The 57,671-nt window shown below is 58.1% G+C and carries 44 protein-coding genes and 11 pseudogenes (1 of these 55 running past the window's edge); 20 read left to right on the top strand and 35 right to left on the bottom strand.

Going from position 1 to position 57,671, the window contains the following annotated elements:
- The 5 genes and pseudogenes from argG to JZM24_RS18995 form a co-directional block, all read left to right on the top strand.
- Nucleotides 1-356, top strand: the 3' portion of a protein-coding gene (gene argG, locus JZM24_RS17910) for an argininosuccinate synthase (protein ID WP_215671450.1). Its footprint begins 982 nt before the window's first position; 356 of the gene's 1,338 nt are visible here — the last part of the coding sequence; the start codon falls outside the window, past its left edge; the stop codon is at nucleotides 354-356.
- An 856-nt stretch (nucleotides 357-1,212) separates the two neighbouring features.
- Nucleotides 1,213-1,806 (top strand): hypothetical protein, encoded by a 594-nt coding sequence (locus JZM24_RS17905; RefSeq protein ID WP_215671448.1) that lies wholly within the window; start codon nucleotides 1,213-1,215, stop codon nucleotides 1,804-1,806.
- 115 nt (nucleotides 1,807-1,921) lie between these two features.
- Nucleotides 1,922-3,144: pseudogene (locus tag JZM24_RS17900) on the top strand (FAD-dependent oxidoreductase).
- 456 nt (nucleotides 3,145-3,600) lie between these two features.
- Nucleotides 3,601-4,092, top strand: a pseudogene (locus JZM24_RS19000) (alpha/beta fold hydrolase); the annotation flags it as partial.
- Between the two features lie 16 nt (nucleotides 4,093-4,108).
- Nucleotides 4,109-4,870 (top strand): hypothetical protein, encoded by a 762-nt coding sequence (locus JZM24_RS18995; protein ID WP_246580135.1) that lies wholly within the window; start codon nucleotides 4,109-4,111, stop codon nucleotides 4,868-4,870.
- On the opposite strand, the gene JZM24_RS17890 is transcribed toward JZM24_RS18995, so the two are convergent.
- The 4 genes and pseudogenes from JZM24_RS17890 to JZM24_RS17880 form a co-directional block, all read right to left on the bottom strand.
- Nucleotides 4,867-5,454 carry a GNAT family N-acetyltransferase gene (locus JZM24_RS17890; RefSeq protein WP_215671446.1) on the bottom strand — a complete coding sequence of 196 codons (588 nt, stop codon included), beginning with the start codon at nucleotides 5,452-5,454 and terminating at the stop codon, nucleotides 4,867-4,869. The genes JZM24_RS18995 and JZM24_RS17890 overlap by 4 nt on opposite strands.
- Nucleotides 5,455-5,456: 2 nt before the next feature.
- Nucleotides 5,457-5,946 (bottom strand): annotated as a pseudogene (locus JZM24_RS18990) (NAD(P)-dependent oxidoreductase); the annotation flags it as partial.
- Complete coding sequence (locus JZM24_RS19310) at nucleotides 5,850-6,434, bottom strand: Rossmann-fold NAD(P)-binding domain-containing protein (protein ID WP_281418261.1); 585 nt, start codon at nucleotides 6,432-6,434, stop codon at nucleotides 5,850-5,852. The gene JZM24_RS19310 and the pseudogene JZM24_RS18990, both read right to left, overlap by 97 nt.
- A 55-nt stretch (nucleotides 6,435-6,489) precedes the next feature.
- Complete coding sequence (locus JZM24_RS17880) at nucleotides 6,490-7,179, bottom strand: DJ-1/PfpI family protein (protein ID WP_215671444.1); 690 nt, start codon at nucleotides 7,177-7,179, stop codon at nucleotides 6,490-6,492.
- Nucleotides 7,180-7,837: 658 nt separating this feature from the next.
- Between JZM24_RS17880 and JZM24_RS17875 the strand changes: the two are divergent.
- Together JZM24_RS17875 and JZM24_RS17870 are read left to right on the top strand one after the other, a co-directional pair.
- Nucleotides 7,838-9,027 (top strand): annotated as a pseudogene (locus JZM24_RS17875) (MFS transporter).
- A 350-nt stretch (nucleotides 9,028-9,377) separates the two neighbouring features.
- Nucleotides 9,378-9,829, top strand: a pseudogene (locus JZM24_RS17870) (DUF4385 domain-containing protein).
- Nucleotides 9,830-9,913: 84 nt separating this feature from the next.
- Here the strand turns inward: JZM24_RS17870 and JZM24_RS17865 are convergent.
- From JZM24_RS17865 to JZM24_RS17850, 4 genes are all read right to left on the bottom strand, one after another.
- Nucleotides 9,914-10,351, bottom strand: coding sequence for a hypothetical protein (locus tag JZM24_RS17865; RefSeq protein WP_215671442.1), 438 nt, complete (start codon nucleotides 10,349-10,351; stop codon nucleotides 9,914-9,916).
- 10 nt (nucleotides 10,352-10,361) lie between these two features.
- Entirely contained in the window at nucleotides 10,362-11,198 is an 837-nt protein-coding gene (locus tag JZM24_RS17860; RefSeq protein WP_215671441.1) for a hypothetical protein, read from the bottom strand.
- A 49-nt stretch (nucleotides 11,199-11,247) separates the two neighbouring features.
- Nucleotides 11,248-11,667 carry a hypothetical protein gene (locus JZM24_RS17855; protein WP_215671439.1) on the bottom strand — a complete coding sequence of 140 codons (420 nt, stop codon included), beginning with the start codon at nucleotides 11,665-11,667 and terminating at the stop codon, nucleotides 11,248-11,250.
- Between the two features lie 240 nt (nucleotides 11,668-11,907).
- Entirely contained in the window at nucleotides 11,908-12,549 is a 642-nt protein-coding gene (locus JZM24_RS17850) for a hypothetical protein (RefSeq protein WP_215671437.1), read from the bottom strand.
- A gap of 130 nt (nucleotides 12,550-12,679) precedes the next feature.
- On the opposite strand from JZM24_RS17850, the gene JZM24_RS17845 reads away from it, so the two are divergent.
- The 9 genes and pseudogenes from JZM24_RS17845 to JZM24_RS17805 all read left to right on the top strand — a co-directional run bounded on the left by JZM24_RS17845 (nucleotide 12,680) and on the right by JZM24_RS17805 (nucleotide 22,599).
- Nucleotides 12,680-13,765 (top strand): mechanosensitive ion channel family protein, encoded by a 1,086-nt coding sequence (locus JZM24_RS17845; RefSeq protein ID WP_215671434.1) that lies wholly within the window; start codon nucleotides 12,680-12,682, stop codon nucleotides 13,763-13,765.
- Between the two features lie 194 nt (nucleotides 13,766-13,959).
- Nucleotides 13,960-14,140: pseudogene (locus tag JZM24_RS17840) on the top strand (GhoT/OrtT family toxin).
- Nucleotides 14,141-15,079: 939 nt separating this feature from the next.
- Nucleotides 15,080-15,526: pseudogene (locus tag JZM24_RS17835) on the top strand (NUDIX domain-containing protein).
- A gap of 179 nt (nucleotides 15,527-15,705) precedes the next feature.
- Nucleotides 15,706-16,815: a tRNA 2-thiouridine(34) synthase MnmA gene (gene mnmA / locus JZM24_RS17830; protein ID WP_215671433.1), complete on the top strand. Its 1,110-nt coding sequence runs from the start codon at nucleotides 15,706-15,708 to the stop codon at nucleotides 16,813-16,815.
- A 214-nt stretch (nucleotides 16,816-17,029) separates the two neighbouring features.
- Nucleotides 17,030-17,653: pseudogene (gene hflD / locus JZM24_RS17825) on the top strand (high frequency lysogenization protein HflD).
- A gap of 19 nt (nucleotides 17,654-17,672) precedes the next feature.
- Complete coding sequence (gene purB, locus JZM24_RS17820) at nucleotides 17,673-19,043, top strand: adenylosuccinate lyase (protein WP_215671474.1); 1,371 nt, start codon at nucleotides 17,673-17,675, stop codon at nucleotides 19,041-19,043.
- A 176-nt stretch (nucleotides 19,044-19,219) separates the two neighbouring features.
- Nucleotides 19,220-19,891, top strand: a complete 672-nt coding sequence (phoP, locus tag JZM24_RS17815; RefSeq protein WP_215671431.1) for a two-component system response regulator PhoP — start codon at nucleotides 19,220-19,222, stop codon at nucleotides 19,889-19,891.
- Nucleotides 19,892-19,896: 5 nt separating this feature from the next.
- Complete coding sequence (gene phoQ, locus JZM24_RS17810) at nucleotides 19,897-21,363, top strand: two-component system sensor histidine kinase PhoQ (protein ID WP_215671429.1); 1,467 nt, start codon at nucleotides 19,897-19,899, stop codon at nucleotides 21,361-21,363.
- Between the two features lie 111 nt (nucleotides 21,364-21,474).
- Complete coding sequence (locus JZM24_RS17805; protein ID WP_215671427.1) at nucleotides 21,475-22,599, top strand: ribosomal protein uL16 3-hydroxylase; 1,125 nt, start codon at nucleotides 21,475-21,477, stop codon at nucleotides 22,597-22,599.
- Between the two features lie 277 nt (nucleotides 22,600-22,876).
- Here the strand turns inward: JZM24_RS17805 and pepT are convergent, their stop codons facing one another.
- The 5 genes from pepT to lolC form a co-directional block, all read right to left on the bottom strand.
- On the bottom strand, nucleotides 22,877-24,139 hold the full coding sequence (gene pepT / locus JZM24_RS17800) for a peptidase T (protein WP_215671425.1): 1,263 nt from the start codon (nucleotides 24,137-24,139) through the stop codon (nucleotides 22,877-22,879).
- 102 nt (nucleotides 24,140-24,241) lie between these two features.
- The gene (cobB, locus tag JZM24_RS17795; RefSeq protein WP_215671423.1) at nucleotides 24,242-25,072 is read right to left on the bottom strand and encodes a Sir2 family NAD+-dependent deacetylase; all 831 of its coding nucleotides are present in this window, start codon (nucleotides 25,070-25,072) and stop codon (nucleotides 24,242-24,244) included.
- 22 nt (nucleotides 25,073-25,094) lie between these two features.
- Nucleotides 25,095-26,339: a lipoprotein-releasing ABC transporter permease subunit LolE gene (gene lolE / locus JZM24_RS17790; RefSeq protein ID WP_215671421.1), complete on the bottom strand. Its 1,245-nt coding sequence runs from the start codon at nucleotides 26,337-26,339 to the stop codon at nucleotides 25,095-25,097.
- On the bottom strand, nucleotides 26,336-27,043 hold the full coding sequence (lolD, locus tag JZM24_RS17785; RefSeq protein WP_215671419.1) for a lipoprotein-releasing ABC transporter ATP-binding protein LolD: 708 nt from the start codon (nucleotides 27,041-27,043) through the stop codon (nucleotides 26,336-26,338). Before lolD ends, lolE begins: the two co-directional genes overlap by 4 nt.
- Nucleotides 27,036-28,238, bottom strand: a complete 1,203-nt coding sequence (gene lolC, locus JZM24_RS17780; protein WP_215671417.1) for a lipoprotein-releasing ABC transporter permease subunit LolC — start codon at nucleotides 28,236-28,238, stop codon at nucleotides 27,036-27,038. The genes lolD and lolC overlap by 8 nt, the downstream gene beginning before the upstream one ends.
- A gap of 209 nt (nucleotides 28,239-28,447) precedes the next feature.
- Between lolC and mfd the strand changes: the two genes are divergently transcribed.
- Nucleotides 28,448-31,897: a transcription-repair coupling factor gene (mfd, locus tag JZM24_RS17775; RefSeq protein WP_215671415.1), complete on the top strand. Its 3,450-nt coding sequence runs from the start codon at nucleotides 28,448-28,450 to the stop codon at nucleotides 31,895-31,897.
- A gap of 94 nt (nucleotides 31,898-31,991) precedes the next feature.
- Here mfd and JZM24_RS17770 read toward each other — a convergent pair whose 3' ends face one another.
- The 3 genes and pseudogenes from JZM24_RS17770 to ycfP all read right to left on the bottom strand — a co-directional run bounded on the left by JZM24_RS17770 (nucleotide 31,992) and on the right by ycfP (nucleotide 35,239).
- Nucleotides 31,992-32,531 carry a glycine zipper 2TM domain-containing protein gene (locus JZM24_RS17770; RefSeq protein WP_215671413.1) on the bottom strand — a complete coding sequence of 180 codons (540 nt, stop codon included), beginning with the start codon at nucleotides 32,529-32,531 and terminating at the stop codon, nucleotides 31,992-31,994.
- Between the two features lie 686 nt (nucleotides 32,532-33,217).
- Nucleotides 33,218-34,507, bottom strand: a pseudogene (locus JZM24_RS17765) (NAD(P)/FAD-dependent oxidoreductase).
- A gap of 189 nt (nucleotides 34,508-34,696) precedes the next feature.
- Entirely contained in the window at nucleotides 34,697-35,239 is a 543-nt protein-coding gene (ycfP, locus tag JZM24_RS17760; protein WP_215671410.1) for an alpha/beta hydrolase YcfP, read from the bottom strand.
- Between the two features lie 939 nt (nucleotides 35,240-36,178).
- Here ycfP and JZM24_RS17755 point away from each other — a divergent pair.
- On the top strand, nucleotides 36,179-37,069 hold the full coding sequence (locus JZM24_RS17755; protein WP_215671408.1) for a DMT family transporter: 891 nt from the start codon (nucleotides 36,179-36,181) through the stop codon (nucleotides 37,067-37,069).
- A 497-nt stretch (nucleotides 37,070-37,566) separates the two neighbouring features.
- Here JZM24_RS17755 and JZM24_RS17750 read toward each other — a convergent pair whose 3' ends face one another.
- The 18 genes and pseudogenes from JZM24_RS17750 to yceD form a co-directional block, all read right to left on the bottom strand.
- Complete coding sequence (locus tag JZM24_RS17750) at nucleotides 37,567-38,427, bottom strand: phosphotransferase (RefSeq protein ID WP_215671406.1); 861 nt, start codon at nucleotides 38,425-38,427, stop codon at nucleotides 37,567-37,569.
- The gene (lpoB, locus tag JZM24_RS17745; protein ID WP_215671404.1) at nucleotides 38,414-38,998 is read right to left on the bottom strand and encodes a penicillin-binding protein activator LpoB; all 585 of its coding nucleotides are present in this window, start codon (nucleotides 38,996-38,998) and stop codon (nucleotides 38,414-38,416) included. Before lpoB ends, JZM24_RS17750 begins: the two co-directional genes overlap by 14 nt.
- Nucleotides 38,999-39,019: 21 nt before the next feature.
- Nucleotides 39,020-39,394, bottom strand: coding sequence for a YcfL family putative periplasmic lipoprotein (locus tag JZM24_RS17740; RefSeq protein ID WP_215671402.1), 375 nt, complete (start codon nucleotides 39,392-39,394; stop codon nucleotides 39,020-39,022).
- A gap of 16 nt (nucleotides 39,395-39,410) precedes the next feature.
- Nucleotides 39,411-39,758 carry a purine nucleoside phosphoramidase gene (hinT, locus tag JZM24_RS17735; RefSeq protein WP_215671400.1) on the bottom strand — a complete coding sequence of 116 codons (348 nt, stop codon included), beginning with the start codon at nucleotides 39,756-39,758 and terminating at the stop codon, nucleotides 39,411-39,413.
- Nucleotides 39,759-40,000: 242 nt separating this feature from the next.
- Nucleotides 40,001-41,440, bottom strand: a pseudogene (ptsG, locus tag JZM24_RS17730) (PTS glucose transporter subunit IIBC).
- 322 nt (nucleotides 41,441-41,762) lie between these two features.
- Nucleotides 41,763-42,560, bottom strand: coding sequence for a metal-dependent hydrolase (locus JZM24_RS17725; RefSeq protein ID WP_215671398.1), 798 nt, complete (start codon nucleotides 42,558-42,560; stop codon nucleotides 41,763-41,765).
- A 20-nt stretch (nucleotides 42,561-42,580) separates the two neighbouring features.
- Entirely contained in the window at nucleotides 42,581-43,576 is a 996-nt protein-coding gene (gene holB / locus JZM24_RS17720; protein ID WP_215671396.1) for a DNA polymerase III subunit delta', read from the bottom strand.
- A complete protein-coding gene (gene tmk, locus JZM24_RS17715) occupies nucleotides 43,573-44,214 on the bottom strand; it encodes a dTMP kinase (RefSeq protein WP_215671394.1) in 642 nt (213 codons plus the stop codon). The genes holB and tmk overlap by 4 nt, the downstream gene beginning before the upstream one ends.
- Nucleotides 44,204-45,226, bottom strand: a complete 1,023-nt coding sequence (mltG, locus tag JZM24_RS17710) for an endolytic transglycosylase MltG (protein ID WP_215671392.1) — start codon at nucleotides 45,224-45,226, stop codon at nucleotides 44,204-44,206. Before mltG ends, tmk begins: the two co-directional genes overlap by 11 nt.
- Nucleotides 45,227-45,305: 79 nt before the next feature.
- Nucleotides 45,306-46,104 (bottom strand): annotated as a pseudogene (pabC, locus tag JZM24_RS17705) (aminodeoxychorismate lyase).
- 74 nt (nucleotides 46,105-46,178) lie between these two features.
- Nucleotides 46,179-47,420 carry a beta-ketoacyl-ACP synthase II gene (fabF, locus tag JZM24_RS17700; protein WP_215671390.1) on the bottom strand — a complete coding sequence of 414 codons (1,242 nt, stop codon included), beginning with the start codon at nucleotides 47,418-47,420 and terminating at the stop codon, nucleotides 46,179-46,181.
- A gap of 81 nt (nucleotides 47,421-47,501) precedes the next feature.
- Nucleotides 47,502-47,738: an acyl carrier protein gene (gene acpP, locus JZM24_RS17695; RefSeq protein ID WP_011410921.1), complete on the bottom strand. Its 237-nt coding sequence runs from the start codon at nucleotides 47,736-47,738 to the stop codon at nucleotides 47,502-47,504.
- 154 nt (nucleotides 47,739-47,892) lie between these two features.
- Nucleotides 47,893-48,627, bottom strand: coding sequence for a 3-oxoacyl-ACP reductase FabG (gene fabG, locus JZM24_RS17690; RefSeq protein WP_215671388.1), 735 nt, complete (start codon nucleotides 48,625-48,627; stop codon nucleotides 47,893-47,895).
- Between the two features lie 14 nt (nucleotides 48,628-48,641).
- On the bottom strand, nucleotides 48,642-49,568 hold the full coding sequence (fabD, locus tag JZM24_RS17685; protein ID WP_215671386.1) for an ACP S-malonyltransferase: 927 nt from the start codon (nucleotides 49,566-49,568) through the stop codon (nucleotides 48,642-48,644).
- Between the two features lie 18 nt (nucleotides 49,569-49,586).
- On the bottom strand, nucleotides 49,587-50,540 hold the full coding sequence (locus JZM24_RS17680) for a beta-ketoacyl-ACP synthase III (RefSeq protein WP_215671383.1): 954 nt from the start codon (nucleotides 50,538-50,540) through the stop codon (nucleotides 49,587-49,589).
- Nucleotides 50,541-50,546: 6 nt separating this feature from the next.
- Complete coding sequence (plsX, locus tag JZM24_RS17675; protein ID WP_215671382.1) at nucleotides 50,547-51,584, bottom strand: phosphate acyltransferase PlsX; 1,038 nt, start codon at nucleotides 51,582-51,584, stop codon at nucleotides 50,547-50,549.
- 17 nt (nucleotides 51,585-51,601) lie between these two features.
- The gene (rpmF, locus tag JZM24_RS17670) at nucleotides 51,602-51,772 is read right to left on the bottom strand and encodes a 50S ribosomal protein L32 (RefSeq protein WP_215671380.1); all 171 of its coding nucleotides are present in this window, start codon (nucleotides 51,770-51,772) and stop codon (nucleotides 51,602-51,604) included.
- A gap of 16 nt (nucleotides 51,773-51,788) precedes the next feature.
- Nucleotides 51,789-52,310 carry a 23S rRNA accumulation protein YceD gene (gene yceD, locus JZM24_RS17665; protein ID WP_215671378.1) on the bottom strand — a complete coding sequence of 174 codons (522 nt, stop codon included), beginning with the start codon at nucleotides 52,308-52,310 and terminating at the stop codon, nucleotides 51,789-51,791.
- A 142-nt stretch (nucleotides 52,311-52,452) separates the two neighbouring features.
- Here yceD and JZM24_RS17660 point away from each other — a divergent pair, with 142 nt between their 5' ends.
- Nucleotides 52,453-53,043, top strand: a complete 591-nt coding sequence (locus JZM24_RS17660; RefSeq protein WP_215671376.1) for a Maf family protein — start codon at nucleotides 52,453-52,455, stop codon at nucleotides 53,041-53,043.
- Between the two features lie 12 nt (nucleotides 53,044-53,055).
- On the opposite strand, the gene rluC is transcribed toward JZM24_RS17660, so the two are convergent.
- Nucleotides 53,056-54,012 (bottom strand): 23S rRNA pseudouridine(955/2504/2580) synthase RluC, encoded by a 957-nt coding sequence (rluC, locus tag JZM24_RS17655; RefSeq protein ID WP_215671374.1) that lies wholly within the window; start codon nucleotides 54,010-54,012, stop codon nucleotides 53,056-53,058.
- A gap of 561 nt (nucleotides 54,013-54,573) precedes the next feature.
- Between rluC and rne the strand changes: the two genes are divergently transcribed.
- Nucleotides 54,574-57,671 (top strand): ribonuclease E (rne, locus tag JZM24_RS17650; RefSeq protein WP_215671371.1); only part of this gene is annotated, 3,098 nt, incomplete at its 3' end.

Below are 57,671 nucleotides of genomic sequence, written 5' to 3'. Positions count from 1 at the left end.
GCCGTCTGCTGTATCAGGGCCGCTGGTTCGATCCGCAGGCGCTGATGCTGCGTGACGCCACCCAGCGCTGGGTAGCCAGTGAAATAACGGGCGAGGTGACACTGGAACTGCGCCGCGGCAACGATTATTCCATTCTGAATACCGTTTCCGACAATTTGACCTATATGGCCGAGCGTCTCACCATGGAGAAAGGGGAATCGACGTTCTCACCGGAAGATCGTATTGGTCAGCTAACGATGCGTAATCTGGATATCACCGACACCCGCGCCAAGCTTATCAATTACATCGGCACCGGCCGGCTTTCCGCCGCCGACGACAGCGGCGTACCTAAGCTTGAGGACAAGCACGGCAATTAATCCCGGCCGTGCGGTCCGTCATGGTGACGGACCGCGGCGGCTCAGGTGCCGTTTAGCTGATCCGCACCTTGCGGGTTTATCGTCCTGGCGACACGGCTGATGCCTCGTTTCGTTCCGACCCTCGTCATCACCGTTCACGGTAGTGAGCTACGTCTTGCCACCATCAGCACCCTTAGCGTCCCGCTGTTTCCCGCTGGCGTCCTCTTTCCCAGAGTGTTTGCTTCGACGCCACGCTGCCAATAGGTGCGGGGGCGGATTTTCCGCTACTGTCGTTAACGCCAGGCACATGTCTTGCTGACTTGATCGGGGCAGGTTAAGCGTCTATTCCTAGCTTACGCTTAGCCCATGAGGAGCCGCAGGCATGATAATTGGCCGCCATTCCCCTTCCATGCCACCTGCCTGCTGTGCCGACACGTCGTTCAAGCGGCAGCAGGACGGTTCGCAGGCCGTCCCGGTCGCGTTGCCGCGCAGGCTTTCCGTACGTCGTGTCGCGGGTGACGGCCCTGCGCTTGCCCTAAGGGTAAGGGCCATTTCTTCCCTTCCTGCCGCGCCTGCCGCCCAGCCGACCTGCGTCGCTGCCTTCCCCCCGCCCAGAACCCCGCTGCCGTATGCTGTTGCCTCACCGCCGCCGTCTGCCAGTCCGGCCGCAGAAGTCATATGCCCGTCGTCATCTGTCGCTTTGCCCCAGGCCGTCTCGCTGGCGTCAGCGTCTCTACCGCCGTATGCTGTTGCCACCCTGCCGCCTTCTGCTCCGCTGACTGTGCGACGCCGACCGGTACCCGCTGCGCGCACCCTGTCGCCGTCCGGGGTGCGACAGGTCCGTTCGCCGTCAAGTGACAGCGCTTCGCCGCGCATTATGTCGCGAATGACGTTGTACCCCTTGCAGGACATGCTCGATGACAGCCGCCGCGAACTGGAATATTATCTCACGCATCGACTGCGTTATGCCGACAGTCACCGGCCCTGGCCGCAAACCTTCCATACGTTTTTCGGCGGTAAACGGTGCGAGGCCAGCGGTCAGAACACAGTAGACACTGCGCTGGAAATTGCCCAAGGCATCAAGCGCCGGCGGTTGTTGGATGGCTTGTCCTGTCACGCCATGAGCCGCGATATCGTGCGTCGTGACCTGCATTACCGCCGTCGTACGGCAGAATCGCCGGCGCAATTGGCGCGGGCGCTGCTTGATGTTGAACTTATTAACGGCATATTGACGTTAGGCGAGACACACGAACTCAGCGGCCGTTTGGTCACCTCACCCACGTGTCAGGCGATGAACGTCATCGTGTTTGCTGACCATTTCTATATGCTGGATGCGCCACGCCGCCATTATCAGCACCTGACGCTGCCCTGCGATGTGCAAATCCTGACTAAGGTGCTGCTGGCGTTTCTGCCGGAAGCGGGCCCGTCGCCGGCACCGTGTTTCCATCTGCACCATATCGGTTTCTTTTGACGCCGCGCCAACGGCGCCTCATCGGTGCAGCCAATAACAGAAGTAAACGATAATTATTTGCAACTTGACGCCTGCTTCTTATGATTGAAATTTACGCAGGCAAGGGAAACTCACCATGGGCGAGAAAACACTTACCACGCCATGCTGTATCGTCGGCGGCGGGCCGGCCGGATTAATGCTGGGCTATTTATTGGCGCGGTCAGGTGTCGCGGTCACGGTGTTGGAGAAACACCGTGATTTTCTGCGCGATTTTCGCGGCGACACCATTCATCCCTCCACGCTGACCATCATGCACCACCTGGGATTGCTAGAAGGGCTTCTGGCGTTAGGGCATCAAAAAGTGACGACGCTGCGCGGCGAGCTGCAGGGTAAGACGGTCACGATGGCCGATTTCAGCCGTCTGCCCGGTCGCTGCCAGTATATGATGTTGATGCCACAGTGGAATTTCCTTAATTTCCTGGCGGAGCAGGCGGCAACGTTACCGGGCTTTACGCTGCTGCGCGCGACCCGTGGCGTTTCGTTGCGCCAGCACCAGGGGCGAATAATTGGCGTCAATGCCGAAGACGACGCCGGCTCACTAGCCATTACCTCCCCGCTGGTGATAGGTACCGACGGCCGCCGATCGATGGTACGCACTGCCGCCGGGTTGCAGTTTGAGAATTTTGGCGCCCCGCGCGACGTCGTGTGGATGAAACTGTCGAAGGAGGCAGGCGACGCCCGCTGGGCCAGCGGCCACGGCGGGCCGAAAAATAATTTCATCATGCTCGACCGCGGTGAGTATTGGCAGTGCGGTTACAGCATCGTCAAAGGCAGTTTTCCCGCACTTCAGCAACAGGGGTTAGCGGCGCTGTTACAGCAGGTGGCGGCAGTGGCACCGGTCGACATCGAACGGTTGCGGCGACAGATTACCGACTGGCAGCAAGTTAAGCTACTGGACATCCGCATCGACCGGCTGACGCGTTGGGCCGCCCCGGGCGTGTTGTGTATCGGTGATGCCGCTCATGCGATGTCGCCCATTGGCGGCGTCGGCGTTAATCTGGCCATACAGGACGCGGGGTCGCCGCTGCCAATCTATTGGCAACACCGCTGGCACGCGGCGTGGTCGGCCTGCGTGAGCTCAATCGCGTACAGCGTCGCCGCCAGTTCCCCACCCGGGCCACCCAAAGGCTGCAAATTATGATGACCGGCAAGGAGCATCGTTCGCCTCGCCAGGCGCGTAAACCGTCGGCGTTGGAACGCTGGCTGCGCCAGCGTCCCTGGTTGCCGCATCTGGCCGGCAGGATTATCGGCCTGGGGTTTCGCCCCGAACGGCCACGGCGAGCGCTATTGCAGCGCTAACCGCTGCCCTACACCCCTATCAGCCCGCCTCGCACCACCACTGTTCCAGGCCACCTAGCGGCCCCCAAGCCGGAGGCGGTCAGTGTGTGCTCCGCGTCCGAAAGTACTCAACCGCCCTATTGGACGCTGCCTGCGGGCAGCGATAGCCTTTTCCCCTTAACGGGCGCGGTCAGTGTGTCCGCGCCACGTCCCAAAGTACTCGGCCGCCCTATCGGGCGCTACCTGCGGGCAGCGATATCCTTTTCCCCTTAACGGAGGCGGTCAGTGTGTCCGCGCCACGTCCCAAAGTACTCGGCCGCCCTATCGGGCGCTGCCTGCGGGCAGCGATAGCACATTCCCCCCACCGGCCGGTTGCTTTACACTGTTGCCCTCTGCCCGGCGCCCCTTGCGGCCGCGCCGGCTTCGCCATCAGCCCTGGAGCTTGCGTTGAACATCTGTGAATATACTTTGCCCGGCATGTTTATCAAGGAACACCTGATCAAGGTGCCACTGAATTGGTCGCGGCCGGATGACGGTCGCACGCTGGATCTGTTTGTGCGCGAAGTCGTCGACCCGCGCAAGCGCCACCAATCCTTACCAAAGCTCGCGTTTCTTCAGGGCGGCCCAGGCGGCAAAGGGCCGCGTCCGCAGGGCGGTGGGCCAGTATGGCTTGCCGAGGCGCTGAAGACCCACCGGGTTATCTTGCTAGATCAGCGGGGCACCGGCCGCAGCAGCCGGGTCGAAAGTGCCACGCTGGCGGCGATAGCCCCCCATGCGGGCGCGGCGTATTTATGGCACTTTCGCGCCGACAGCATCGTGCGCGATTGTGAATTCCTGCGTACGCGGCTGTTCGGCGGCGATCGTTGGGAGACGTTAGGCCAAAGTTACGGCGGCTTTTTGACTCTGAGTTATTTATCTTTGGCGCCCGAAGGCCTCGCCGCCTGCTACGTCACCGGCGGGCTGCCGGGCCTCGATATAGATGCCGATGAGGTTTATCGCCGCACCTACCCCCCGGGTGGCGGAGAAAAACGCGCGCTATTTCCGCCGTTATCTCGCCGACGCGGCGCGTATTGCCCGCCTGGCGGATGTCATCGACGCCCGCGACGTGCGGCTGCCGGATGGCTATCGCCTCAGCGTGCGCCGCCTGCAAACCCTGGGGATGGCGTTCGGGATGGGACCCGGTTTCGATCAGGTGCATGGCCTGATAGAAGAGGCATTCAGCGACAGCGCCGAAACCCGGCTGTCGGATCATTTTCTGATGGCCATCATGGCGGAGACCGGCTATGACGCCAATCCCCTCTATGCCGTGCTGCAGGAGGTCATTTATGGCCAGCCCGGGCAGGCCTGCAACTGGGCGGCGGAACGGGTACACCAGACGTTTCCCGCTTTCCAGCCCGATGCCCGGCCGCTGTTGTTCACCGGCGAGATGATCTACCCATGGATGTTTGACGAGATCAGCTCACTGCGCCCGTTTCGCGCCGCGGCGGCGCAGTTGGCCACCCGGCAGGATTACCCGCCGCTGTATGACCTCACCCGGTTGGCGAATAATGAGGTGCCGGTCGCGGCGGTGATTTATCACGACGACATGTATGTCGACGCCGACCTGTCCCTGGCTACCGCCGCGCGGGTGGGTAATTTACAGGTCTGGGTTACCAATGAATTTGAGCACGATGGTCTTCGTCAGTCCACCAGCGTCTTCCGCCGGCTGCGCCAGATGCTTGACGAACGCGGCGGGCCTTTGCGCTAACGATCCGCGCCGGGCGCGGGAGTGCAGGTCGTCAACGACAGCGGCAACGTGTTTCGCCCGGCGCGCCAGTGGTAAACATTGTGATCCACCCAGCGCTCGCCGACTTTCTCCGCCTGCGCCTGCCGTTGATAGAAGCTAAAGCCCAGGCGCTGCGCCACGCGGTTACTGGGCCGGTTTTGCACACCACAGCGTAAAATAAACGTATCCAGCCGGCCGTCCTCCAGATACCTCGTCATTAACCCCTGCACGGCGCGGGACATGACACCACGACCGGTCAGAGCGGCGGCCAGCCAGTAGCCTATTTCCCCCACGCTGCCGCTGATGCTGTTCAGCGACAGCACCCCGCTCAGCCGCTCCTGTCGCCACAGCAGATAAACCGCCGACTCACCGGCGGCATAGGCTCGCCGGTTGGCGCGCACCGTCGCCAGCGTATCGACTTCACAGCGAACCGTCTCGGGCCAGGCAAGATGCCGGCTCAAATGCGTCCGTTCCTGCTGCGCCAGGCTGAACAATGCCGGCGCATCTTCCTCACGCGGCAGCGCCAGCCGCAATGTCGGTGAGATAATCCGTTGCCGGTAGTCCATTTTCAGCCCCTTTCCGCCACCGGCGTCAGCAGCGGTTGCCCACTGAGATGGCGGGCGAGATTTTCCAGCATTTGCTGATACATCGCCGCCATCGCCTGAGGTGAGCGCGCCGCCACATGCGGTGTGATTAACAGATTATCCTGCGCCAGCAGCGCCGCCGGCACCTCCGGTTCGCCTTCGATCACATCCAGCGCCGCGCCGGCGATGGCCTGCGTCTGCAGCGCCGCCGTTTCCACCACGCTACCGCGGGCAATATTCGTCAGCCCCCAGCGCTGCGAGCACCGCAGCGTCGACCAAATGCCGGGTCGCGGCGCCGCCCGGTGTGGCGATCACCAGAATATCGCACCACTGCGCCAGCGCCGTCGCGCTGGCGCAGTAATGATAATCGCCATCCGCTACCGGCCGCCGATTATGGTAGCCGACCTCCATAGCGAAGCCCCGGGCGCACCGCTCGGCGATGTTGTGGCCAATGGTTCCCAGACCGAGGATACCGACCCGTTTGCCGCTCGGCTGCGGACGCAATTGCCGTAGGTTTTGCCACTGGCCACCGCGCGGTCCAGGGGCGCGATATCGCGCATTAGCGCTAACATCAGCGCCATGGCATGATCGGCCACCGACGTGTCATTGGTGCCGCGGCCGTGGGTGACGCGGATACCGCGCGCGGCGGCGGCGGCCAGACAGACGCGCTCATAGCCGACCCCCAGGCAGCAGATCAGGCGCAGAGCGGGCAGTTTCGCCATGTCTTGCGCGCTTATTCCAAGCGATCCTATCGTCAACAGGACATCGATTGCGCTCGGGTCAAATGTCTCCTTTTCGGCTGCCTCCCCCGCCGCGCACAACACAGGTTGCAGCGGGCCGTCGGGCCAAAGCGGGCCGGTGTGATCGGTCCGCGGCGCCACATACAACGTCACCCCCGCAGCGGCGAATCCCGGCCAATATGCCGATGGAATATCAATGTGTGATAATAAGCGGACAGTCATAGCAAAACTCCGTACGGAAAAACCATATCCGATGCCATCGTTGGCGTAGTCTATCTCAGCGCGCCTTTAACGCCGCCGCCGCCGTCGCGACCTGCGCCAGCCGACGGGTACGGAAAGCCGCCTGCCTCTCTCTCACGTCGCGCATAACGGCGGCCGGCGCTGTCGCGGGATGACCGGCATCAAACGGCGGCGCCGGTGCATATTCAAGCCCCAGTTGGATGGCCTGCGCCGCGCGCTCTCCCGACACTTCCGCCACCACCGTCAGGGCAAAATCAATGCCGGCAGTGACGCCGGCGCCGGTGATAACATGCACATCGCGTACTACCCGCTCAGCGCGCGGCACGGCGCCAAACAACGACAGACTCTCCAGCATCGACCAATGGCAGGTCGCGCGTCGTCCCTGCAACAGTCCGGCGGCGCCGAGGATTAATGAGCCGGTACATACCGAGGTAATATAATGCGCGCCGGCTGCCAAGCGGCGGATTTCCGCCATAAACCGCGCATCCAGCATGGCGTCGGTGCAGCCGGGACCACCGGGGAGGCACAGCAAATCGCATCTCGCTACCGTCTCCAGCGCCTCAAGCCGGTCAAAATGCAGCCCGCTGGCGCTCACCGGCGCGCCTTCGAGCGACGCCACATGCACCGCAGCCGCCGGCCAATGGCTGAAAACCTGATGCGGCGCCGTGAAATCCAATTGTGTCACGCCGGGATAGAGCGCAAACAGCAGCGTAAAAGGGGTGGACATCCAGCTTCCTCAAGCAAAGGCTGACAGCATCACTGCCGCGCCGCGGGGTTAGGGGTTGAGCGCCGTTGCGCCCGGACAGGCAGTCAGTCGATGTTGATGGCATTCAAACAATTAACTTGGTATACAAAAATGTGTGCCACAAGTAAAGCTGCACGCGGACTTCAGGCTCAAGACCATCACGCGTTTGATGGCTGGGGAGACGGCTTAGCGGCAGCGCAATAAGCCTCGGGGCCAAAAGCGCAGCGCAGCAGGCAGCGACGGCCGCCTGAACAGGCCAGCAGCTCAGGCGTCAGACCGTCGTTAACCCGACCGTCGTCGGACGACACGTAAGATGACGGCGCTCCCAACCATCATCCAACGCGCACAAGACAACGCCGGCGACCCACGACGGCAGGTCTTTGCCGGGAACGTCCAGTCCCCGCACGGTTTTTGCCGTTCGACTTACGGATTGACCGGCATGAATCCACCGTTGTCAGCGACGTTGGCGCGACGGTAGGCCGTTGACAGGGTGACCTGTTAAACTAGGATGACGCGAGCAGCGCGAAACCCGCCTTGCGTCGCGCGTTACCGGGCCGCGCCGCTTGCCCCCAGGTGACATTACACGCTTAACCGGCGCAAGCCGGCAAAGGTATTTCTGACACGGCTTAAGGATCTGTCTATGCACCAGGCGCACAGCCAGTCGCCACTGTCCCATAAGAAGGCCCTGCTGGCCGGGGCGGTGGGCAATTTTATCGAATGGTATGAGTTCGCGGTTTACGATTTTCTGGCGACGGTGATTGCGGAGAATTTCTTTCATCTGCAGGGCGAAAATGCGATGACCGGACTTATTCTAACCTATGCTTCGTTCGCCGTGGCCTTTTTCTTCCGCCCGCTGGGTGCGGCGCTGTTCGGCCGCCTCGGCGATCGTCTGGGCCGCAAGCCCACGCTGATTCTGGTGCTGGTCCTGATGACTATCGCCACCGCATTGATTGGGGTGTTGCCCACCTATGCCCATATCGGTATCACTGCGCCCATCCTGCTAACGCTGCTGCGCATTCTGCAAGGTTTATTCGCCGGCGGCGAATATGGCGGTGCGGTTGCGCTGATGACCGAATTCGCCCCGCGGGGTAAACGCGGCCTGTACGGCGCCTGGCAATCGTTGACCGTCGCACTCGGCCTGCTGGCGGCGATGCTAGGACAGGACGCGTTACGGCAATGGAGCTGGCGTATCGCCTTTTTTCTGGCGCTGCCGATGGGCGCCGTCGCGCTGTGGTTGCGCCTCAGTCTGGAAGAAACCCCTGCCTTCATGCGCGCGCGTGCGGCATCGGCCGGCTGATGACATGGTCCGCAGCGGGCTACACCCTTTTGGTGATTATGCCCACTTACTTGCAATCGGCGCTGCACATCCATATGCAAACCGCGTTACTGATCGCCGTTATTTCCAACGCCGGTTTTGCCCTCACCATCATTCCCGCCGGCATGTTGAGCAACAGGATTGGCCGGCGACGTGTGCTGATGACCGCCACCTTACTGCTGCTGGTGCTGTCTTTTCCCCTGCTGCGGATACTGCAAGATCCGGCTGGCACGTTGCTGATAAAAGGGCTGGTGGGGCTGCTGGCCGGTCCGGGTCCGGCGATGCTGGCGAAAATGTTTCCCACCCGGGTACGCTATACCGGGCTGGGGCTGGCGTATTCGCTATCCAACGCGGTATTTTCCGGCTGTGCGGGGCTGACCATTACCTGGCTTATCAAGCAGACCGTCAATCTTGACATCCCCGCCTGGTATGTGGTCATCACCGCCATTATCAGCCTCTTCGCGCTCATGACGTTGAATAAAGCTGACCATCTGCGCGATCTGGACGATAATTAAGGATGACCACTTCCGCCACCTGGACAACAATTAAGTAAGGATGACCCTTTGCGCCACCTGGACGACTATTAACTAAGGGTGACTCTTAGCGCCACCTAGACGACTATTAAATAAGGGTGACTCTTTGCGCCACCTGGACGACTATTAAATAAGAATGACCCTTTGCGCTACCTGGACGACGCCCCGGCCTGAGCGATTGGCTGAGGGCGGCATGTCGGCAGGCCCCTCGCAACATTGCGCCGCGTGGCGCCGGGATGAAAATTCTGCCATCCGGCGCTAAGCTTATCACTATTGACGGGCGTGGGTAAAGTCTCCTGCCGCCTGCGGCAAGACAAGTCGGATGAGCAAAAATGGGTATCCCATTCAATTATCAGCATGATTTTAGCCAGATTGATTTTCGCCGGCACCCCGAGCGTTATCAGGTCGGACGCGGAGAACAAGGCGTCTTACTGGTTGAACCTTATAAAGGGGAAATGTTGCCGCATTGGCGATTTAAAAATCCGCAGGTGGCCGCGCAATCCGCCGAGACCCTCTATCAACTTTTTGAGCAGTACCGCCGGGCGGACGATTTCGTTGGCATGGATATGGCGCGCAAATTTATCCAAATGGGCTATACGCGCGCACGCCGTTATGCCAATCATCAAGACGGCAGGAAATATGATGCTCAACGGGTCGTCAAGCCCCGCGTTAATGATCCGGTCAAAGCGGCGGCGGCGGCCATCTTCAAAAGCTATTGGGATCGCCTGCGCGCCGACGAGGATTATCTGCGGCGAAAAAAAACCATCAGCAGCGTTACGGTTAGTGGCACTGACCAGGCTCATCCCGGCAGTTTGCCCCCTGGCCGTAACGCGGCATATCGGGCGATGCTGGCATCCTGAGGACGACGTTATTGCAGTAATGGGTCGGTGGTCGGGTCATTTCTCAAATGGTAGGACGCCATAATACCTGCGGCCTGCCCGCAGAGAGACGGCTCATCGCTGGCCAGGTACAGGACGGTGATATAATGTCCAGGGGCTTCAAACCGCCGGTAATTATAACTATACCGCTCACCAAAACTGAAGGTGCGCCCATCGCTAAGGGTAAATAAGGCTTCATCAATCGCACCACTGCCCCAGGTTTCAATACAGGTGATGACGCTACCCTTTAATTCAACACTGCGCGATTCTCGGCTAAGGGTGCCAATGTTATAGCTGCTACCATCGGTGAAGGTAATGCCCAGACCGCCTACTCTTGGCGCATTCCCTATCCGTACAATGTAGCCTACCAGGGACTGTATTTGCGCATAATTGTCGCCAAGCCACGCCGGCTTGAGTGGTGCAACCATGTTGTCATCCTCAATCAGCGCCTGTATTTTTGTTGGTCGGCCGATTAAAAACTTCCGAATATCTCAGAGTCTTGAGAATAATGCGTTCATTTATGCCGTGCGCTTTCACCGCCGTCACGATTTCCAACGCTTCAAAACCGTGCAGGAGACAGTGCCATCTTATTGCCAATAAATCATTGGTAATATCATCCCCTTCAGAATTGCTTAATACTTCGTTGTACTCTTTATCATAAAGTGCATGACTATACGCTGAAGCACGATCGACGAGCTTATCGATGATATATTGCATTTCACCGACCTCTAACGTGCTCAGGCCTATTACCTGGCTTTTGTTAATGCCGATGGACCAATACATGACTTGTAACATCAAAGCGGCGGTATACATGGGCAAAATTTGTAAATTGGTTTTGTCGTCAAATGAGACAAAATGCTCTTCCATACCGATCAAGTATCGGGCTAAAGAAATATAAGCATCATGGGCTTCACGGCTGCCCGGATTCGTTTCAAGTAAAAAATTGACATGTTTTATTTTGCCCTCAATTTCGTTAATGAAACCACGCAGCACCCCTTGAATAATAGCCAGTTTAGATGTTTCAATCATATTTTCCACTTCATGTAAAATCTGCTGCCAGACATTCTCCTTTTTGCTAGTCCAGCAAACCTCCAGCAGCAACGATAGTATGGATCCCACTTCATGGATGAAGCCCACCCCGCTGATTATCCAAAATTTAATATCGGATGCATTATCCCATTCCCATTGGGTAAGAGGGACTTTTGATGAGGCCCGCTTATAAATTGGGAATGCTGTTTTCTCAGGTGCCAGCACCACGTATGATTCATTTTGCATAATATTCTCCTTGATAGCCCATAGGCAAGAATGCGAAAGCTCAGCAGGATTACAAATGATAGGCCGTGATGAAAGCAACATCATCGGTGTCGTTAAAAACCACAATTTTACTGTAATACAGTGAATTGGAAGGCGGCATTATAATAGCGTCCGTGCCACGGGTGACGACCGTGGTACTGTATTCAAACCATTCCGAAGTAAAACTGTGCGACCAATAAAAAACCGCCTTAACTTCTTTAGCCTTTCCCGCATTGCCGATATAAAAACGCCTGCGCGACTCTGGAATAATGGGCGTATCGGTCCTGGAAACCTGTAATGATGAATGAGGCTCGACCCGGAATTCCCATCCTGTGAGCGTAATATTACCGCCATTATCGGATGCTGGAGATAAATACTCGGGCTTATCCAGCACGGCGGCGTTGGTTTTAACATCGTAATCGTTCAGACAAATATTGATTGATAGCGTCATAATAACCAGTCCTTAGAAGATGGAAATAATATAAACATACATTGCTGAATGAATTAAATAAGAGACATCAACGAAATTGAATTCTAACCAATAATGCTTTAAGCAGTTTTGATGTTTATCACAGAAAAATTTTTCCATTCTTATAAGAAACAACAACCTTTGCTTGCCTAAACGAATATTCCCCTCGAGTAAAACCGTTAACTGTTCTATTTTTCCGGCAGGCGAAACGATTATTTCAGTTCAGTGCTGCGCTACCATCCGGACGACTATATGGCGTATGATGAAGATTGCTCGGGTGATAATAACGCCCCAGGGGGCAACTGCAAAGATGCTGGCAAACCACGCTTGTAGGCCGTGCAATCCGGCACCGGGAATACCGGCCCGTAAGCCATGCGGTGGAGTAGCGGGTAAAATCGGCCATGCGCCCTGCCTTAGCGCGCCGGAAAACCGGCCCATAGGGCATGCAGCGGCGTGCAAAAAAATTTGACCTTGCGCTTGCCTTAACGCGACGGGAATACCGGCCCATAGGGCATGCAGCGGCGGGGCGTGGGAATGTGTTTTCCTGCCTGCCCATGAGCGGTCCAAAAAAGCGCGCTCGACGGCACAACGCACCCGGGCACCAGCTTTGTCATGTTGTTCTCCAAAGAGGCCGACGAATGCATAGGCAGCAGCGATTGGCACGCGGCGCAGGCTGGCGCGGTGGAATGCCAGGCCGGTCTCCGCCTGAATTTCCTCACCACGGCGTAGCCGAACAGTTCGCAACAGGGCACCACGCCGGCGGTCGGTTAGCGCTTCCGGGCGCATAACGGCAGGCGGATACCGACGCGCCATGCCAGACTGTGGACGCTCATCGCCCAATACTTTGCGCAGGCGCACAGACATCAGAACCGTCCTGATTGCGCCGCCTGCCATGCCGGTCATTTGCCGGCCCGGCGAAAATGTGCCACTTTTTATAACTGTGCCTGATTTGAATAACCTGCCTCACTTTACTTATTTGCCCGGGAGAGCTTTTATGGAGATGTTAAGAAACCTTAACTTCATCCGTCTAATTACCAGTCCCACGTTCTGGCTCAATATCGCTATTGTCGTCATCGCCAGCTTCATTATTTACTGGGTCATTCATAAAATGATCCGTTTGTCCGGTCACCGAGTGAAACAATGGAGCAGCGGTAAGCACAGCATTTTGTATCGGGTGGTAGTTGAAATGCTGGACAATACCAAGAGCCTGCTTATCCTCTTTACCGCCTTGCTGCTGAGTATTCATTTCATCGATTTACCCGGCAGTTGGAATAACGCCATCTCCCATGGCTGGTTTTTGGTTCTGGCACTGCAGATCGCCATGTGGCTTGACAGCGCCGTCCACGTCTGGTTAAGCAACATGACCCGCGAGCCCGGCGCGGCACGTAATCCGGTTACCATGGTCATTCTGGGCTTAATGATGAGGGTGCTGATTTGGGCGGTGATGCTGCTGTCCATTTTAGGTAATGTCGGCGTCAATATCACCGCCCTGGTCGCCAGTCTCGGCGCGGGTGGTATCGCCATCGCGCTGGCAATTCAAACGGTATTAAGCGATGTCTTCGCCTCCTTGGCCATCGGTTTCGATAAACCCTTCGTCATCGGCGATTTCGTCGTCTTCAATGATATTGCCGGCACCATTGAGCATACCGGTCTGAAAACCACCCGCATCCGCAGTTTAAGCGGTGAACAGATCGTTTGCGCCAATGCTATTTTACTGCAGCAAACCATCCACAATTACAAACGGATGCGGACCCGGCGCATTGTGTTCACTTTTGGTTTTGCCTATTCCACCCCGCCCGAGAAATTACGCCTGGTGGGCGATAGGGTGAAAAAAATTATCGACGCGATCCCGGAGACCCGTTTCGACCGCGACCATTTTTTGTCCTTCGATAATTTCCGCCTGACCTTTGAAGTCGTCCATATCGTCGCCAGCGCGGATTACAATAAATACATGGACATCCAGCAGGAGATCAATATTCGCCTGATGGAAGAATTGGTGCAGTTGGATATCAAGCTGGCTATCCCCACACAAAATGTGCTATTCAACGAAAGCGAGTTTACGCCGCTGAAGGTGGTGTGAGAAGAAACGTCGCCGGTGCAAATGTCGCAAAACGGCACGGGGTATAAGGCTCCCGGAAGCACCAATCGCCGGCGCCATACCATGGCTAACGTGCCTTGCCGTTCCGGCCCCGGCGTCATGCCGGATCACTGATTGCGTTACACCAGCTGACCGGCTACACTGCGCTCTGATTGTAAAACAGGATAGGTAAAGCGATGTCCCCCGCTTGGCAAGCGTTGACGCAGATATATCTTATCGGACTTTTCATCGCAGCGGCCGTCACCTTCCTGCTTCAGTCACGACCCTTCGCTGCGCATTCGTCTGTTGACCGCGAAAATTATTGGCCTGACCTGGCCGATGAGCCTGCCGATAGTACTGCTATTCGCCTTGTTCTGACATCGACATCCGGCACGCTCTGTGAGCATTCAATGCCCCCGTCGGCGATTTATCCCCGGCCGGCACTGCGCGCTTTCCGAAACCAAGGAAACATCAGCACATCAGCACGTTAATGACGCCCTTGCATCAACGTTTTTAACTATTAATTCGCCACCGTGAAGCAAAAAGCCTGACCCTTGTCTAGAGTTAGTGCTCCACATGCAAGTTTGTAGTTTGCCCATTTTTTCGGGCCTGCGGGCCCGCTTTTTTTGCCGCCGTCGCGCACAGTCTCTAGGCCGGTATACTCGCGGTTCCTTGCGCTGACAGAAGTAATAATCCCAACAGCAAAAAGCTCAGCGCCACGCACAATTACAACCGCCAAATCGCGTCAGCGCCCAGTCCCCGGCGTGTTACCCTGTTCATAACCTAACAACGTGCTCCCTGACTGCATTCATTACGCGCAAAGATTAGATGCCGGTGCCATCGGTATAGGCTGCCGGCAGGCTGGATGTCACAGCGTAGGGCTGATTATCCTGACAAACGCGGGTAAGCTACAGGCCAGATTGACGCAGCCGGCGCAAAAAACCGCTAAAATCTACTCGGTGGGGGGGAAGGTGAACCTGATGTAGCCGGGCAGGCCGCCTTCATCCCCGGCCTGCTGCGCGAAGACGGTCTGACGTTGCCTGCCGGTGGCGCGCGTTTCGCCGCCTGAAGGGTTATGGCCGCGAAGGCCGCCGATTCGCGGGGCACGGCTATTCCTGCCTGCTGGCTGCGGGTGACGCTCGTTGAGGGAAAAACCGCCAGGTGCGCCGCATGACCGCGCCCATCCGGCATCCGACGCGGCGGCTGATTCACTGTCAAATCGCGGATGGGTGCCTGTCCGGTCTGGCGCCGGGAGAGTGGCGCGACATTACGCGGGACTTACGTTTCTACAACCGTCCACGGAGGACAAAAGCCGCTATGTTAAAAACCCATGTTACCGTTGCCTGCGTGGTGCAGGCGGAAAGCCAGTTTTTGGTGGTCGATGAAACGATTCACGGCCAGCCGCGCTGGAACCAGCCGGCCGGCCACCTGGAAGCGAACGAAACCCTTATTGAGGCGGCGCAGCTTGAATTGTGGGAGGAATCCGGTATCCGCGCCCTACCGCAGACGCTGCTGCGGATACATCAATAGATTGCGCCCGATAATACCCCTTTTTTGCGTTTTTTGTTCGCCATCGATCTGCCGCGCTGCGTGACGGCTATCCCGCAGGATGACGATATCGACCGCTGCCTGTGGCTGCCGGCCGAGTCCATTCTCACTTCGGACCAGCTGCGCTCGCCGCTGGTGGCGGAAAGTCTTCGCTGCTATCAGCGCGGCGAGCGCCTGCCGCTGGACCTGCTTCAGGCCTTCAACTGGCCGTTTTAAGCGGGTATTCTTCCTGGTGCGGCAATATTAACGGCGTCGCGCGCTCCGTTGACCGCACCTGTCATCGCCATTGCCTTCACGGCCGAAGGTGGCGGCGCGGGGGGCGAACATGATAAAATCTGCCGCCTGTTTTACTGCGCCGCGCAACGCGCGGCGGTTATCCCGTTCGTGAGAATCCCATGTCAGATAATAGTCAGAAAAAAGTAATCGTCTGCATGTCCGGCGGTGTCGACTCTTCCGTCTCCGCCTGGTTGCTGCTACAGCAAGGTTATCGGGTGGAGGGGCTGTTCATGAAAAATTGGGAGGAGGACGACAATGAGGAATATTGCACCGCGGCAAGCGATCTGGCCGATGCCCGGGCGGTATGCGATACCTTGGGGATCACGCTGCATACCGTCAATTTCGCCGCCGAATATTGGGATAATGTTTTCGCGCACTTTCTCGCCGAATATCAGGCGGGCCGCACGCCCAATCCGGATATCCTGTGCAATAAGGAAATTAAATTCAAAGCCTTTTTGGAGTTCGCCGCCGAGGATCTTGGCGCCGACTTCATCGCCACCGGCCATTATGTGCGTCGCGCCGACGTGGATGGCAAAAGCCGGCTGCTGCGCGGTGTAGATGATAATAAAGATCAAAGCTATTTTTTGTATACGCTGGGCCATGCGCAGCTCGCGCGATGCCTGTTTCCGCTAGGGGAACTGGCAAAACCGGAAGTGCGCCGCATCGCCACCGAGCTTGGTCTAGCGACCGCCGCCAAAAAAGACTCCACCGGTATTTGTTTTATCGGCGAGCGGAAATTTCGCGATTTCCTCGGCCGCTACCTGCCGGCGCAGCCGGGGGCTATCGTCTCGGTTGACGGCCAGGAAGTGGGTCGCCATCAGGGGCTGATGTACCATACGCTGGGTCAACGCAAGGGGCTGGGTATCGGCGGCACCCGCGACGGCAGCGAGGATCCCTGGTATGTGGTAGACAAAGATCTTGACCATAACCGGCTGATTGTTGCCCAGGGCCACCAGCATCCGCGGCTGATGTCTACCGGTCTTACCGCCGGTCAGCTACACTGGGTCGAGCGGGAACCGATTACCCAAACGCTGCGTTGCACGGTGAAAACCCGTTATCGTCAGCCTGACATCGATTGTCTGGTAACGCCACAGCCGGACGGGCGTTTACAGGTGGCCTTCGACCAGCCGGTCGCCGCCGTGACGCCGGGCCAATCGGCAGTGTTCTATCTAGCGCAACGCTGCCTGGGCGGCGGGATAATCGAAGCGCGTCAGCCCGTAAGTCACTAAGACGCGTTCGCAGCACAAAGAGGCACCCACACCCGTCGCCCCCTGACGGCATCTCGCGTGCGCTGTCGCCGCACGCTTGACGCTCGCGCAGCGCTTGCCGCTGTGTTTGCACGCGCTTTTATGGCATGATCGCGCATGCGTGGTGCGCCTGGCGCGCCGTAGACCGGACGCCTGACGGGTGGACTTAACCTCAGGGATGGATACAGGAGTCATCTTGGCCAAGAACTATTTCGACATTACGCTGGCGGGCGTCTGCCAAAGCGCGCGGCTGGTACAGCAGCTCGCGCATCAAAGCCAGTGCGACGAGCAGCCCTTGCGCGTCTCGCTCCAGAGTCTGCTGGATCTTAATCCGCCGTCGGTGCGCGCGGTCTACGGCGATAACCCGACCCATCTGCGGATGGGGTTGGAAACCCTGCAGGGGGTATTGAATGCGTCGTCGCGCGAAGGGCTGGGCGCCGAGCTGACCCGGTATACCCTAGGATTGATGGTGCTGGAACGCAAGCTGAACGGCAACCGCGGTGCCTAGGCGGAGTTGAGCCGGCGCATCGACGCGCTTGACCGTCAGCTCAGCCATTTTGATTTGCTGTCGGACACGCTTATCAGCGCCATGGCCAGCATTTATGTCGACATCATCAGCCCGCTCGGACCACGTATTCAGGTCACCGGCGCGCCGGCGGTGTTGCAAAACACGCAGATACAGGCCAAAGTGCGCGCCGTACTGCTGGCAGGCATCCGCTCCGCCGTGCTGTGGCAGCAGGTCGGCGGTGGCAGACTTCAGCTGATGTTCGCCCGCAACCGGTTGTTTAAAGAAGCTAAACAGATACTTTCACCTACTTAATCTCCAGGAGTCGCAATTGATGGAATTATCATCTCTGACCGCCGTTTCGCCCGTAGACGGCCGCTATGGCGACAAAATCAGTCCGCTGCGCGCTATTTTCAGTGAATTCGGTTTGCTGAAATTTCGCGTACAGGTGGAAGTACGCTGGCTGCAAAAGCTGGCCGCCTGTGACGCCATTAAAGAGGTCACCTCTTTTGACGACCACGCAAACGGTTTCCTTGACGCCATTGTCGCGAATTTCAGCGTTGAGGACGCCGAGCGCATTAAAACCATTGAACGCACCACCAATCATGATGTGAAAGCGGTAGAATATTTTCTAAAAGAAAAAGTCGCCGCGCAACCGGCGCTGCAGGCGGTGAGCGAGTTTATCCATTTCGCCTGTACCTCAGAGGACATCAATAATCTTTCCCATGCGCTGATGCTATCCAACGCCCGCGACGCCATTCTGTTGCCGGCCTGGCGCCAGATTATCGACGGCGTAACGGCACTGGCCGAACGCTATCGTGATATTCCTCTGCTTTCACGCACCCACGGCCAGCCGGCGACGCCCTCAACGCTGGGCAAGGAAATGGCCAATGTCGCCTATCGCCTGAGGCGCCAATATCGTCAGTTGGAACAGGTGGAAATACTGGGCAAGATTAACGGCGCGGTCGGCAATTACAATGCCCATATGGTCGCCTATCCCGAAGTGGACTGGCATCGGTTCAGCGAGGAGTTCGTCACCGGGCTGGGTATCGGGTGGAACCCCTATACTACTCAAATCGAGCCGCATGATTATATCGCTGAAGTTTTTGACTGCGTCGCGCGGTTTAATACTATCGTTATCGATTTCGACCGTGACGTTTGGGGTTATATCGCACTTAATCATTTCAAACAGCGCACCGTCGCCGGTGAAATCGGCTCTTCGACCATGCCGCATAAAGTGAACCCTATCGACTTCGAGAATTCGGAAGGGAATCTGGGCCTGGCGAATGCGGTGATGAATCACCTGGCGGCAAAATTGCCCGTTTCGCGCTGGCAGCGGGATTTGACCGACTCTACCGTATTGCGCAACTTAGGCGTCGGCATCGGTTATGCGTTTATTGCTTACCAGGCTACTTTAAAAGGAATCAGTAAACTGGAGGTGAACGAAGCCCATTTGCTGGCGGAGCTGGACGGGAATTGGGAAGTACTGGCTGAACCCATACAGACGGTGATGCGCCGTTACGGCATCGAAAAGCCTTACGAGAAGCTGAAAGAGCTTACGCGTGGCAAGCGCGTCGACGCTGAGGTCATGAAAGCCTTTATCGACAGTCTGCCGCTACCGGAAGCGGAAAAAGTCCGGCTGAAAACGCTGACACCGGCTAATTATATTGGCCGCGCGACGGCGATGGTTGACGACTTAAAATAGGTGGCGAAAAGGGAACCTGCGCCCGACCCTGGTTCCCTCTCTGTTTATGCGGAGTTTAGTCACTCTCTGGGATACTCTTATCCGGTAAGATATTCCTTCCCAGCCGGAAGGATAACCGCTCAACAAGATGGATTGCGCCACCGGATCCGTTAAGAGTGATTTTGTTAGGAGCTGCGATGCGAGTTCTGGTAATAGAAGATAATTCTCTTCTGCGTCATCATCTGACGGTACAGATGCGTGAAATGGGGCACCAGGTGGATGCCGCCGCGGACGCCCGGGAGGCGGACTACTTTCTAAATGAGCATCCACCCGATATCGCCATCGTCGATCTGGGCCTGCCCGATGAGGACGGTCTCAATCTCATTCGCCGCTGGCGCAGCCATCAGGTGAAAATTCCCATGCTGGTGCTCACCGCCCGGGAAGGCTGGCAGGACAAGGTCACGGTGCTGGAAGCCGGCGCCGATGACTATGTCACCAAGCCTTTTCATCTGGAAGAGGTGGTGGCACGCATGCAGGCGTTAATGCGCCGCAACAGCGGTCTGGCGTCGCAGGTTATCGAGCTGCCGCCATTCCTCATTGATCTTTCGCGCCGAGAGCTTATGATTAATGAAGTTAATATCAGGCTCACCGCTTTTGAATATACTATTATCGAGACACTGATACGCAACGCCGGCAAAGTCGTTAGCAAGGATTCGCTGATGCTGCAACTTTATCCCGACGCTGAATTGCGCGAGAGTCACACCATCGACGTGTTAATGGGTCGTCTGCGTAAAAAAATGCAGGCCAATTACCCGCATGAAGTGATCACCACAGTTCGCGGTCAGGGCTACCGTTTTGATGTTAACTAGGCTCTATGACCCTATTTCCGTTACGCCACAAAAAACCGTTTTCCCTGCGCGTCAGATTCTTGCTGGCGGCAGCTTGCTTAGTTCTGGCGCTTTCTCTCTGCTACGGCATGGTGGCCGTCATTGGCTACAGCGTCAGCTTTGATAAAACGTCATTCCGCCTGCTGCGCGGCGAGAGCAATCTATTTTTCAGTCTGGCACAGTGGAAGGACAATAAGCTGTCGATAGCCGTGCCGCCGAATATCGATATTAACTTCTCCGCCCTGGTGCTGATTTATGATGAAAATGGCCATATCCTCTGGCGCCAGCGCTATGTGCCGGCGCTGGAATCGCGCTTGCAGCAGGACTGGCTGACCAAAACCGGTTATTCTGAACTCGATACCGATACGCGCACCAGCAGCGCGGTGGTGGGGGATAATCCCAGCGCTCAGGTTCGGCTGAAGGAGTTCGACAGCAGCGATGATAATGCGTTGACCCACTCCGTGGCGGTCAACCGCTACCCGTCTACCGGCCGCCTGCCGCCGCTGACCATTGTGGTAGTGGATACCATTCCCCATGAGCTGCAGCGCACCGACCTGGTGTGGGAATGGTTCAGCTACGTCATGCTCGCCAATCTGCTGCTGGTAGTGCCGTTGCTGTGGCTGGCGGCGCACTGGAGTCTGCGCCCCATTAAGGATTTGGTGCACCAGGTGCGGGAGCTGGAAGTGGGCGAGCGGGAACGCCTCGACGAGAATCCGCCGCGCGAGCTGGATATCCTGGTGCGCAATCTGAATATTCTGCTGAATAACGAGCGTCAGCGCTATCAGAAGTACCGCTCGACCTTGTCTGATTTAACCCATAGCCTGAAAACGCCGTTGGCGGTGCTGCAGACCACGCTACGCTCCCTGCGAACAGATCGCGACACCAATATCGAGATGGCAGAACCGATAATGCTGGAGCAAATCAGCCGCATCTCTCAGCAGATTGGCTATTACCTGCATCGCGCCACCGTTCACTCGGAACATAATGTGCTGAGCCGCGAACTGCATTCCGTACCGCCGCTGCTCGATAGCCTGTGCTCCGCACTCAACAAGGTGTATCAACGTAAAGGGGTTTCCCTATCGCTGGATATTTCGCCAGAGTTGACGTTTATCGGTGAGAAAAATGACTTTATGGAAGTCATGGGTAATATTTTGGACAACGCCTGCAAGTATTGCCTGGAATTCGTCGAGGTCAGCGCCCGCGAAAGGGAAAGCGCGCTGCATGTTATTATCGAAGATGACGGCCCGGGGATCCCTGAGTCCAAGCGCACGCTTATCTTCCAGCGCGGTCAGCGGGCCGATACCCTGCGTCCCGGTCAGGGATTGGGCCTCTCGGTAGCGGCGGAAATTCTCGAGCAGTACGATGGCGACATCGTGATTGGCGAAAGCGCTCTGGGCGGGGCGCTGGTCGAGGTCATCTTCAAGCAACAGGGCACGCAGCCCGAAGACGACTGAACTCGGTCACGGGCGCCCCGTCACGTTTGACGCACCGCAGGTAAAATTTCCCGGCCTGCGGCGGCGCTATCCGTTATAATCTCACTCATTCTCCCCGCGTTGGAACAGGCTATGGATTATCAACTTGAACTGGACTGGAATGACTTTTTACAACGCTACTGGCAAAAACGCCCGGTCACCATTAAACGCGCGTTTCGCGACTTCGTCGATCCCTTGTCTCATGATGAACTGGCCGGTCTGGCCATGGAAGCGGAAGTGGACAGCCGCCTGGTCAGCCACGATGACGGAAACTGGCAGGTAAGCTACGGTCCGTTTGCCAGCTATGACCATTTGGGCGATCACAATTGGTCGCTGCTGGTGCAGGCGGTCGATCACTGGCACGAGCCCTCGGCGGCGCTGATGCAGCCGTTCCGCCATCTGCCCGACTGGCGGATAGACGATCTGATGATCTCGTTTTCGGTTCCCGGCGGCGGCGTTGGTCCCCATCTCGATCAATATGATGTTTTTATTATTCAGGGCCAGGGCCGCCGACACTGGCGCGTCGGCGATAAAACCCCGCTGAAACAGCATTGTCCCCATCCCAATCTGCTGCAGGTTGAACCCTTTGAGGCGATCATCGACGAACAAATGGAGCCCGGCGATATGCTGTATATCCCGCCCGGATTCCCCCATGAAGGCTATGCGCTGGAGAACGCGCTGAATTACTCCGTCGACTTCAGGGCACCGAGCAGCCGCGAGCTGGTCAGCGGTTTTGCCGATTATGTGCTTGCTCAGGAGCTGGGCGGCCAGCGCTATAGCGATCCCGCGATCGCGCCGCGCGATGATCCCGCCCACGTTCTGCCGGCGGAAGTTGATGCGCTACGCGCCATGATGATGGTCCTGATGCAGCAGCCCGATCAATTCAATCAATGGGTTGGCGAGTTTATCTCGCAATCTCGCCATGAGCTGGATCTGGCGCCTCCGGAGCCGCCCTATCAGGCCGGGGAAATTTACGACCTACTTAATCAGGGCGAGAGCCTGTATCGCGTCGGCGGACTGCGGGTCTTGCGGGTAGGCGACGACAGCTATGTCAACGGTGAAAAGATTGTCACGCCGCATCGTCAGGCCGCCGCCTCACTTGCCGCCCGCTATGACGTCAGTCGGGAACAGCTGGGCGACGCGCTGGACGATCCCTCCTTCCTGCTGGCGCTGCTGGCGGGACTTATCAATAGCGGATACTGGTATTTCAAAAACTGATTCCGCCGGCCCCTCTTATCATGCAGAGGCCCCCGTTTTGCAACGGGGGCTTTTTTTATGCCAGCATAATGCTGCTCCAGATAGGACGTCTCGGCCTTCACCAAGACCGACGCTTGCCTGTTGCACGGTGGCACCGGTAGCGCGGGCTTAGGCGCCAGGGCTCATTCTTCAGCCGGGCGTCCAATGAACCAGACTATGCCCGCCCCGCTTCGGCCACCCGCCGGCACGGGCTATGCCTGCCCGCCGTCGGCCGTTTAGCGGCTCGCGCCGGCAAGCGCTAGCCGACCGCCGGCGCGGGTTTGGCATGCGCGCCTTTGGCCCGCATGGCGTTTAGCGTGGCGAGGCGCGTTATCACCTGCACCGCTTTCTCCATCACATCATGGGAGGCGAATTCGTGTTTGCCGTGGTAATTATACCCACCGGTAAACACATTCGGGCACGGCAGTCCCCGCCAGGAAAGCTGGGCGCCATCGGTACCGCCGCGGATGGGCTTGATGACCGGCTCGACGCCGCATTCCATCATCGCCTGCCGCGCCAGTTCAATGATATGGGGATGATTGTCGACATGCTCTTGCATATTGTAATAGCTGTCCTCAATCGTCAGCTCAATATAACAATCTGGATGCAGCCCTTTCCCCAGCGTCTCGGCGCTGGTGATCATAAACTGCTTGCGCTCTTCAAACCGTTGGCGGTCGAAATCACGCACGATATAGTGCATTTCTGCCTTGTCCACGCTGCCTTTCATCGTATTGAGGTGATAAAAGCCCTCATAGCCGGCGGTCGCCTCTGGACTTTCCGCTGCGGGCATCATCTGATGATAGCGGGTGGCCAGCGACAGCGCGTTAACCATCACGCCCTTGGCGGTGCCCGGATGCACGTTGTTGCCGACAATTTTCACCGTTACCGAGGCGGCGTTGAAATTTTCGTACTCCAGCTCGCCCAGACCGCTACCGTCCAAGGTATAGGCCCACTCGGCGCCGAAACGCGCGATATCAAAAAACTGCGTCACTTTACCCACCTCCTCGTCGGGAGTAAACGCGATGCGAATCAGACCGTGTGGAATATTTTGCTCTTTGAGTCGCACCATCGCGGTAACGATCTCCGCCAGTCCCGCTTTATCGTCAGCACCGAGCAGGGTCTTACCATCGGTGGTGACCAAGGTATGGCCTATTAGTTGATGCAGCACCGGAAACATGACCGGCGAGAGGATCTCGTCGCCGTTGCCAAGGGCGATAGCGCCGCCGCGGTACTGCTCCACGATCTGCGGATTGACGTGTTTACCGCTGAAATCCGGCGCGGTATCCATATGGGCGATAAAACCGATGACCGGCACCGGCCAAGACACATTCGACGGCAACGTTGCCGTTAGGCAGCCGTGATCGCTCAGGGTAATATCCGTCAGCCCCAGCGCGGTCAGTTCTTCTTGCAGCGCATGGGACAGTTTCCATTGGCCCTCGGTGCTGGGCACATGTTTCACGCCGGGCTTCGACTGGGTATCAAAAGATACGTAATGTAGAAATCGATCGAGTAGTTTATTCATTGTTTCCGCCTGTCTCTTCGCCACGGCCCATTATGACCAGCGACGCGCTGGAAAATATTGTGTCAGGTCAGTTTTATGCCTGAAGAGAGCAAAACCGATGGCTCAGCCGCGCTGGGCGATAAAGCCGTCGATAAACTCGCGGGTCCACTGCGGCACGCACCGGCTGGCCGGGCCATAGTATTTTTCCTCGAACTGGCTTTCCACCTGGCTCGGCGCCAGATTCAACTCGATGGTGCGGGCGCCGCAAAGGCGAGCCTCATGCACGAAGCCGGCGGCCGGGTAAACATGCCCCGAGGTGCCAATCGCCAGAAAATAATCGGCCCGCGCCAGCGCATGATAAATGTCGTCCATCCCGAGCGGCATTTCGCCAAACCACACCACATGGGGACGCAGCAGGGCGGGAGACTGGCAGCAATGACAACGGTCGGCCTCCGTCACGTCGTCGACCCAGTCAAGGATCTGGCCGCTTTGGCAGCAGCGTACCTTCAGCAACTCCCCGTGCATATGGATAATGCGGCGGTTACCGGCGCGTTCGTGCAGATTATCGATGTTTTGGGTAATCAGCAGAAAATTATCCCCCAGCATCTGCTCCAGTTCAGCCAGCGCCAGATGGGCGGCATTCGGCGCGATCTCCGGCTGCTGCAGCTGACGCCGGCGGGCGTTATAAAACGCCTGCACCAGCGCGGTATCGCGGGCAAAGCCTTCGGGGGTGGCGACATCCTCTACCCGGTGCTCCTCCCACAGCCCGTCATCGGCACGGAAAGTACGAATGCCCGACTCGGCGGAAATCCCCGCCCCCGTCAGTACGACTACAAACGGTTTTTTCATTTTGGTCACCGCGAGTGAGTCCCGGTGAAAAATACGGGCGCTCAGGCGCTGTTGCTTTAACCTTTTACTTTTGCGAAACCGGATTAACCGGCGGTGAATACGCATGCGCGCTGTTCCTTATGGGGCATTATTGACCGCTCAATACCAGGGCCGGATCGATGCGGCTTGCACGCCGCGCCGGATACCAGCTCGCCAACAGACTCAGCAGCAGCGCCGTCGCCAGCACGCTGGTGACATCCACCCAGTACAACTCGGTGGGCAGAAAATCGATAAAATAGATATCGCCGGACAATAACCGGTGACCCAGCACCCGCTCCAGCCCCTTCACCAGCGTGGTCAGATTGAGCGCCATCAGCACACCGACCGCCGCGCCAATCACGCTGCCGGTCAAGCCAGCCAGCAGGCCATACCAAATAAAAATAGCACGGGTCAGGTCGTCTTTGGCTCCCAGGGTGCGTAAAATCGCGATATCGGCGCTTTTATCTTTCACCGCCATCACCAGGGTAGAAACGATATTGAAACAGGCGACGCCTATTACCAACACCATCGCCAGGTACATAATGGCGCGGATCATTTGAATATCGCGGTACATATAGCCATAAGTGCCGATCCAACTGCGGATCTTGACGTAGGCATTGGTGACTTCGCCCGCATCGCGCACCAGCTTATTGGCGTTGAAAACGTCGCTGACCTTGATGGCGATACCGCCCACATCTTCACCCCGCTGCAAATAGCGCTGGGCGTCAGCCAGCGGCACCATCGCGAAACTGTGATCCAGCTGGCCGTTCAGCGTCAGGATACCGCTGACCTGTAAACGGATACGTTTTGGCTGCAGCAGCTTCATCTGCGGGTCGCTGTTGGGGATCATTATCGTCAGACAGTCGCCGGACTTGACCTTTAGCGTATCGGAAACCCCTTTCCCGACAATGATTTGCTGTTGACCGGCCTGAAAACGCGACCAGGCGTTATTCTGAACATAGCGCGGCAAGGCACTTAGCCGCATTTCCAGCGCCGGGTCAACACCTTTGACCTGGATTGCCTGCAACTTATCGTCTCGCTCGACCAGGCCGGTGAAATTCAGATAGGGCGCGGCGGCGAGGATACCCGGCACGTGGATAATGCGTCTTAACACCCCCTGCCAGTCGGCAAACGGCGGATCCACCGGCTCGATTTCCCCGTGCGGCACGACCGCCAATATCCGATTGTTCAATTCGCGCTCGAACCCGTTCATGGCGCTGAGGCCGATAATCAGGACCGCCACACCGAGCGCAATGCCGATGGTGGAGATAACCGAAATCAACGATACCATCCCCCCCCGCCGCCGTCCGCGGCTGAAGCGAAGCGCGATCTGCAACGACAGCGACATCTTCATTGCGCGGCTCCCAGCAGCGCGCCATCAGCCTGCAGCGCGCCGTCGCGCATTTCCAACTGCCGATGCAGCCGCTTCGCCAATTGGAGGTCATGGGTCACGACCAGAAAAGCGGTGCCTTGTCGCATGTTCAGCTCGCCCAGGAGCTCAAAAATACTGTCGGCATTGCGCCGGTCCAAATTGCCGGTCGGTTCGTCGGCCAGCACCAGCGCCGGATGATTCACCAGCGCGCGGGCAATAGCCACCCGCTGCCGCTCGCCGCCGGATAGCTCCGCCGGACGATGCTGGCCGCGCTTTTCAAGACCTACCGCCGCCAGCATTTCCCGCGCCGTTTCTTGTGCCTGTGCTGGTCGGGCGCCGCCAATCAGCAGCGGCATCGCCACATTTTCCAGCGCGGTGAAGTCCGGCAGCAAATGATGGAATTGATAAATAAACCCCAGCCGCCGATTACGCACCATGGCGCGCGCAGCCGATGAGAGCTTGTTTAGCGGCTGTCCTTCAAATACCACCTCGCCGCCGGTCGGTTCATCCAGCCCGCCCAGCAGGTGCAGCAAGGTGCTTTTACCGGAACCGGAACTGCCGACAATCGCCATCATTTCGCCGCGCTCTAGCGTGAAACTGACGTTACGCAACACGTCGGTGTAAAGCTTACCTTCCTGATAGCGTTTGCTGAGTTGGGAACAGTGTAACAAAGGAGCATCATTCATAGCGTAAAGCCTCAGCGGGATGAACGGCGGCGGCGCGCCAGGAAGGATAAATCGTCGACAGCAGCGCCACGGCCATGGCCGACAGGGCGATAACCGTCACCTGCCACGGGTCGATTGCGACCGGCAACGCGGCAGCGTCAAGCAGCGCCCCGAGTACCGGCATCAGCCGGTTGAGTTGACTGGCCAGTAAAACCCCAAGTCCGGTCCCCAGCAACGCGCCGACAATACCGGCGCTGGCCCCCTGGGCGATAAACACCAGCATCACCTGCCGGCGGGTCAGCCCCTGGGTTTGCAAAATCGCCACCTCGGCCTGTTTTTCCATCACCAACAGTCCGAGCGAGGTGATAATATTAAACGCCGCCACCTCGACGATAAGGCTAAGTAGCAGGCCCATCATGTTTTTTTCCATACGCACGGCCTGGAACAGCTCGCCTTTGCGTTCGCGCCAGTCGTGCCACACCAGCCCGTCCGGCAGCGGCCGGGCGCTGAGCTCATCTACCGCCAACGGCTGCTGCAACCATAAGCGCCAGCCGGTAACATAGCCGGCCGGATAACGCATCAGGCGCGACGCATCCTGCTGATTGACGAGTAATTGATAGCCATCGACATCGCTGTTGGCGGCGAAGGTGCCGACCACGGTGAACAGCCGCTGACTGGGAATACGGCCCATCGGCGTGAATTGGCTGGCACCGGGCACCATCAGCCGCACTGCGTCGCCGCGCTTCACGCAGAGCGACGCGGCCAGTTCATCGCCCAGGATCACCCGGTATTGGCCGGGTACCAGGTCATCCTGGCGGGCGTCCACCAGATAATGCGACAAGGGTTCGGGATCGGTCGGGTTTACGCCGAGCATAACGCCGACCGCCACGCTGCGCGCGCTTTGCAGCACCACATCGCCTGTGGTCAGCGGCGCCACGCGCGTCACCCACGCAAGCGCGTCTGGCACCGAGGCCGGAATACGTTTAGGATCAAGGCGCCCCTCGGGACTGGTCAACAGCGCCTGAGGCATCAACCCGAGAATATTGCTCTCCAGTTCACGCTCGAAACCGTTCATCACCGATAATACGGTCACCAACGCCATGACGCCAAGCGTGATGCCGATGGTGGAGAGCCAGGAGACAAAACGGCCGAAGCGGTCTGCTGCTCGCCCGCGCATATAGCGCAGGCCAATATATAATACGACAGGTTGATACATTGATTTACGTCTGGATGCGGTTGCGAAAGCAAAGTGATCAAGGATAATAAAGGGTCGTATGGCATTATGGAACCATTAAGCGCCGTCATGGCCGGCTTTTATTCCTGAAAGCGCGCATATTTTAGCCATCGTCCCCACCGCCGCGGCATTCTACCGCAGGCTGTGCTGCGATGGCCACGTGATGTGAGAAAAGAGAATTATCATTAGCCATGTCAGAACGCGATCGTTATACCTTACCTACCCAAGCCGGCAAGAAACTGATCCTGGGTCAGCTTACCGGCGCCGCCGGCGCCGTTGAGTGCGCCGCCATCGTCGACCGCTATCCGGGACCGGTGCTGCTCATCGCCACCGACATGCAAAGCGCGCTGCGGCTGCACGATGAGATCGTGCAGTTCACCCGTCACCCGGTATTGACCCTGCCGGACTGGGAAACCCTGCCCTACGACAGCTTTTCTCCCCATCAGGAAATTATCTCCGACAGGATCGCCACCCTCTACCGGCTGCCTGCGCTTGCGCGCGGCGTCATTATCCTGCCGGTGAATACCCTGATGCAACGGGTGTGTCCGCACACCTTTTTGCACCGCCACACGCTGTTAATGACCAAAGGACAGCGTCTGTCGCGGGACAGGTTGCGCGCGCAGCTAGAGCAGGCCGGCTATCGCAGCGTCGATCAGGTGCTAGAGCACGGTGAATTCGCCACCCGCGGCGCGTTGCTGGATCTTTACCCCATGGGCAGCGAAGAACCTTACCGCATCGATTTTTTTGATGATGAAATCGACAGCCTGCGCATTTTTGATGTCGATACCCAGCGCACGCTGCAGGAAGTGACCTCTATCAATCTGTTGCCGGCGCACGAATTCCCCACCGACAAAGCCGCCATAGAGCTGTTTCGCAGCCGGTGGCGCGAGCAGTTCGACGTGCGCCGAGACGCCGAGCACATTTACCAACAGGTGAGTAAAGGGACGTTGCCGGCCGGTATCGAATATTGGCAGCCGCTGCTTTTCAGCGAACCGCTGGTGCCGCTGTTCAGCTATCTGCCGGCGAACACGTTGGTGGTCAATACCGGCGATCTTGAGGCCGGCGCCGGCCGCTTTTGGGACGACGCCTGTGCGCGATTCGACAATCGCCGCGTGGATCCCATGCGCCCGCTGCTGCCGCCAGAAACGCTATGGCTGCGGGTGGATAATCTGTTTGCCGAACTCAAATGCTGGCCGCGGGTGCAACTCAGTGCACAAACGCTGCCGGAAAAAGCCGGTCACTACAATATGGATTACCGTCCGCTGCCGGACTTGGCGGTGGAGGCGCAGAGCAAAGCGCCCCTGGACAAACTGCGCCGGTTTTGCGAGCAATTTGACGGCCCGGTGATTTTCTCGGTGGAAAGCGAGGGGCGGCGGGAAACCCTGAGCGAGTTGCTGGCGCGGGTGAAAATTCTGCCAACGCTGATAAACCGGTTGGAGGACGCCGCCGCACCAGGCGCTTATCTCGTCATCGGCGCCAGCGAGCGCGGCTTTATCGATGCCCCACGCGCACGGGCGCTGATTTGCGAAGGCGACCTGCTTAGCGAACGGGTCAGCCGCCGCCGGCAGGATAATCGCCGCACCATTAATGCCGATACCTTAATTCGCAATCTCGCCGAGCTGCATGAAGGACAGCCGGTGGTCCATCTGGAACACGGCGTCGGCCGCTACGCCGGCATGACCACGCTGGAGGCGGGCGGAATCAAGGCTGAGTATCTCATCCTCACCTATGCCGGCAACGACAAGCTGTACGTGCCGGTCTCCTCGCTGCACCTTATCAGCCGCTACGCCGGCGGCGCCGATGAAAACGCGCCGCTGCACAAGCTCGGCGGCGACGCCTGGGCGCGGGCGCGGCAAAAAGCGGCCGAGCGGGTGCGGGACGTGGCGGCGGAGCTTCTGGATATCTATGCCCAGCGTGCGGCGAAAAGCGGCTTCGCCTTCCGCCATAACCGGGAAAATTATCAGCTGTTCTGCGAGGGGTTTCCGTTTGAGCCCACCGTCGATCAGAGTCAAGCGATTAACGCGGTGCTGAGCGACATGTGCCAGCCGCTGGCCATGGATCGCCTGGTCTGCGGCGATGTCGGCTTCGGCAAAACGGAAGTGGCGATGCGCGCTGCTTTCCTGGCGATTGAAAACCACAAGCAGGTGGCCGTGCTGGTGCCGACCACCTTGCTGGCGCAGCAGCATTTTGACAATTTTCGCGACAGGTTCGCCAACTGGCCGGTGCGTATCGAGATGATTTCCCGTTTCCGCAGCGCCCGGGATCAGGCGCAGGTGCTGGAGCAGACCGCCGATGGCAAAGTGGATATTCTGATTGGCACCCATAAGCTTCTGCAAAGCGATGTCAAATGGCATGATTTGGGTTTGCTTATCGTCGACGAAGAGCATCGCTTCGGCGTGCGCCACAAGGAGCGCATTAAAGCGATGCGCGCCGATGTCGATATCCTGACCCTGACCGCCACCCCTATCCCACGCACGTTAAATATGGCGATGAGCGGCATGCGCGATCTGTCGATTATCGCCACCCCGCCGACGCGGCGGCTGGCGGTGAAAACTTTTGTGCGCGAATACGACGCTCTGGTGGTGCGTGAAGCCATCCTGCGCGAGGTGCTGCGCGGCGGCCAAGTGTATTATCTGTACAACGATGTGGAAAATATAGAAAAAGCCGCGCGCCGTCTGGAAACGCTGGTGCCGGAGGCACGCATCGCCATCGGCCACGGCCAGCTGCGCGAGCGTGATTTGGAACGGGTGATGAATGACTTTCATCATCAACGTGTCAATGTGCTGGTGTGTACCACCATCATCGAAACCGGTATCGACATCGCCAATGCCAATACCATTATCATCGAGCGGGCGGACCATTTCGGATTGGCGCAATTACATCAGTTGCGCGGCCGGGTAGGCCGTTCGCACCATCAGGCTTACGCTTACCTGCTGACCACGCCGCAGAAAGCGCTAAGCCAGGATGCCCATAAGCGACTGGAAGCGATTGCCTCGCTGGAGGATCTGGGCGCCGGTTTCGCGCTGGCCACCCATGATCTGGAAATCCGCGGCGCCGGCGAACTGCTGGGGGAAGATCAAAGCGGTCAGATGGAAACGATTGGCTTTTCCCTGTATATGGAACTTCTGGAAAGCGCAGTGGACGCCCTTAAGGCCGGTCGCGAACCGTCGCTTGAGGATCTCACCCGTCAGATGACCGAAGTGGAACTGCGCATGCCCGCGCTGCTGCCGGAAGAGTATGTCCCCGACGTTAATACCCGCCTGTCGCTGTATAAGCGTATTGCCAGCGCCGCCGACGATCGTGAAATCGAAGACCTGAAAGTGGAGCTCATCGATCGCTTCGGTCTGCTGCCGGATCCGGCGCGCTATTTGCTGGCGATAGCCGGACTGCGGCAGCGGGCGCAAAGCCTGGGTATCCGGCGCATTGAAGGCAGCGATAAAGGGGGCTTTATCGAATTCAGCACCACCAACCGCGTCGATCCTGCCTATCTCATCGGCCTGCTAACGCGCGAGGCGGGCACCTATCGGCTGGACGGTCCGACCCGCTTGAGATTTATCCGCGACCTCAAGGATCGCACGGCGCGCCTGCAGTATGTTGACGAGTTGCTGCGGGAGCTGCAACAGCATACGTTGAGCGCCTAACATGCACCAACGCCGCGCCAGGATACACTCCCGACGCGGCGTATAACGCCCGACTGCCGCTATGGCGACGGTGGCGAACCGCAACCTGCCCACGTTAGGCCTGATCGTTTAACACCAGTTGACCGTTGCGATCCAGGGGGATTTTGGTGCCCGGATCGTGGTCCATGCGGATTTTGCCTTGCTGATCGCCAATTTTATATGTGACGTCATAGCCCAGCAGTTTCTGCGATTTATCATACACCGTCTGGCAACGCTGGCGATTGGTGGTATAGGTATCGCGATCCTGCAGATTGCCCTGCACCTGATTGCCCGCATAGCCGCCCGCCATGGCACCGGCTACGGTTGCGACATCCCTGCCCCGTCCGCCACCGAACTTATGGCCGAGGACCCCACCGGCCACGGCGCCCAATACCGAACCGGCGATTTTGTTCTCGTCCTGCACCGGGCGGCGGTGGGTCACGGCGACCGTACGACACTCCTGACGCGGCGTTTTAATCGTTTCATTGATGGGCGATGCCGTGACGACCTGGGCGTATTTCGGGCTGGAGGAAAACACATCCAGCCCCGCGACCGCCGCGATACCCGACGCGGCGGCAATACCAATGCCGACGCCTGCCAATAATGATTTATTCACGGAGAACCTCCTGACAATTATCACGCACCCGCTAACGGTGAACGGACGCATAACCCTAGCTTCCTTTTAACCGCAAGCGTAACCCGAGCCCTGGCGCTCCTCCCGGACGGCAAGCGTGGCACCCCCGGGATAACTCAAAGTCTGCCCAAGGAAAGCGTTAGCGGCAATAAGATTAAGGGCGAAAAAAGGCTACTCTGTCGGCACTTCAGGCGCTTTGGGATGATTCCTAACCCTACAAAGCAGTACGACGCTATTTCCTGCTGCCACGATCCGGTACACGTCTGGCTGTGAACTGGCAACAGCGAACGCACGTCTGGCATGAACAGGCAAGGGCAAACGCACGGCTGGCGGTGAACTGCCCGACGGCGAACGCACGGCGCGGCGTTTACCGGCCCGCGGCTGAGAGCTACACAGGCATGTCGTCGAGGGGATAGACTCTGATTCACGGCCCGCACAGCGGGTAAAAGCGGAAAGACGGTGAAGTGGCTAAGGCAAACGGCACCGCCGCTAAAAGCCGCCTTCAAACCACTTTGAAGAACGCGCGCTTGGCCCCCCCGGCCCGGCGCAAGTTGCACCTGCGCCGGGCCGGGGGGCGGCGGATGGCGGCGGATGGCGGCGGATGGCGGCGGATGGCGACGGATGGCGACGAGCCGACAAGACAACCCTCGGACATCGCCGCGCCGCAATTAATGGAGTTTGAGGTGTGGGCGGATCACGCGGTTAATTCTACCGACCAACATAATCAAGCCGGTTTTGATATACCCATGCAGCGCAATCTGGTGCATCCGATAGAGCGAAATGTAAACCGCGCGGGCAATGCGCCCTTCTATCATCATCGAACCGCGCATCAGGTTGCCCATCAGGCTGCCAACGGTGCTGAAACGCGATAGCGACACCAACAGCCATGATCTTTGTAGCTATAGGCTTTCAGCGGTTGCCCGCGCAGCAGCGCCAGAATATTACCGTGGGCGCGCGAGGCCATTTGATGTGCCGCCTGGGCGCGCGGCGGCACCACGCCCCCCGAAGGCATTGCGCAAGACGCGCAATCGCCAAGCGCAAAAATTGCCGGGTCGCGCGTGGTCTGCAACGTCGGCTCAACCACCAGTTGATTGATGCGATTGGTTTCCAGACCAGCGATATCCTTCATAAAATCCGGCGCTTTGATGCCGGCGGCCCACACCATCAATTCGGCCTGCAGATATTCGCCCTCCTTGGTATGCAGCCCGCCCGCATCAGCGCTGGTGACCATGGTTTTGGTCAATACCCTGACGCCCAGCTTGGTCAACTACTGATGCGCGGCGGCAGGGCCGGCAAAATACGTTCACCCGCCTCGACCAGCGTGACGTTCAATGCCTGATTGTCGAGCCATTTGAAACCATAGCTATGCAACTGCTGAACCGCATTGTGCAGCTCGGCCGACAGTTCGACGCCGGTGGCGCCGCCGCCGCCGATGGCGATATTCACTTTCCATTCCAGGTCGCCCTTGGCGGAAAATTTCAAAAACAGATTAAGCATTTCATTGTGGAAACGCTGCGCCTGGCGCTGATTATCGAGGAAAATACAATGTTCTTTGACGCCGGCTGTGCCAAAATCGTTCGAGGTGCTGCCGAGCGCCAGCACCAGAATGTCATAATCCAGCCGGCGTGCTGGCACCAGCAGCGCCCCCTGATCGTCGCGGATTTCGTCCAGCAGCACCTGCTATTGCTCACGATCTATGTCGCTCATACTGCCAAGCTGAAACACAAACGCATGATTGCGGGCATGGGCCATGTAACTGAGAGCATCCACCCCCTCATCCAGCGAACCGGTAGCCACCTCGTGCAGTAACGGTTTCCAAAGGTGGCTATGGTTGCGATCCACAAGCGTAATCATCGCCCGCTTGCGCCGCCCCAACTTGTGCCCCAAGCTGGTCGCCAGCTCTCCAACCCGCCGGCGACGCCGCCGATAATGACAATCTTTTTCAGTGGTGTGGTCAAAATGCCCCCTAAATGTAAACCGTTCGTTAACTAAGCGTAAATAAAAAAACATCCTTAGATAACATAGGGTTATATCTTAATGCGCTCTTGGCGCCAGAATACCATGGGAGGTCATTTGGTCATACCAAAATTGATATGAATCAATTTTTTCGGCCTGTTCCTATCGCCGTTGTCACCCGCCGTCCGGCCTTAGCCTAACGATTTAAAGGCCAGCAGGCGCCGTAAATGGGGAGAAATATTTTTAAATTTATGGCCTTCGTGCTCATCCCAGATAATTTCATAGAAGGGAGAAAGCAGCCCGGAACTGCGATTAACGTCCAGCGCATCATCCTGACGCGACAGGAGCACCAGACAACGATCGCGATTTTTTTCGCGGAAATTATCCACGCATTTGGTGGCGATATCCACGTACTCCTCGGGTCGGTCAACTTTACCCGGCATATTCTCTTGCGGAAAAAGATTGGGATTAAGGATAACCTGGCGCATGTCGCATAAAAAACCGATGCGCTCAGCCCAAAACCCGCCCAGACCGACGCCGCAGATGAGCGGCCGCTCGTCGTCGGTCAATTGCTGCATTTCGTCCACTTCCTTAAGCAGATGCTGCATGTCGTGACGGGGATGGCGGGTACTGTAACTGATAAGCCGCACATCGGGATCGATGAACTGCAATTGCAACACCTTTTCGTGATTGCCAAGGCTGGTGGCATCAAAACCGTGCAGATAAATAATCATCGTTTTCCTCTTCCTTTGGGTTCGACGGCGGGGCGACAATCGCAACAATGAGGTTACAACGCTCGCCGCCCGGCAACATTGATAGATGACAGATTCTCTCGCCTAAGGCGCCAACCGGCAGCCAAGGTTTCCGGCTCCGCGCCGGTGTAAACACGCCAACCGCCGCAGTCGCATGGCAGCGGGCGGCAACGCCCCGTCTCAGCATAAACCCTATTGAGCGTCAGGGTATCGCCCGCCGCATTCTCTTCTGGCCCGCACGTGACAACCTCGGTACTGAAAACTGGTTTTAAACGCGTCAAAGATGTGCCGATGACATGCCACTCCGGCAGTAAACGTTTCCCGATGTAGCATAGGCGAGAATATCCTGCTAACAGTCGATAAGGGGGTGCCTTAAATATGTTCCATAACAACAGAGGTTATCATAACGTTTAATCCTTGGGTGGCGTTAATCAGTCTTTTATAAAAAAGCGATAAACGCCTGGCTATCGGCAATAATAACTTTCAATAATGCATCATATTCATCGATCTTACCAAACCACCGGTCACTTCAGCAAGGTATATTATATAATGCGCCAGCTGATGGTAACCATTACGATTATATTTATAAATAATTATCATCACAAACACGGTCAACGTTAGGCCTGGTTTTTTTCGCTGACCAATAAAGCAACCCGGCCAGAAATATATTCCGCTTTGCTGCTAATGCCTGATGCTTTACCTGCCATAATCGGGCGTGCAATCCCCTGACAGTCCCCATTCCAGCATGTATGGCTTTTGGTTACGCTTTAATAACGCAGAACTCTATTATTTTTTTATCCATCATGCCGGTGTTTTTGATGAAGAATATCATGCACTGAAATTACTCTATAAGCGGCGCGTCAGGCACTATTTTTCTGCCGTCAAACGGTTAAAATTATTTCTTTAGATAAGGAGAATTTCATGCGAAGGATCACGATATCACTGCTATTTATCCTTGTCTGTTTAACCTGGGGCACCACCTGGCTGGCCATGAAAATAGCGGTGGAAACCATTCCGCCGTTGTTTGCGACCGGCATGCGTTTTATTGCCGCCTCACCACTGCTTATCATTATGGCCTGGGTAACCCGCGCGCCATTACTTTTTTCCCGCGGCCAGCGTCTATTCCAATGTGCGGTGGCGGTATTTTATTTCGCTATTCCCTTTTCATTGATGATTTACGGCGAGCAAACCGTGAGTTCGGGCCTGGCGTCGGTAATATTCGCCAATATGCCCGTGGCGGTGCTTATCGCCTCAAAGCTGTTGTTAAAGGAGAAAACCTGCAAGCTGCAAATTCTGGGGTTACTGCTGGCGATTGCTTCGCTAGCAGCGGTGCTGCTTAGCGAAGCAAAGGAGACCAGCCGCTGCCACTGGCAAGGCGCCCTGGCGTTAATCGTGGCATTAATCATGCATGCGCTGATGTATACGCTTTGCAAAAAGCGCGGCTGCCGCGTGGCGGTGTTGACATTCAATGCGCTACCCTGCTGCGCAGCGGGATTAGCATTAATCGCTGCCGGTTGGTTGTTGGAACAACCCCGCTGGCAAGATTTTTCTGCCGGTTCGATTGGTGCAACGCTTTATTTGGGTGTGGTGGCGGGCGTCTTTGGTATCCTGTGTTATTTCTCGCTTCAGAAAAAAGCCAGCGCCTTCCAGGCTTCCACGGTTTTTTTAATTTTTCCGGTTATTGCGCTCTTGCTGGAGAACGCGCTCTATGGTTATACGCTTTCGCCGGTTTCGCGCCTGCTGCTGCCGCCGCTCAGCGCCGGGATCTTATTGACGCTGCTGTCGCGGCGTCACGCGCCTGAACCCCGGTGAATATCCCTGACCGGGCGTGGCGAAGGCGCAACCTGTGCGCATCTTCAAGATCACAGATCACAGGTTTGGGTCTTGGGTCAGTCATAAACGATAACCGGCGTGGCGGTGGTGCGGCAATAGCCCATCGTCGGGCCCCGAAACAGGTTCGGCAAAGCGACAGTCTTACTCTCGGCGAACCGCCGTGTTTCGCTGGCAGCAAGGCGAAAATATCTGGGGAGCCGCCAGGTTTTGCTGGGAGCCCGGCGAAGGTGTCCGGGGAACCGCCATGTTTCGCTAAAAACGCGGCGAAGATGTCTGTGGAACCGTCGGGCTACACTGGGAGCCCGGTGAAGTCGTCTGGGGAACCGCCGGGCTACGCTGGAAACGCGGCGAACACGTCTGGGGAGCGCCGGGTTACGCTGGAAACGCGGCGAAATAGTCAGGCAAGCCGGCGAGCGGAACGACTTGCCAGCAAACGGCGCGCAGAGGTTACCTGCTACTGCAAGCACTCGAAACGCTTAGCCTGGCAGATGAAAAAAACGGCGCAGCGGCGCTGCCAGGGCGATAAAATCACGATTGCCGCTCTGGTGCCAGCGCGTCTCATACCATAACAACATTAAATAATTGACCCAGGGGATCCAGGCGTCTATATGCCGGCGCAATCGCTCGCGCTCAAGACCGGGCATTTGCCGCACATAGTCGGCCAACACCCGCTCACAGGTCGCAACCGGCAGCGCATTGCCGCAAAATAACGCCGCCAGCTCCAGCGCGACATCGCCGTCGCCGGCATATTCCCAGTCGATGAGCGCCAGAGAACCGTCCGCTTGGCACAGCACATTGCCTTGATGCACATCCATATGCAACAGCGCTTGGCGCAGCGCCGCCGGCGGACGCCGGCGCAAAAATTGCCGCTGCAGCGCCAGCCAGGCCGGCGAGCGCCGCGCCGGATCGCTGCTGTGCCAATAACGCGCGTAGCGCGCCTGCAGATCCAACGGATAACCGCTGAGCCGGTGCTGATGCAGCGTCGCCAGCGTGGCCGCCAAAGTGCCCGCCGCCAGCGCGTGCTGCCAGCCTTGAACGTCTGCCGGCTCGCCAGGCAGCCAGTCCACCAATAGCCAGCCGTCGCTAAAGCCCCGCGGACGCGGTGCCAGACCGCTGCTGTTAAGAACGCGTAACAGGCGAAACTCCCGACGGCGACTGACCCCCAGTTGCGTTTTCTGCCCGCTGGCACCCCGTGCCAGCACATCAAATCCGGCCCCCTGTAGCCGCCAGCTTTCGCCGGTCAGGCCGCTGACCGGCTGAGGTTCGACCGTCTTCGCCAGCGCGGACGGCAGGCAATGCGCCAGCGCCGACCGCAGGCCGGGCTCAGTCCTGGGCAACGCCGTTACCGGACCAGATAATTTCGCCGGTCTGCACCAGCATCAGTTGGAGATCGAGCGTCGGCTGCTTCACGTCGCCGCTGGCGGCGCTGTAGAGCACATATTGCGCATTCAGGTAGCGCGCCAGCCCCACCGCTTTGCTGCGCGACTCCAGACTGTCGTCTGTAGAAAGCCCCAGCGTCTGGCGCGCTGCATTCAATTGCTCGGCGCCGACGACCTGAAATTTACCGCCGGCGTCGGCAATGAGCCGAGTGAGCGACGCTGTAGCTTTCCCGGTCTGCATGCTGCCGTTGGTGGCGTTTTTCATAGTATTAACCAGCAATACGCTACCGTCGTTGATCCCCTCTACCGCCAGCAGTTGCTGCACCATGGGCGACAGGCTGGCCTGCCAGTCAATGGTCTTGATTTTCGGCGGCATCGGCACCGGCGCGCTGGTGGCTGGCGGCGGCTGCACCGGTACCGTAACCGGCGGCGGCACCGGCTCGATGGTCGCCGGCGGCGGCGCGGGCGTTCGGGAGGTACAGCTGGCCAGTACCAGCGCTGCGAGGACGATTAAGGCTCTGTTTTTCATTGTAGACTCGACGTTGACCCTTTATTGCAAAGACAAATAGAGACGGACGTGTTTCGCCTCTGGATTCCCATTCACCGCTTGCACTCGCACTTGGCCGTTAGGCGGTACGATAAGCGTACGCGTGGCGGCGAAAGGGATAACATCTAATCCCTGCGCATCGTACCAGTAGAAACGGTAATGCACGGTGACCGGCGCAGGATGATCGTTACTGAGGAGACTATAGGCGCTAAGCTGTCCCCGATCGGTGGTTAGCGATGGCGGTGCGGCGGTGACGCCGGCGCTGAGCACTGACGAGCCCATCACCAGCGATTGCTGATTATTGATTATCAAGGCGTGATCGCCGCTGCTGCAGCCGGCGAGCAGCAATAACGCCGCGACCCAAGGTGCTAAACGCATGTTTTTCCTTAGCGCATCAGGCCACCAGCGGACCAAGCGGTTTGCCGCCCAAAAGATGCATGTGCAAATGATAAACTTCCTGGCCGCCGTGGCGGTTGCAATTCACGATCAACCGGTAGCCATCCTCGTCGATGCCCTCTTGTCGGGCGATTTTCGCCGCGACGGTGAACAAACGCCCAAGCGCCGCTTCATCGTCGGCGGTGACATCATTGGCGGTGGGGATCAGCACGTTAGTGACAATCAAAATATGGCTGGGCGCTTTGGGGCTGATGTCGCGAAATGCGGTAACCAAATCATCCTGATAGAGAATATCTGCGGGAATTTCCCGGCGGATAATTTTACTAAAAATGGTTTCTTCGGCCATGACGGCGTTCCTTGTTTCCTGACGGGTGGGTAACGGGAGTATGAGTGAGGAGATCCCTGCTTTTCAACCGGCCGCGTCATTAAAATAAACACTTATAGCGCAAAGTGGCGACCTGAACGTATTAACCATAGCAAACAGGGAGGCGTTCGTCTCCCTGTGCCGGAGAAAATTTGCCTCCGCAGGCGGGCGCATCGACATCGCAGCGGCACTCTGACCCCGTGTGCCTCACGCGCCGACGCGGGTTACGCCGGCTGTCGCAGATAGTCATCCATTTCGGTTTTCAAATTATACGATTGTGTACCGAAAATCGCCTGTACACCGGAACCCACCACCACCACACCGCGGGCGCCCAGCTGTTTCAAGATGGCCTGATCCACTTTCACCACATCCGCCACGCTGATACGTAGCCGGGTGATACAGGCGTCAAGACTGGTGATATTGGTTCTGCCGCCGAAAGCCATCACCAGCGCCGCGGCCCGTTCGCTGCCGCCCTGGGACAGCGTCTCGATTACCGCGGCGTCGCGCCCCGGCGTGTGAAGATTCAGCTTCACAATGAGCAGGCGGAACAGGCTGTAATACACCAATCCATAGGCTATACCCACCAACGGAAACAGCCAAATGCGGCTACTGTTACCGCTTAACACGATAAAATCGATTAAGCCGTGCGAAAAAAGCTGGTGCCGTCGCGCATACCCAGCAGAATACACAGCGGGAACGCCAGCCCGGCCAGCATGGCGTGAATGACATACAACACTGGCGCCACGAACATAAAGGAGAACTCGATAGGCTCGGTAATTCCGGTCAAAAAAGCGGTCAACGCGGCGGAAATCATGATACCGCCGACGCGGGCGCGGGTTCTCCGGCCGGGCTGTGTGCCAAATAGCGATAGCGGCGGCCGGCAGGCCATACCTTTTAAACAAAAACCCGCCCGAGAGCTTGCCGGCGGTGGGATCGCCCGACATATAACGCGGAATATCACCATGGAAAACCTGACCGGCGGCATTGGTGAATTCGCCCACCTGCATCTGGAAGGGAACATTCCAGATATGGTGCAGACCAAACGGCACCAGCGCCCGCTCCAGCACGCCGTAAATACCGAAGGCGACCATCGGGTTCTGGTAGGCGGCCCAGTGGGAAAAATCCTGGATAGCGGCGCCGATGGGCGGCCAAATAAACGACAGCATCAGGCCGAACAGTATCGCCAGCAGACCGGAGATAATCGGCACGAAACGTTTACCGGCAAAGAAACCGAGATATTCCGGCAGCTTGATGCGGTAGAAGCGGTTAAACATCGACGCGGCGATGGCCCCGGCGATAATCCACCCCAAAACCCCCGTATCCGCCAGATGTTTTACGGCAACCTCATTGGTCGACAATTGCAGAATTAACGGCGCCACGACGGCGATGGTTTTGATCATAATACCGTAGGCCACCACCGCCGCCAGCGCCGAAACGCCGTCGTTATGGGTAAACCCCAGCGCCACGCCAATCGCGAAAATCAGCGGCATATTAGCAAAAACCAATCCACCCGCCTCCGCCATGACGTTAGAAACGACGGCCGGCAGCCAGTGGAATTCCGCAGAGCCCACCCCCAGCAAAATGCCGGCGACAGGCAAGACGGAAACCGGCAACATCAGCGATTTACCGATTTTTTGCAGGTGAGCGAATGCATTCTGCAACATGGTTTTTTTCACTCCTGAATCAGAATCGTGGTGCATCAGACGCCGCGCCGGGAGCAAACCGGCGGCGCCTGTTAAGAGACGTTATCATTGCCATAAAAAAAGAACGCGCTCGGGACAGACCGGCGTTGAGGGCCCCTATCAGGCCACTCCACTTACGACGCCACCGTGCGCGACGGCGGCCAGATGGCGGGCAGCAGCAGCCCCTGGCGCGGGCGCCGCGCTGCCGGACATTTGCCGTCCGGCCTACGCGGGTATAATTGCGCGCAAGAGTAAAGCTATTCAATATTTATTTTGAGTCGAATAATAAGGCAATTTATTTACATCAGCTGGCGTCGAGGGTAGGGCTGCATGTCGAGTGGAACAAACGACCGAAATTGGCGGTGGTGGCGTCCGCCAGCTGCGTTAAGGGCACGCCTTTCAGCGTCGCCATAAACTCCGCCACATCACGCACATACGCCGGCTGATTCTCTTTCCCGCGATAAGGCACCGGCGCCAGATAGGGGGAGTCAGTTTCCACCAGCAGCCGATCCAGTGGGACATAGCGAGCCGCCTCGCGCTGCGCCTCTGCATTGCGGAAGGTGACAATGCCGGAGAACGAGATGTAAAAGCCCAGGTCCAGCAGCGCTTTGGCGGTATCGCGGTCTTCGGTGAAGCAGTGCAGTACGCCGCCACATTCATGGGCTTGCTCCTCACGAAGGATGGCCAGCGTGTCTTCACGCGCGCTGCGGGTATGCACAATCACCGGCTTATCCAGCGCGCGCCCCACGCGGATATGTTCGCGGAACACCGCCTGCTGCTGCGCCTTGTTGTCCTGCTGATAATAGTAATCCAAACCGGTCTCACCGAGCGCTACCACGCCCTCCCCCGCCGCCAGACGCCGCAGTTCGGCGAAATCGTATGGCTCATCGAGATTAAGCGGATGGATGCCGCAGGAAAACAACACATCATCACGGCGGCCTATCATTGCTGCCATGGCATGAAAACCGGGGAGCGTCGTACACACCGCCAGCATCAGCTTCACATCCCGCGCGCGGGCCTTGTCCGCGACATCCGCTACATCCCGGTGCAGCGTTTGATAATCCAGGCCATCGAGATGGCAGTGAGAATCGACTAAAAACATAATTTACCCTTATTACTACATCACAAGGAAACGCTGGCGTTCGCCACGCCCTGCTCCCAATTGAGCAAGTGGTGGGTCAGCAAGAGTTCGCGATTGACGCCGCTTATCTCCTGCCACTGACGCAGGCATTGCAGCCACTGCTGCCACTGCGCGTGCAGTACGACTGCCGGCCAGCGCGCGGCCAGCGCGGCCACCAGCTCCGTCCTGTCAGCATTAACCAGAAATGCCTGCGCGCCCTGCTGCCATTTCAGCGCATCGGTCAGCAGGCTGAGCAGCCAGTGCAGCGGCCCATCATCTTTATCCCGGTTCAGCGCCGGCAACAGCGCTAGAAAATCGCCGCTGGCGTGGGCCTCCTGCAGCGCCGCGCACAGCGTCAACCGCTCCTGCCAGCGCGTCGGCTGGAGCAACACCGCCGCCGCCAGCGGCGCGTTGCCGCACAGGCGCAGGGCGGTGCGGGCCGACAGAGAGTCTTCATAGCCCGCCTGGTGCAGCCAGCGCAGGCCCATCGCCTCATCCGGGGCCGGCAGCAGCCAATAAAGACAGCGGCTTCTGAGCGTCGGCAACAGGCGCGACGGCGTCTGGCACCCGATAAGAAAATAGGTATCTTCCGGCGGTTCTTCCAGGGTTTTCAGTAGCGCGTTGGCCGCCTGCTCGGTAAGCAGCTCGGCGTGGAGCAGCCATACCACTTTCACCCCGCCCTGGCGCGCGCGGCCATATACGCTGTCGATAATGGCGCGAATCGTATCCACCCCCAGACTCTGGCGGCCTTTTTCCGGCTCCGGCTGATGAAAGTCGTGATGATTGCCGGCCATCATCAGCCGGCAGCTATGGCAAACGCCGCAGCTTTTGATACCGTCCGGCTGCCGGCACATCAGCCAGCGGCTTAGCGCATAGCATAACGACGCCTCACCGTTGCCAGGCTGACTGTGCAACAGTAGGGCGTGATGCCCGCGCGCTTGCCGGTAGCGCGCCAGTATCTGCCGATAGGGGGCGTTGAGCCAGGGATACCATTTCATGGCGAGGGCGCCTGGGCACGCAACCAGTGCGTCAATTGGTGGCGAATGGCGTCGCTCACCGCGGCAAGCGGCTGGCTGGCGTCAATGGTGACGATACGGTTGTCCGCCGCCGCCAGCGCCTGGTAACGCGCCCGGGTGCGGTCGAAAAACGCCAGCGATTCCACCTCGATACGATCGAGCTCGCCGCGGGCGCGGGCGCGGGCCAAACCGAGCGCCGGCGGGATATCCAGGTACAGCGTCAAATCAGGGCGAAAATCTCCCAGTACCGCATCGCGCAGGGTTTCCAGCAGGCGCGCATCCATGCAGCGTCCCCCACCTTGATAGGTCTGGGAGGAAAGATCGTGGCGGTCGCCTACCACCCAGGCCCCTCGGGCCAGCGCCGGCTTGATAACCCCTTCCACCAGCTGTACGCGCGCGGCGTACAGCATCAATAATTCCGCGCGGTCGGTCACCGGCTCGTCACCCGCCCCGTCTTTAATCAGCGTACGCAGCGCCTCCGCCAGCGGCGTGCCGCCCGGCTCGCGGGTAAAAACCACATCGTGAATACCCTGCTGCCGCAGGACGTCCACCACCTGGGCAATTGCGCTGGTTTTGCCGGCGCCTTCCAGGCCTTCAATCACGATGAATTTACTGTTCATAATTTTCCTTTGCATTTTGCCGCTGCCGATATTGCTGCACCGCCTGGTTATGGCTCGCCAGATTGGTGGTAAAGACATGGCCGCCGTGCCCGTCGGCGACAAAATAGAGATAGGCGCTTTTCTCCGGGTGCGCGGCGGCTTCGAGGGAAGCCTGGCCGGGCATCGCAATCGGCGTCGGCGGCAGCCCGCTAATGATATAAGTATTATACGGCGTCGGCGTGGTTAAATCCTGCCGCGTGATAGTGCCGCGATAATCGTCGCCCATACCGTAAATCACCGTCGGGTCGGTCTGCAATTTCATCCCGCCACGCAGCCGGTTGATAAACACCGATGCCACCCGCGCCCGCTCCTCCTTCACCCCGGTTTCTTTCTCTACGATAGACGCCATGGTCAACAGCGACGGCGTGGTCTTATACGGCAGGCCCTCGGCCCGCCCCTGCCAGATTTCCGCCAACGTGGTCTCCATGCGCTGGCGGGCGCGCTTGAGTATCGCACTGTCGGGAGTATTGGCGGTATACAGATAGGTGTCGGGGTAAAATTGCCCTTCCAGCACGCTATCCGCCGGCGCCCCCAATTTGGCGCCCAGCGTCTGCGGCGTGACGCCCTGCAAGTCGTGCTTCAGATAGGGGGCTCGGGCCAGCACGGCCAGCCATTCTTTAACCGTCGACCCTTCAATGAAGCGGATGGCAAACTGCGCTTCTTTGCCGCTGACCAGCAGCAGCAGATCGCGCACCGTCATTCCCGGCTTGAGCCGATAGGTACCGGCCTTCACCGGCGCCAGCTTCGGCTCCAGCTCCATCAGCCAGGGCAGCCAGCCGACATGCCGCACCAACTGCCGCTGGCGCAGTAGGTTTTCCAAACCGTCACGGCCGGTCCCGGCCGGTAGGGTAAAGATCGTTTCCTGCTTGAGGAGCAAGGGTTCGGCGGCGAAGTGTTTTAACCGCAGCAGACAGCCGACGGCCAGCGCGAGCAGCACCAGTGACAGCATGATCAAGGGCCGTTTCTTTTTCATCGTTTACTTTTCTTTCCCTTACAATCTCGCGGGCCGGCCAGACGGCGGCCAGCCTAACCTCTTTTCGGCCCGATGCCCGTCAACACAGCGGGCAAAGCTGCTGATACAGCGTTCTGTCGGCGTAGTGCCGACTGTCAATCGCCCTTACCGGCACCACCGGCAACAACGCGTTGGTGATGAACACCTCATCCGCCGTTGCCAAAGCATCGGCGCCGACGACCACCTCCGCCAGCGAATAGCATAACGCCGGCAGCAACGCCATGACGTGACGACGCATCACACCCGCGACGCCAGCATAGTGCAGCGTGGGGGTAAACACGTTCCCGCCCCCGGCGCCAGAACAGATTGGCGCTGGCGCACTCCACCACAACATCTTCGCTATCCAGCACCAGCGCTTCATCCGCACCGTCGCGATCCAGATGGGCGCGGATCAGCACTTGTTCAAGCCGGTTATTATGTTTGATCCCCGCCAGCAGCGGATTACGCGCCAGCCGTACCGGGATTTGATGCAGTCGCACACCGTCCTGGCGCCAGCGGGGGTAATGCGCCGGCGCCGGCGAGCGCGAAACAATGCGCACCGGCGCGCCGCAGCCGTTGAAGCTGTAGCCGCGGCCACCGCTACCGCGGCTTATTAGCGCTTTGATGACGCCTTCGCCGCCCCCGTTGGCCGCCGCCAGCATTTCCCGGCGCAGGGCGTCGGCATCGAACGGCGCGAACAGCAACCGCTGCACCGCCAGCGCCAGTCGTTCAAGATGCCACGCCAGCAAAGGGATATCTCCGTCCAGCACCCGGGCGGTGGTGAAGAAACCATCACCAAAATGTATAGCGCGATCGGTGAGCGGCAATTGTGCCTGCGGGATACCGTTGATCCAATACATTTCGCCTCCTGTTGGCCGGACGCAGGACAGTAAAAAAATGGCCCGTTAACGGGCCATTGAGCAACATGTTACGATTATATCGCGCGGAACACCAGCGAGCCGTTGGTGCCGCCGAAGCCGAACGAGTTACACAGGGTATAATCCATTCCCTTCACCTGGCGGGCCTCTTTCGGCACATAGTCCAGATCGCAGCCCTCATCTGGATTATCCAGGTTAATGGTCGGTGGAATCGCCTGATCGCGCAACGCCAATACGCTGAAAATAGCCTCAATAGCGCCGGCCGCCCCCAGCAGATGGCCCGTCATCGACTTGGTCGAGCTTACCATCACTTTGCCGGCATACTCGGCGAAGACTGCTTTCACCGCCTGGGTTTCCGCTTTATCGCCGGCGGGCGTCGAGGTCCCGTGCGCATTGATGTAGGCCACCTGTGCCGGCGTAATACCCGCATCACGCAGCGCGTTGATCATTGAGCGCGCGGCACCAGCGCCGTCGTCCGGCGGTGACGTCATGTGGTAAGCATCGCTACTCATGCCAAACCCGACCACTTCGGCGTAAATTTTCGCCCCGCGCCGTTTGGCATGTTCATACTCCTCCAGCACCATGACGCCCGCGCCGTCGCCCAGGACAAAACCGTCACGATCGCGATCCCATGGCCGGCTCGCGGTCTCAGGACTCTCGTTGCGGGTCGACAGCGCCCGCGCTGCGCAAAAGCCACCGACGCCCAGCGGCGTGCTGCCTTTTTCGGCGCCCCCCGCCAGCATCACGTCCGCGTCATCGTAAGCGATAATGCGCGCCGCATGTCCGATATTATGCACACCGGTAGTACAGGCGGTGGCAATGGAAATACTGGGGCCGCGCAGGCCGCACATGATGGACAAATGACCGGCCACCATATTGACGATGGTAGAAGGCACAAAGAAGGGACTGATTTTACGCGGTCCGCCGTTCACCAGCGCGGTATGATTCTCTTTAATCAATCCCAGGCCGCCAATTCCCGAACCGATGGCCGCACCGATACGATCGGCATTGTCTTCAGTCACAACCAGGCTGGAGTCCTGCATTGCCTGGAGGCCAGCAGCAACGCCATACTGGATGAAGGCATCCATCTTGCGCGCTTCTTTGCGCGACAGATAGTCTTCAGAATTAAAATTTTTAACTAAGCCTGCAAAACGTGTTGCATAGGCAGTAGTATCAAAATGGTCGATCAGGCCGATGCCACTCTGTCCAGCAAGGAGCGCGCTCCACGTAGATTCTACGGTATTGCCGACAGGAGACAACATGCCAAGTCCGGTCACAACTACTCGACGCTTAGACACGTTTGTCCTCCAGGGAGGGAAAATAGTTTACTGTGGGACTAAAAAACTTAGGCGGTCGAGTGACCGCCTAAGGATGTTCGCTTACTGCTGGCTTGCCTGAATAAAATCAATTGCTGCCTGAACAGTAGTGATTTTTTCAGCTTCCTCGTCCGGAATTTCGGTATCGAACTCTTCTTCCAGCGCCATTACCAGCTCAACGGTGTCAAGAGAGTCAGCGCCGAGGTCGTCAACGAAAGAAGCATTATTTACGACTTCTTCTTTCTTAACGCCCAGTTGCTCAGCGATGATTGCCTTAACGCTTTCTTCGATAGTGCTCATACTCTTAAATTTCCTATCAAAACTCGCTTACGCGATGGTTTTCGTAGTGTATAAAATGTTGAAAAAGATGCAACTCAATCACGGCTGGTCGAACCACGATTTTATGCTATTTTGCGGTTTTTACCACAAATAACGCAAATGATTTTCGTGCTTTTCACAGCATATACATGCCGCCATTGACATGTATCGTTTCGCCGGTAATGTATGCTGCCTCTTCAGAGGCGAAAAAAGCGACAGCACTGGCGATTTCTTTCGGATAGCCAAGACGGTTTGCCGGAATCTGGGACAAAATGCCCGCACGGTGCTCATCTGTCAACGCTTCGGTCATATCGGTCGCGATAAATCCCGGCGCCACCACATTGACCGTAATGCCGCGCGAGGCGACCTCACGAGCCAGCGATTTACTAAACCCTATCAGGCCCGCCTTGGCGGCAGCATAATTTGCCTGCCCGGCATTACCCACGGAGCCCACAACAGAACCGATGGTAATAATTCTGCCGTAGCGCTTTTTCATCATGGCCCGCATTACCGCTTTTGACATGCGGAATACGGACGTCAGATTAGTATCAAGAATAGACTGCCATTCATCTTCTTTCATGCGCATCAGCAGATTATCACGCGTAATGCCTGCATTATTCACTAAAATATCCGCGTCGCCAAACTCCGCGCGCATTTTCTCTAAAAAAATATCGATGGAGGCGTTGTTGGAAACGTCCAATTCCATTCCTTTGCCGCTGGCACCCAGATAGGCACTGATGGCGGCAGCGCCCGTTTCACTGGTAGCGGTACCAATCACCGTCGCGCCACGCGCCGCGAGCATTTCCGCTATCGCGCGGCCAATACCGCGGCTGGCGCCGGTCACCAGCGCAATTTTACCTTCTAAGCTCATCTCTAACCCCAATATTAATGGTCAATCGCCGCGGCCAGCGAGGCGGGATCATTCACCGCCGCGCCCGATAAGGTGCCGACAATACGTTTAGTCAGACCAGTAAGGACTTTACCAGGACCGACCTCCAGCAACACCTCCGCGCCCTGGGCCGCGAGGTATTCCACGGTTTCAGTCCAGCGCACCGGGCTGTAAAGCTGGCGCACCAGCGCCTGGCGGATGGCCGCCGGACTCTGCTCCGCGCGCACATCCACATTGTTGATCACCGGGATCTGCGGCGCGGCGAATGTTACCGCTTCCAGTGCCTGCGCCAGTTTTTCCGCCGCAGGCTTCATCAAGGCACAATGTGACGGCACGCTGACCGGCAGCGGCAGCGCGCGCTTGGCGCCGGCTTCTTTACAGGCCAGGCCGGCCCGCTCCACCGCTTCTTTATGACCAGCGATAACCACCTGACCCGGGGAATTAAAGTTGACCGGCGACACCACCTGCCCTTGGGCCGCCCGTTCGCAGGCGGCGATAGCATCGTTATCCAGACCGATAATAGCGGACATCGCGCCGGTACCGTCCGGCACCGCGTCCTGCATCAGCTTGCCGCGCAGCGCCACCAGCGCGACTGCCGCGGCGAAATCCAGACTGCCGGCGCACACCAGCGCCGAATACTCGCCCAGACTGTGGCCGGCCAGAAGCGCCGGCGCCGGTCCGCCCTGCTGCTGCCAGACGCGCCATATCGCGACCGACGCCGTCAATAATGCCGGCTGGGTCACCCAGGTCTTGTTCAGCTCTTCAGCCGGGCCTTGCTGCACCCGCTGCCATAAATCATAACCCAGGACGGCGGAAGCTTCGGCAAACGTCGCCCCGACCACCGCGTGGTCAGCCGCCAGCTCCGCCAACATACCTACCGTCTGGGAGCCCTGTCCTGGAAATACCATGGCAAAAACAGTCATTCTTATGCTTCCTGTTGATTAAAACCGTAACAGCGCCGAACCCCAGGTGAAACCGCCGCCAAACGCTTCGAGCAGCACCAGGTGTCCCGGCTGAATGCGGCCGTCACGCACCGCTTCGTCCAGCGCCAGCGGCACGGAAGCGGCAGAGGTGTTCCCGTGCCTGTCAAGCGTGACGACCACTTTTTCCATACCCATGCCCAGCCGTTTGGCGGTGGCGGTAATAATGCGCAGGTTGGCCTGATGAGGCACCAGCCAGTCCAGCTCACTGCGGTCGAGCCCGTTGGCGCTGAGTGTTTCGTCGACGATATGCGCCAGTTCGGTCACCGCCACCTTGAACAATTCGTTTCCCGACATCGTCAGGTAGTCGGACGCAGCCGGATCGAGACGATTATGGTATGGGAGCGTCAGCAAACCGCCATAGCGACCATCGGCATGCAGATGTGTGGAGATGATGCCCGGCGCGGCGGAACGTCCGAGCACCACCGCGCCCGCACCATCGCCGAACAGAATCAGCGTGCCGCGATCCTCAGGGTCCAGGGTGTGGCTTAAGGTATCGGAGCCGACCACCAGCGCATAATCGACCGCGCCGTTTTTGATGTAGTTGTCCGCCACGCTCAGCGCATAGGCAAAGCCGGCGCAGGCCGCCGCCAGATCGAAGGCGATGCAGTCATTGATACCCATGTCGCGCTGGATCTGACAGGCTGAACTGGGAAAAGCATGGCTAGACGACGTGGTGGCGACAATAATCATGCCGACTTGCTCCGCCGCAATGCCGGCCATGTTCAGCGCTTGTTCAGCCGCGTCACGTCCCATGCTGGAGACGGTTTCATCCGCCCTGGCGATACGGCGTTCGCGGATGCCGGTGCGAGTGACAATCCACTCATCCGACGTGTCCACCATTTTTTCCAGGTCGGCATTGGACCGGATCTGCGCCGGGAGATAACTCCCGGTACCGAGAATCTTTGTAAACATGTACGCTTAATCACTCTTGGGTAGTACCGCATCCAGGCGTGCGGCTATCCGCTCCGGGATCTGCCGCTCCACCGCTTGCATTGCCTGTTCGATAGCGGCGGTAAACGCGCGCTGGTTGGCCGCACCGTGACTTTTGATAACGGTACCGCGCAAACCTATCAGGCAAGCGCCATTGTATTGGTCGGGATTCAGTTGACCGAATTGACGCATCAGGCGACGTTTCATCCAGCGCTTGACCCATTGCATCAGCCAACCCTGCTTGCCGCTTTCCCCAGAGGATTTCAGCAATGACAGAAAAACTCTTATCACCCCTTCCATAGTCTTTAATGTGACGTTACCTACAAAACCGTCACAGACCAGGACATCGGTTTTCCCCGTCAATAATTCATTAGCTTCAAGATAGCCGATATAATTGATTGACGGAACATCCCGTAACAGTGCCGCCGCTTGCTGAATCGGATCGAGGCCCTTGCTTTCTTCCTCGCCAATATTCAGCAACGCCACGCGCGGCGGGTTAGTGACCCCCACGATATGCTCCGCCATCACCGCGCCCATCACGGCGAATTGCGCCAGCATCGCCCCATCGCAGGCGACATTGGCGCCCAAATCCAGCACGACGGTTTTCCCTTGTTTTTGATGGGGCAACACCACCATTAGCGCCGGCCGCTCAATACCGTCAAGGGGTTTTAGCACCAACTTCGCCAGCCCCATCAATGCACCGGTATTGCCGGCGCTGACGCAGGCCTGGGCACGTCCGTCATTGATAAGCTCCAACGCAACGCGCATGGAGGTGCCGCGGCTTGCCCGTATGGCCTGCGACGGTTTGGCGTCACTGGTAATAACCGATTCAGCGGGAATGACCGTCAATCGCTCGAGCAGAACGGAATCGGTTTTTGCCAGTAAAGGATTCAGTGCTGCGTGATTGCCGACAAGCAGCAGCTCAAGTTGCGGATATGAGACCAGTGCCTGCAAAGCTGCAGGCACCGTCACGGCAGGACCAAAGTCACCACCCATTGCATCTAACGCCAGGGTTAGACGTCTCAATGTATCGCCTTTAGGAATTACTTGGCGATAACTTTACGACCGCGGTAGAAACCGTCGGCGGTGATGTGGTGGCGCAGGTGGGTTTCACCGGAAGCTTTGTCCACTGATACAGCGGCGGTGGTCAGCGCGTCATGAGAACGGCGCATACCACGTTTGGAACGGGTGGGCTTGTTTTGTTGTACGGCCATAGACCTTACTCCTCGATTACTTATGCTTTAAACTGGCTAATACGGAAAATGGATTAGGTTTTTCCGCCTCGGCGGGTAGTTTACCAAATACCTGTTCCGTTGCGGACACTTCACAGTGTGAAGGATCATGCACCGGTGCGATAGGCAATGAAAGAATAATTTCATCTTCTATCATTGCCAACAAATCCACCTCGCCAAATTCGTCGACGTAGACCGCTTCGTACGCTTCCGGCAACGCCTCAGCCTGTTCGTCGCTGACGACCGAACTGAAACAAAATGTCGTGTGTACCTGATGCGCGAACGGCTGATTGCAGCGCTGGCAGCGCAGAGTCACCTCTACGCCCGCCTGACCGCTAATCACCGCCAGGCGCTGGTTATCAATTGCGAACGATAACGCGGCCTCGACATCACTCTCCACACTCACCACGGATTCGGCAACACGCGTCACCCGCTCAGGCGCATAGACACCAGCGTAGTCCAGGCGTTTCTGAGCGGTACGGACCGCATCAATGGTCAAGGGTAATTTTACCTTTTGCATAGGGCGCGCATATTAACTTTGTAACGCGCGGGAGTCAAAGAAAAAGGGGGTTTTGCACCGCTTTTCACCCATATTCGCCTTCTTGGCGCCGGACAGTTTAGAATGCAGCGGTGAATTTGACCCTGCTGTGGATAACATTGTGATGAATAAACTCGTTTTGGCCTACTCTTCACCTTACCGCCGCGCGCTGTTGGAGAAACTGAGCATACCGTTTGCTTTTCACGCGCCGGATATCGATGAAACGCACCTCGCCGGTGAAGACGCGGCGAAAATGGTACAGCGTCTGGCCATCGCGAAAGCGCAGGCGCTGGCCGAGCATTATCCCCGGCATCTGATCATCGGCGCCGATCAATGCTGCGTGCTTGATGGTCAAATCGCGTGGAAGCCGCTCACGCAAGCCAACGCCATCGCACAGCTGACCCGTGCCCGCGGCAAAGCCGTAACCTTCTACACCGGCCTGGCGCTGCTAAACAGCGCCAGCGGGCGGCTGCAGGCCTGTACGGAACCCTTTGTCGTCCATTTCCGGGCGCTGGAGGACGCCGAAATCGCCGGTTATGTGCATTTGGAACAACCCTTGCACTGTGCGGGCAGTTTTCAATGCGAAGGACTGGGGATTGCGCTGTTTGAGGCGCTTGAGGGGCGGGATCCCAACACGCTTATCGGGCTACCGCTGCTGGCCCTCGCCGGCATGTTGCGCCGGGAGGGGGTTAACCCGCTGCGGGGTAACCGTTAACAGCCGGCACGACTACTTGTGATTGTCGCGCAAATACAGCAGGCACTGCCGCAACGGCGCGTCCAGCGGCGCTTCTATCCGCATCGTTTCGCCGCTCCCGGGATGGCCAAAGCGCAGCGCGGCCGCATGCAGAAACAGCCGGTTCAGACCACAGCCTTTCAGCTGCTGATCAAACGCGCCGTCACCGTAGCGATCGTCAAACGCAATCGGGTGGCCGGCGTATTGGGCATGCACGCAAATCTGGTGGGTACGTCCGGTGACCGGGCTGGCCCGGACCAGGGTGGCCAGCGTAAACCGCTCCTCGACCTTGAAACGGGTTTCTGACGGTTTACCTTCGCTGTTGACCCGCACGATGCGCTCGCCGCTGGCGAGAATATTCTTCAACAGCGGCGCCGCGACCGTTTTGACATGGGACTGCCACTGACCGCGCACCAGCGCTAAATAATCTTTTTGCATTCCTTTAGCGCGTAACTGCTCATGCAACTCCCGCAGTGCGGAACGTTTCTTGGCCACCAATAGTACCCCGGAAGTGTCCCTATCCAGGCGGTGAACCAGTTCCAAAAAGCGCGCGTCGGGCCGCAGCGCGCGCAGGCCCTCGATGACGCCAAAACTCATACCGCTGCCGCCATGCACCGCCGTGCCGGCCGGCTTGTTGAGGATCAGCAAATGGTCGTCTTCGTAGAGCACGGCATCATTTAACGCAGCGACTTTATCCAGCCCGGTGGAAACCGGCGCCTGCTCTTCATCCGAGCGTCGCACCGGCGGAATACGCACTTCATCATCATTTTGCAGTTTGTATTCCGGTTTTACCCTTTTTTTATTGACGCGTACTTCACCTTTACGCACGATGCGGTAAATCATGCTTTTCGGCACCCCTTTGAGGTGCGTACGCAAAAAATTGTCTATCCGCTGACCGGCTTCGTCTGCGGAGATGGTGATAAAATGTACGCCGAGATTATTCTCATTCATGGGCCGGGATTCTAAATATACCGACACCATAGCGCCACTTCTTTTTATGTGCTTAACTGTGGTTTCATCGGTAAAAGGTTTTTTCTGGTCCGGTGTACTCGTTACGCTATTCTTTGAGAAGCCATCAGGATGGGTCTGAAACTTGTCATCGATGGCTAAAGTCGTCTTGCTATATGCGTGTCAGCAGTGGAATAATGCATTTACTTTCCACGTTTTCGCGTCTGGGACGAGTGATCGAGGAATTTTGAATTTGTCTGGTTCAGCCTAAACGCAGCAATGGCGTAAGACGTAATGGCTAATCGGACAGTTAGCGGGCTGCGGATTGCAGCTTGGCCGGCAAAAGGAATCCGTTCTGGCAATAATCATCAGACGTTATTCCCCTGTAAAAGTGCTGTTTTCCGTTATGGGATAACAGGCTACCGAAATAATGCGCCCCTTAGCAAGCGACAACCGTGAGGTTGGCGGCTTTGCGCCAAGTCACGGGGCCGTCGGTGATTACCCGGCCATGCGGTTTTTTGCCCGCAGCTCTGATGCCAATGCATAAAAAATGAGTAAGTTACGATGAAAAGAATGTTAATTAACGCAACTCAACAGGAAGAGTTGCGCGTCGCACTGGTAGATGGCCAGCGGCTGTATGACCTGGATATTGAAAGCCCCGGGCATGAGCAGAAAAAAGCCAATATCTACAAGAGTAAGATCACCCGTATTGAACCCAGCCTGGAAGCAGCGTTTGTGGATTATGGCGCCGAGCGCCACGGTTTCCTTCCCCTAAAAGGAATTTCTCGCGAGTATTTTCCTCCTCAATATTCTTCTCACGGCAGACCTAATATCAAGGATGTGCTGCGTGAAGGGCAGGAAGTCATCGTCCAGGTCGATAAAGAAGAACGGGGTAATAAAGGCGCAGCGCTGACCACATTTATCAGCCTGGCCGGCAGTTATCTGGTGCTGATGCCGAACAATCCGCGCGCGGGCGGCATTTCGCGCCGCATCGAAGGCGACGACCGCACCGAGCTGAAAGAAGCCTTATCCTCCCTTGAGCTTCCCGACGGCATGGGCCTTATCGTCCGCACCGCCGGCGTCGGTAAGTCGGCCGATGCGCTGCAATGGGATCTAGCTTTCCGTCTTAAACACTGGCAGGCGATTAAAAAAGCCGCAGAAGGACGTCCGGCGCCGTTTTTGATCCACCAGGAAAGTAATGTTATCGTCCGCGCCTTCCGCGATTATTTGCGGCCAGACATCGGCGAAATTCTGATCGACAATCCCAAGGTGCTGGACCTGGCGAAAGAGCATATTGCCTCGCTGGGCCGCCCGGATTTTACCAGTAAAATTAAACTCTATAGTGGTGAAATTCCGCTATTCAGCCACTACCAGATCGAATCACAGATTGAATCGGCATTTCAGCGTGAAGTGCGGCTGCCCTCCGGTGGCTCCATTGTCATTGATACCACCGAGGCATTAACCGCCATCGATATCAACTCCGCGCGTTCAACCCGCGGCGGCGATATTGAAGAAACCGCTTTCAATAACAACCTCGAGGCGGCGGATGAAATCGCCCGCCAGCTGCGTCTGCGCGACTTGGGCGGCTTGATCGTTATCGACTTTATCGATATGACACCGGTGCGCCACCAGCGTGAGGTGGAAAACTGCCTGCGTGAATCGGTCCGTCAGGACCGTGCCCGCATTCAAATCGGGCGCATTTCCCGCTTTGGCCTGCTGGAGTTGTCCCGTCAGCGGCTGAGCCCGTCGTTGGGTGAATCGAGCCATCACGTCTGCCCCCGCTGCGGCGGCACCGGCACCATCCGTGATAACGAATCCCTTTCCCTTTTCATATTGCGGCTTATTGAAGAAGAGGCGCTGAAAGAGAATACCCACGAAGTGCATGCCATCGTGCCGGTACCTATCGCGTCTTACCTGCTGAACGAGAAACGCGAAGCCGTTAACGCTATTGAAAAACGTCAGGGCGGCGTGCGGGCGGTTATCGTGCCGAACGATCAAATGCAGACCCCGCATTACGCCGTGCTGCGCGTGCGTAAGGGCGAAGAAGCCCCTACCCTGAGCTATCTGCTGCCGCAGTTGCATGAAGCGGAGATGACCCAGCCGTCTGAGGAGCCTACCGCAGAGCGCAAGCGCCCTGAGCAACCGGCGCTGGCGGCATTTGTGATGCCCGATCCACCGATGGTCAGTGAGAAATCGTCTGTGGCTGAAACCATTATGCAGGCTGCGCCTGCCGTCAGCGCGGCGAGCGCCAGCCCCTCTCGCGGCCTGTTTGGCCGCTTGGTCGACGGCTTTAAATCACTCATCGGATCACCGGCGCAACAGCAAGAAGCCGACGCCGCTGACGCGGTGGTGGTCGAAGCACCGGCCGAGGCGGAAACGCCGCGCCGCCATGAGCGTCAGGATCGCCGTGGTCAACGCCGGCAGAGCGGTCGCCGTGACCGCAGTGGCGAGCCGGCCCGCGCCGGTCAGGAAAGCCGTCAGCCGCGCGAGCGCCGCGATAGCCGGGACGATCCGCGCCGCAAGCGTCCGCAGCCCCTTAATGAGACAGAAACCGTAAGCGACATTATTGATGAAATGCCGCAGGAAGAGCAGGCTCAACCGCGCCGCGAACCGCGCCAGGATCGTCAGCGCCGTCGCCAGCAAGAGCCGAAAGCGCAAACTGCCGAGCAGGAGATCAAAGCGCTACCGGTCGCCGTTGTAGAGTCAGACAGCGGCAACGCCGTCGATGAAGACGATAAGCCGGTTCAGGTTCAGCCGCGCCTTCAGCGTCGCGCCCTGAATCGCAAAATCCGCGTCGGCGATCGAGCTGCCCCTCCTGTCGCCGCGCCGACCGCCGCAGCGGAAAGCGCCACGGCCGCATTCAATGCGGCGGTAGAAAGCCAGGACGACAATGAAGGTAACGACGGTCTGCAAGGCGAGAATGACGCCGCGCTGGATGCCGGCAATGTCGACGGTGCACGTAACGGTAACGAAGCCGGGCTGCCGCGCCGTTCACGGCGTTCACCTCGTCATTTGCGCGTCAGCGGTCAGCGCCGCAGCCGCCGCTACCGTGATGAACGTTATCCGCTCTCGTCGCCGGTACCGCTTACCAGCGCGGTCGTGTCGCCGGAAATGGCCTCGGGTAAAGTGTGGGTGAGTTACCCCGTCACCCCCATCGAGCAAACGGAACACGACGCGGTTGCCGATGTAGCGGGAGGTTCCCAGACGATAGAGGTGACTGATGATGCAATCTCACAGGCTCAGGCTACGTTTGCCGCCGCGTCGGCAGGCGAAGCGGTGATAGTCAGCGAAGCGCTGCAAGGCAATGAACTGCCGCAATCAACGCTGGTCCCGCAGCATCCATCGCCGGCGCAGGAAGCTGCCGCTGATGAGGTACCGCCGGTGATCGCCCCCGAGGATCGGCAAATAGCGCAATGGCAGATGGCGCAGGCCGAACCGGCCGCCGGCAGCACCGTAGCACTCACGGCCACCGATTTGCCGCAAACGCCGGCGCAACCCAATGCCGAGTCGTCTAAGCCGGGCGTCGAGACCTTGAGCAACGCTGTCCACGGCTCAGAAACCGCGCAATTGCCGGTCGTGCCGGGCGCTAGAGAACACACCGCCGCTACAGCGCCGGTGCTCCCGCCTGCCGCGACGCACGACGAGCAAACTCACGCCGACTC

This window comes from Candidatus Sodalis endolongispinus, from assembly GCF_018777395.1.
Taxonomy (GTDB): domain Bacteria; phylum Pseudomonadota; class Gammaproteobacteria; order Enterobacterales; family Enterobacteriaceae; genus Sodalis_B; species Sodalis_B endolongispinus.
The sequence above is the reverse complement of the archived record's forward strand: the minus strand, read 5'-3'. Positions and strand labels throughout refer to the sequence as shown.

Bases quoted from the DNA above. Each gene is read 5' to 3' on its own strand.
- JZM24_RS17905 (WP_215671448.1), top strand. From the start codon at position 1,213: ATGTCGCGAATGACGTTGTACCCCTTGCAGGACATGCTCGATGACAGC.
- JZM24_RS18995 (WP_246580135.1), top strand. From the start codon at position 4,109: ATGAGGTTTATCGCCGCACCTACCCCCCGGGTGGCGGAGAAAAACGCG.
- JZM24_RS17890 (WP_215671446.1), bottom strand. From the start codon at position 5,454: ATGGACTACCGGCAACGGATTATCTCACCGACATTGCGGCTGGCGCTG.
- JZM24_RS19310 (WP_281418261.1), bottom strand. From the start codon at position 6,434: ATGACTGTCCGCTTATTATCACACATTGATATTCCATCGGCATATTGG.
- JZM24_RS17880 (WP_215671444.1), bottom strand. From the start codon at position 7,179: ATGTCCACCCCTTTTACGCTGCTGTTTGCGCTCTATCCCGGCGTGACA.
- JZM24_RS17865 (WP_215671442.1), bottom strand. From the start codon at position 10,351: ATGGTTGCACCACTCAAGCCGGCGTGGCTTGGCGACAATTATGCGCAA.
- JZM24_RS17860 (WP_215671441.1), bottom strand. From the start codon at position 11,198: ATGCAAAATGAATCATACGTGGTGCTGGCACCTGAGAAAACAGCATTC.
- JZM24_RS17855 (WP_215671439.1), bottom strand. From the start codon at position 11,667: ATGACGCTATCAATCAATATTTGTCTGAACGATTACGATGTTAAAACC.
- JZM24_RS17850 (WP_215671437.1), bottom strand. From the start codon at position 12,549: ATGTCTGTGCGCCTGCGCAAAGTATTGGGCGATGAGCGTCCACAGTCT.
- JZM24_RS17845 (WP_215671434.1), top strand. From the start codon at position 12,680: ATGGAGATGTTAAGAAACCTTAACTTCATCCGTCTAATTACCAGTCCC.
- mnmA (WP_215671433.1), top strand. From the start codon at position 15,706: ATGTCAGATAATAGTCAGAAAAAAGTAATCGTCTGCATGTCCGGCGGT.
- purB (WP_215671474.1), top strand. From the start codon at position 17,673: ATGGAATTATCATCTCTGACCGCCGTTTCGCCCGTAGACGGCCGCTAT.
- phoP (WP_215671431.1), top strand. From the start codon at position 19,220: ATGCGAGTTCTGGTAATAGAAGATAATTCTCTTCTGCGTCATCATCTG.
- phoQ (WP_215671429.1), top strand. From the start codon at position 19,897: ATGACCCTATTTCCGTTACGCCACAAAAAACCGTTTTCCCTGCGCGTC.
- JZM24_RS17805 (WP_215671427.1), top strand. From the start codon at position 21,475: ATGGATTATCAACTTGAACTGGACTGGAATGACTTTTTACAACGCTAC.
- pepT (WP_215671425.1), bottom strand. From the start codon at position 24,139: ATGAATAAACTACTCGATCGATTTCTACATTACGTATCTTTTGATACC.
- cobB (WP_215671423.1), bottom strand. From the start codon at position 25,072: ATGCGTATTCACCGCCGGTTAATCCGGTTTCGCAAAAGTAAAAGGTTA.
- lolE (WP_215671421.1), bottom strand. From the start codon at position 26,339: ATGAAGATGTCGCTGTCGTTGCAGATCGCGCTTCGCTTCAGCCGCGGA.
- lolD (WP_215671419.1), bottom strand. From the start codon at position 27,043: ATGAATGATGCTCCTTTGTTACACTGTTCCCAACTCAGCAAACGCTAT.
- lolC (WP_215671417.1), bottom strand. From the start codon at position 28,238: ATGTATCAACCTGTCGTATTATATATTGGCCTGCGCTATATGCGCGGG.
- mfd (WP_215671415.1), top strand. From the start codon at position 28,448: ATGTCAGAACGCGATCGTTATACCTTACCTACCCAAGCCGGCAAGAAA.
- ycfP (WP_215671410.1), bottom strand. From the start codon at position 35,239: ATGATTATTTATCTGCACGGTTTTGATGCCACCAGCCTTGGCAATCAC.
- JZM24_RS17755 (WP_215671408.1), top strand. From the start codon at position 36,179: ATGCGAAGGATCACGATATCACTGCTATTTATCCTTGTCTGTTTAACC.
- lpoB (WP_215671404.1), bottom strand. From the start codon at position 38,998: ATGAAAAACAGAGCCTTAATCGTCCTCGCAGCGCTGGTACTGGCCAGC.
- JZM24_RS17740 (WP_215671402.1), bottom strand. From the start codon at position 39,394: ATGCGTTTAGCACCTTGGGTCGCGGCGTTATTGCTGCTCGCCGGCTGC.
- hinT (WP_215671400.1), bottom strand. From the start codon at position 39,758: ATGGCCGAAGAAACCATTTTTAGTAAAATTATCCGCCGGGAAATTCCC.
- JZM24_RS17725 (WP_215671398.1), bottom strand. From the start codon at position 42,560: ATGTTTTTAGTCGATTCTCACTGCCATCTCGATGGCCTGGATTATCAA.
- holB (WP_215671396.1), bottom strand. From the start codon at position 43,576: ATGAAATGGTATCCCTGGCTCAACGCCCCCTATCGGCAGATACTGGCG.
- tmk (WP_215671394.1), bottom strand. From the start codon at position 44,214: ATGAACAGTAAATTCATCGTGATTGAAGGCCTGGAAGGCGCCGGCAAA.
- mltG (WP_215671392.1), bottom strand. From the start codon at position 45,226: ATGAAAAAGAAACGGCCCTTGATCATGCTGTCACTGGTGCTGCTCGCG.
- acpP (WP_011410921.1), bottom strand. From the start codon at position 47,738: ATGAGCACTATCGAAGAAAGCGTTAAGGCAATCATCGCTGAGCAACTG.
- fabG (WP_215671388.1), bottom strand. From the start codon at position 48,627: ATGAGCTTAGAAGGTAAAATTGCGCTGGTGACCGGCGCCAGCCGCGGT.
- fabD (WP_215671386.1), bottom strand. From the start codon at position 49,568: ATGACTGTTTTTGCCATGGTATTTCCAGGACAGGGCTCCCAGACGGTA.
- JZM24_RS17680 (WP_215671383.1), bottom strand. From the start codon at position 50,540: ATGTTTACAAAGATTCTCGGTACCGGGAGTTATCTCCCGGCGCAGATC.
- rpmF (WP_215671380.1), bottom strand. From the start codon at position 51,772: ATGGCCGTACAACAAAACAAGCCCACCCGTTCCAAACGTGGTATGCGC.
- yceD (WP_215671378.1), bottom strand. From the start codon at position 52,310: ATGCAAAAGGTAAAATTACCCTTGACCATTGATGCGGTCCGTACCGCT.
- JZM24_RS17660 (WP_215671376.1), top strand. From the start codon at position 52,453: ATGAATAAACTCGTTTTGGCCTACTCTTCACCTTACCGCCGCGCGCTG.
- rluC (WP_215671374.1), bottom strand. From the start codon at position 54,012: ATGAATGAGAATAATCTCGGCGTACATTTTATCACCATCTCCGCAGAC.